The sequence below is a fragment of the Virgibacillus chiguensis genome, from assembly GCF_900129865.1.
Classification (GTDB): domain Bacteria; phylum Bacillota; class Bacilli; order Bacillales; family Amphibacillaceae; genus Virgibacillus; species Virgibacillus chiguensis.
Genome location: NZ_FQXD01000002.1, coordinates 230686 through 287966, shown reverse-complemented (window position 1 = coordinate 287966; position 57281 = coordinate 230686). Strand labels below are relative to the sequence as shown.

Sequence of the window (57281 nt, the reverse complement as noted above, 5' to 3'; positions counted from 1 at the left end):
ACTACAACACCTATAGCTGAAATGATTGGTAAAGCTTGCATTGGTAATCCGTAAAGCGTAATAATCATCATTTCACCCATAAATCCACCACCTGGAATACCACTCATTACAATACCAGATAATAAACAGATGCCGATTGCGGTTAAAAAGGTGTCAATTCCTGTGAAGTCCAAGTTTAACACACCGAAAACAAAAGCAATTTTTAACATGGCAGACAAACACGATCCGTCCATATGTATGGTTGCACCAAGGGGCATAATGGTTTCTCGAATATCTTTTGGTACGCCAATTCGTTTTGCTGCCTGTAAATTAGCAGGTAATGAAGCAACACTACTTCCAGTACCAAGAGATGTTGCAGCAGGAGCAAGAATGTTTTTCCAAAAGCGACTAACACCTGTTTTGCCACCAGCAATAAATGCATATAAGGTAAACCCGATAGCAAAATATAAAACAGATACAGGATAGTAGACGATAACTGCTTTTGCATAGTCACCGATTAAATCAGCACCAAACTCCCCAACTAACGAGGCGAAATAAGCACCTAGTCCAATTGGTGCATAATACATGATAAGCTGAATAATTTTCATAAACACTTCGGCACCACTTGTTAAAAAAGAAGTAAAGGCTTTCCCTCTTTCACCAGTTAGCCCTGTTGCGACACCAACTAATACAGAAAAAACAATAAGTGCGAGCATATTATTGCGTGAAAATAAATCGATAAAGTCGGAAACAGTAAATGTCTGAACTAATTGTTCTGCGAAACTCGTTTCTTCTGTCACTTCATCGGGTTGTACAAGTGGAATATCTACGCCAGAACCTGGTTGGAAAATAACTGTGGCAATTAGCATAAACACAGCAGCAATGACTCCTGTAACAACAAATACAGTTAACATCGAGCCCATAATTTTACCAAGACGTTTCATGCTATCCATGCTTGCTATTGCAGAGGATATAGTAAAGAAAACGAGAGGCATAACAATCATAAATAGTAAATTAATAAATAAATCGCCCAACGGCCTAATGACTGTAGCATCTTCGCCATAGTAAAGCCCAATTATAGAACCGATGATTATTGAAATAAGTAAGATAATTGGAAAGCGGTAAGCTTTAAGTTTATCTTTCATGTTCGTTCATTCCTTTTCGTTTAGTAAAATAGGATAGCTCCTCTATTTTACACGAAAATTGGAAAGAACAAAAGGGAAGCAGCGCTGTTTTAAAGGGGTCTGTGGTTCTTTGCAATTCCATTTTAAAGGGCATCTAAATATCTAGGTTACCTTCCATTATAAGTATGGTTGAATCAGTTCAATGGCATGCTTTAATTTTTTGCTATTTCGTTCATATAAAGCTTTGCTTTGTTTGTTTTCTGTAGCTAAAGCAAATAGTTCTAAATCCGCCTGACATTTTTTCATGTTTGCTAGTAGGAGTGCTTTTTCAGTTGGTTGAGGAACACTGATTTTATCATCGTATAAATCAAGGTACAATTGTCCATTATTATCTGCTTGAGCGAGAAACACATTTTCAATGCTTACTTTTTGTTTGTCTAATTCTGTTTCTAACCAATTCATATTTAATGCTAAATTAGCAAGTGGCTCTAATAAAACTTCTCCATCCATAATAATGGTTTGCGGTTCTTTTTCAGGCGCTAATTTTAACCCAAGGTCCTTGGCTGTTAAAGGGCGATTTTCTTTTTTAGGCAATACATTTAACGATCCAGATGGCTCAAGTACGGCAAACTCCACATCAGATGCGAGGAACACACCGTTATCTCTTAACTTTCCTAACAAATCATCCGTTGAGTATCCTTCTTTTTTTAGATTGTCCTCCATAATTTTTCCGTCTTGAATAAAAACAGTACTTCTCCCCTCTGCAAGATCGCGAAAACGCTTACTCTTGAGAGACATATATTCAACAGCAAAAGGGACAATAAACCAAATAAACATGGATAAAAGAGCATATATTATATTACTTGTTGGATCTATCGTATGTATTGCTACAATTCCACCTAGCACAATTCCAGTGATATATTCGAAAACGTTTAATTGTGATAATTGCTTTTTTCCTAGCCATTTTGTCATGAAAAAAAGAATAATCAGCAGTGACAATGAACGAATGATAATGTTAATCCATTCTGGCATAAGCAGCTTCCTTTCCAAGTTTTATTGATACTGTGGTTCTTCTTTCGATAATTGGATGACTTGATGTCGTAAGTCGTTCTTAATTTCAGTAATCATTCGTTCTGCTTCCGTCAATTTTATTTGTTGTTCTTGTTCATTTGTTTTGGCTGTTAGCAGTTGTAAGGAGGCTTCCACACTTTTGATTGCAGAGTAGCAGCCTTTTACTTGTGCACCAATTGTCATAGTGTAACGACCTCCTTATCCTTTTGGTTTAAAAATTAGTGCGCCAATAACCCCGAAAATAATTGCGGCTGAAATTCCTGCACTTGTTACTTCAAACATTCCCGTTACAACTCCAACTAAACCGTGTGTTTCTGCTTCTGCCATAGCACCATGAACGAGTGAATTACCAAAGCTAGTAATTGGTACAGTTGCACCTGCTCCGGCAAAATCAATTAATGGTTCATAGAGGCCGAACCCATCTAGAACGGCGCCGGTAACAACTAAAATGGATAAAGTTTGTCCAGGATTTAATTTGAAAATGTCAAACAGTAATTGGCCAATAACGCAGATAAAACCACCAATTACGAAAGCCCAAAAAAAGATCATTACATATCACGTCCCGTTTTAAATTTCGATAGATACTGCATGGGCAATACACGGAATCGGATCATTTTGTTGTATGCTCATCGGAGAATGAAGTGCACCGGTTGCTACAATTAGTATTCGTTTCAATTCACCAGCTTTCATCCGATTGAGCAAATGTCCATATGTGACTACGGCTGAGCAGGCAGAACCGCTTGCGCCAGCTAACACCGGTTGCCCCTCGCGATATATGATTAAACCACAATCTACATATCTTTCCTCATCCAATGATAGTCCGCGATCGACAAGTAGATCATAAGATATTTCTCTACCGATGTGCCCTAAATCGCCTGTAGCAATTAAATCATAATAGTCAGGAGAAATGTTTCTATCTTGTAGATGTTTTTCGATCGTATCTACGGCAGCTGGCGCCATCGCCGCTCCCATGTTAAACGGGTCTGTTATACCCATATCAATAACCTTGCCAATTGTAGCTGATGTAATAACAGGGCCTGTACCTTGTTTAGCAACTAAGGAACAACCTGCACCAGTAACTGTCCATTGTGCGGTAGGAGGCTTTTGCCCGCCGTATTCTGTAGGATAACGAAATTGTCGTTCTGCAGAGGCGTTATGGCTTGCTGTTCCACTTAAAATATAATTAGCTCCTTTATTATTGATGATCATAGCAGCTAGCGCTAAACTTTCCATGGAAGTGGCACACGCATTAAATAAACCAAAAAAGGGAAGGCCCAATGTTTTGGCAGCAAAATTTGTTGGTGTAATTTGATAAATTAAATCACCACTCATAAAAAATTGCACCTGTTCTTTTTCAATGGAAGTTTTTTTAAGGGCAATTTGACAGGCTTCTTCCATTAATGTTTGTTGTGCTTTTTCAAATGAGGCTTGACCTAGCCACATATCATCATGCAATATGTCAAAGTCTTTCGGGATATTTCCATTAGCTTCAAATGGACCGCCTACTGTCCCGGTCGATATAATAACCGGGCGATTGGCGAATACCCATGTTTGATGTCCTTGGAGCATTATAACCCACCCCATTGGACTAAAATTGTTTTGATCAAAGCGACAACAAATGCTGAAAATACGCCGTAAACGATGACAGGACCTGCTAGTTTTAACATATTTGTACCAACTCCCAGGATAAATCCTTCCGTTCGGTGTTCAATGGCAGAAGAAATGACCGCATTGCCGAAGCCAGTAACCGGAACCGCTGAGCCTGCACCGGCAAATTGTCCAATTCGATCATACACACCAAACCCAGTAAGGAGCATCGTTATAAAAATTAATGTAGCTACTGTTGGGTTTCCGGCGGTTTGCTCCGTAAAATGAAAGAAATACATATAAAAAGTAGAAATAAGCTGCCCAATGAAACAAATAAAACCGCCGACAAAAAAAGCTTTTAAGCAATTTTTTAATACAGGCCTTTTCACTTCTCTTTGCTGTTGAAATGTTTGATACTCTTGAACATCAGGTGGTAGATTTTTCTTTTTTTTATCCGCCATATTGTGTTCCCTCTCTCTACGTTTGTTCTTTAGAAAAATCAATAATTCGTTGTACTTCTTTTTGTACTTCTTTTTTACTGTACTGTTTTTTATTCAAGTTTTTTTCTAGTTTTCCTAATTCCATCATTATTTTTTTGTCTGCTGATAATTCTACTTTTAAATCAGGAAAATTCTTTTGTAATTTTTTAGTTAGTTTTTTCTTGATATTTTGTAATTTAAAGCGTTGCATATGTTTTACTTCAACGGTTGCTAATAATTGCTTATCTGTATTGACTGCATGAATCGCATTTATTTCCGAATGTTGTTGTAATAGATCTTTTGCTTGATTGGATGGAGTTTGGTCAATAGATTGGTTTCTAGATATTTTTGTTATATTAACCTCATCTTTTTCATTTTCCTTGGATGTCTCTAATGTATTTGCTGTGTTACAACCAACAATCAGCAAAGATAAAACAACTATAGTTAGAAACTTAAAAACATGCATTATACCACCTGCTTTTTATCTAAGTAAAGTAAACAAAGCTTACATTATCAATGTGTGTAAAAAGGAAACACTAAAGCCAAGCCTTTCTTAAAGGTGCTGGAAGACTCCTGTTTTCAAAAAGATAAAAGATGTTCGCTATCAAGACGAAATAGGAGATAACAGCACCTAAATATATTTAATTTGTAAAAGGCTTTATCCATTCTTATTTAGTATAAGCGACAGCTTTTTCCGCTATAAAGAAATGGGGATATGCCAAGTTTTTTAGAGTACAAACCTAAAGTAGGAGATGAAAGAAAACTCCAGAGATTGAAGGACGCACTTTATATGATGGAGCTTTCGTTTATACAAATTAAAAACCTTTGTATTGTGGTTCTTCTTGTTCTAGTTGTTGAATACGTGGTTCAACACTTTTTAATATGGACATGGTTTGTTGCGCTGCATTTTCGTATAGTTGTTTTGCTTGTTTGTTTTCTGTTTGTAGAGCAAATTGTTCAAAACTTGCTTGTGCGCTTTTTAAACCAGCAATAGTTTGCTTCACTTGACTAGAGACAGTCATAAAAGATTCCTCCTTCTTCATACTCATCAATAATTAGAATGCGGTAAACAAGCTTTAATTATACCGGGAAAATATTACCTTATATATCCAATTCATGTAAAACCTATATTAATTGCGCTTTTTTTGTGGATAAGAAAAGATTAATTAGGAGAAAAATCCTTAGTATGAAAATATTTTAAAATAATGAAACTTTTTGTGGGGGAAAAACGTCATATATAGTAAGTGGGAGCGGGAGGATGCTTATGAAAAAAAAATCACTTTTATTTATTGTTGTTGGTGGAGTAGTGTTTTTGATTATCTTCTATCTTGGCGTAGGAAACCGCGGTATTACCATTAAGGAGACAACTACGAGGTCTAAAGAGGTCGGTGATTTTATATTACATATTCATATTGCAAATGTAGAAGAAGGGATTAAAGTATTTAGTTCCTTACAATATACAGGTGAAGGGACGGTAGAGGTGGAGCATCTGAACCCATTGGTATCTGTCGTGTTGGGGGATGAGGAGCATCAATATGAAAATGATATAACAATAAAGCAACTTAGCAATGGCAATATCTATCACCATCCGAATAGTAATAAAGTGTTTCGAATGGTAAAAGATTCTCCTTGCAAATTGTATTTTCAAGCAAAATTTAAAGTTAATAATGAAGAAATTACAATCGACCATAAGGAGATATTACAAGCATTATAGCCAGCGTCCCTGACAGGAGCTGGCTCATTATTATTGCGTGGCCTTCTTTATAAAAAGCGGCAATATGTTGTGTCTAATCGGTAATTATATTTAATCTGCTTGGTTGTTTATATTTTTCTCATGTAAAAACGATCCAACATCCATTCTAGTAGGGATAGAAAATTTTCGAATCATTTGCTTTGACCAATTATCATTTCGATTGTTTTGTTTCCGTTTTTCATAATAGGAATGCAATTGTTTGTCGAAGTCTTTGATGAATGGTAACTGGTGTTCGAAAGGCTGGTAATGATTTTTATGGTAGATCACATCAATTGGTAGACGAGGCTTTTGTTCTGGTTCATGATCAGGATAGCCCACAGCCATTCCAAACAAAGGAACGACTCTTTCTGGGAGCTGTAATAATTCGCTTACTTGATAGACATCATTTCGCAAGCTTCCTAAATAACAAATCCCTAGCCCTAAATCTTCTGCAGCAATCGCAGCATTTTGAGATGCTAACGCCGCATCGACCGTCATAACAATAAATTGTTCAGGGGACGCTAAACTTTGTTGCATTTGCTCTCTATCTTCTAGTGACCCTAATTGCTCAGTACGATGTAAATCACCACAAAACACAAATAAATGTCCATTATTTTGAACATAAGTTTGACCGGAGATAGCTGCAAGCTTCTCTTTTATACGTTCATCAGTAACACCAATAATGGTATATGCCATTACATAACTAGAAGTTGAAGCCATTTGAGCAGCTTCAACAATGGTTTGAATTTGTTCTTCTGTAAGCTTTTTATCCTTGAATTTACGTATAGACCGATGATTCATAATTGTTTGGATTGCTGAATGTGACAAATCAATTCTCCTTTTCCCTATAATCCTATTTATCATAAGCGGTTATAATTTTAATTGTCAACGAAGTTAACTTGAAAAGAAAGTCATACCCATAAGCTTTAGTTTTTGGTACACTAACGATATACAAAAAAAGATATCATTTTAAGCATGTTTTTAAAGCATCCCTATCTATACATAGAATAAAAATACTAGGAGGAAGGCTTATGAAGACATTTAAACTAAAATTATTAAATATCATGGAAGAAAAAACCGGAGAGATCATTCCTAATCAGATACCGTTATTAGACGGTTTAATTATTGATCGTGAGGATGAAAACAATCAGTGGACGATCGAAGTGTATACGGATAATTCATTTCAACCTTATTTTGAATTTTTGCAAAAAACAAAGTCGGAAATCTTAGTTCAAGTAAAAATTTCTAAAGAAAGCAATGACTTGGCTACATTCATCACTTCAATTATAGGGATAAATGAAATAGGATCTAATATTAATATTTTATTTGTGGGAAATATTGTCGATAAAAGAAAAGAAAATATTGAATTCTTATTAACTACATTAATTGAGGAAGGATACCAAGGTAAAGAATTGCTAGAGAAATTTAAGGAATTAACATAAAATAGAATTTTTTCATCCAATACAGTAGATCTTGCGACTTAAATACTATATTACAAGCATTTTCAATATCTCCTTGTTATAATATGGATATATTTAATTTTGTAAGCTTCCAATTTTTAGTTGGGATGAAAGAGCTTAACGCACCTTAAAGCTTTGTTTGGTATATAGAGAGATACTAATTTTGATAGTTAATAAGGAGTAAAAGGTTATGCATTACCAAAAACCAATTGTTCGCTGGGCAAGGAAGTTATCGCCGGTCCAGATTTTGTTATTGTTCTATTTTTTTGCAGTACTATTTTCAACTGTGATTTTATCTTTACCGATTGCGCATCAGGATGGGGTGGAAATACCTTTTATTGATGTATTATTTACAGCTGTAAGTGCTTTAAGTGTAACTGGTCTAAGTTCCATACCAGTAGCAGATACATTGAGTACTACAGGAATTATTTTACTTGCTAGCATTCTTCAGCTTGGGGCTGTAGGAGTAATGGCTATCAGTACATTTATATGGCTGTTGCTAGGAAAAAAGATTGGGCTAAAAGAAAGACGCTTAATCATGACGGATCAAAACCAATCCACGTTCGGAGGAATGGTGCGGTTAATTAAGCAAATCGTGTATGTATTACTAACAATAGAGTTAGTCGGCTTTCTTGTTTTAGGGACGTATTTCCTACAATATTTTGACTCAGCTAAAGAAGCTTACTTACATGGTATGTTTGGAACGATTAGTGCTATATCTAATGGGGGGTTTGATATTACTGGATCATCTTTAATCCCTTTTAAAGATGATTATTTTGTACAGTTTATAAATATGTTGTTAATTATCTTTGGAGCTATTGGCTTCCCAGTACTAATTGAAGTAAAGGAATATTTATTTGCTGACTCGGATAAGCGTAAATTTATTCGTTTCAGCTTGTTTACAAAAGTTACGACCAGTACCTTTTTAGTTTTAATCGTTATTGGGGCAATTGGTATGTTTGTCCTTGATTTTCTCCACTTTTTTGCAGATAAATCTTGGCATGAAATTTTATTTTACTCTTTGTTTCAATCTATAACAACTAGAAGTGGCGGTCTGTCAACCATGGATGTTAGTTTGCTTTCAGAACCTAATCATTTGTTTATGTCGCTTTTAATGTTTATTGGAGCTTCCCCGAGCAGTGCTGGGGGAGGTATTCGAACAACGACCTTTATTTTAGTTGTTATTTTTATAGCAACATATGCTAGGGGGGGGAGAAGTATTCGGTTATTTAAGCGAGAGGTGTATGATGAAGACTTATTAAAAGCCGTTACGGTTACTCTAATGGCTTTGATACTTGTTTTTACTTCTATTATCTTCATATCGGTAGTTGAGCCATTTACGCTAACAGAAATTCTGTTTGAAGTGACATCGGCTTTTGGAACTGTGGGGCTTTCATTAGGGATAACCAGTGAATTAACATCATTTAGTAAACTGATTTTAATGTTCTTAATGTTTATTGGACGAGTAGGTATTATTACGTTTTTATTTATGTTTCGTTCAAACAAACAGAGTGGTAATTATCATTATCCGAAAGAAAAATTAATTATCGGGTAAATGAAGTGATGGGAGAATGGACTGATTTAGCACCAACTTCTTTGGAATTGGAAAGAACAGAGACGATGAACATGAGGAATGAAAAAACAATTTTACATACTTTACGAGAGTTGCAAAATCTCGGAATACCCGTATCATATCCATTGACGATTTTGGAGCCTGGCTATTCTTCTTTATGCCAAATTAAAAATAGGTAAAATGTTTATGGATCAAAGTCATGAAGAAAACCGCATGATTGTAAAATCAATTGTTCAACTATGCCATTTACTAATTTTGAAAGTTATTGCAGAGGGAGTAGAAACAGAAGAATAATTTGCCTTTTTAAAAGCGGAACAGTGTGACCAATTGCAGGTTACTATTTCAGTAAAGCTTTATCATCCGAAGAAGTTGAACAACTGTTACTCGCAAAGAACAATAAAGCAAATTGATATAAAATGAAACAAAAAAGAACAGCTTGTGCCTTAAGGAAGGCACAAGCTGTCTCCTTAACGTATTTAACAGTAAAATGCAGCACCTACAATGATTAATAAAATAAAAAGCACCACAATTAACGCAAAGTTGCTACCAGTTCCGCAACCGTAACCGTAGCCATAACCACCGTAGCCTGGGTTTCCACAGCCTCCGCCATATCCGAATCCCATCATTTCACCTCCTAATAATCTTACACTTATACCATATGCAATTGGGTAAGAAAAGTTTGGACGTTTATCCTAGATAATTGAAAGACGCCCTAAGAAATGTATAGCATGACTGGTTTTTCTAAAAGACTTTTCTTTTGATTATAAGGGAGGCTAAAACTTACTTTACTTAAATATATGCTGCTGGAACAATAAGTGTTGACACAGCGAAAAACTTAGTGCGTTTTAAACATTATTAGAAAGAACTTGGCTTGTCACCAAGTCTGATGAAAGTCTTATGGAGAATGACTTAGTTTTTCTTATCTATAGTGTAAATAAATCTTCATCAGTGGTAGTATTTTCATCCCAACTAATTGTTTAGGAGCCTCAAGGTATGGCCTAAAGACCTCTTATGAAAAAGAGGTGTTTAAGTGCTTTTGGTCTTCCAGGTAGACTTGTCCAGCTCGTATCTGAATTTTGAACACTACATCAACTTTTATTTTTTGGTTTGTTAACTTTAATGCTAGAAATTTTTAGTTGATCATTCTCGTATTTTGTAGTAAATGTATACTCGTACAACCCTTTTTCGGATTTATCTTTATCTTCTACTCGCTTGTCAATGGTTACACTCAATGTAGATTGCACTTGATTATCTTCGGTGATGTTGCTTTTGGGCTCATCAAAAGTTACGTTAATAAAATCGACATAATCATTCCTAAAATCTTTATATGAAGTCTTAGAAAGCATATCATTTGCTAATAATGCATAAGCATTTACGTAATCTCGCAGTTCAATACTATCAAGGAAGTAGGTAATTAAATACTCTGCGTCCTCTTTTAATTTCTTAGGGTCTTTCTTATTTATAAGGTTAGAAGTGCTGGCAAAGTTCAATGCTTCCGTCTTTGCTTCGTTTGACCATGCCTCAATTTGTTTAATGGCATCTTTTATTGGAATGCTAAAACCAATCGATCCATCTTTTGTCCCTACAGAATTAATACCAATAACATTTCCAGTCTTACGGTCAATTAAGGGGCCACCGCTATTTCCTTCTGCAATTTGAGCAGAGATTTGATAGGCGTTTTCATAATGAAAGCCGTCTACAGAAAAATCCCGTTCTTGTCCGGATATAATTCCTAGAGTAACTGTATTTTGAAAGCCATGCGGACTACCTAAGGCAATGACTTCATCTCCCGTTTCCGGGGATTTATTTTTTTCTACATTCATAAACGCTCCAGCAAGCTGAGGGACGCGAATGACAGCAATATCTGTCTCTTTTCCTACCCCGACAACAGCGGCTGGATAGATTTGCGCATCTGCTGTTCTTACATAAATTACATTTGCATCTTTAATAACATGTGCATTCGTTATAATATCGCCTTGTTTATTATAAAGAAATCCCGAACCTGTCAAACTACTGTCTTCTGTTTGACTTTCAATTTGAATCACATTTTTTTCTGCTTCATGAATGATGGACTTTAAATTAAGCTTCTCATTACTTGTAGTTATTTGGTTAAGCACAGGGTTGCTAATTTCTACACGCTCCTGTTTCCATTGTTGATACATAGTAATAAGTAGAATAAAGCCGATGAGAAGTATCATACTTGATAAAATAACCGGGATATATTTATTTTTTATCATGTGCAGCACCTCAATTGAAAAAGCAATTTATTTCGTATACCAAGCTATCGTCTCCACTTCAGCTGTTAACGCTTGATTCATATTTACATCATAATGGGTAAATTCAAAGTGACCTGTTTCTTCGGGGTATAATTCTTCTGGGTATACGTATACTTCGTTTGTCAATAATGTTTCCCCCTCATTCGTAGTAATGCTATATTGCACTCTAATGGAGTTAATAGGAATAGTTGCAACGCTTTGTACTTGTCCTTTTACGACAAGGTTTCCTTGATCATCCTTGGTTGTTTCCATTTGTTTTAGTTTAATAGCATCAGATTCATTCATTTGCTGTTCCTTATTTGCTGTACTCATTGCTTGTTCTATTCTACTTTGCTGTGCAGTTTCAAAGGCTACTTTTTCTTTATCAATCGTTGTTTGTAAGCTTAACAACTTTTCTGAATCTGGTGCATATTTTAATCCGTCTTTGACGATAAGATTGCCATCACTAAATTGGTTGTTCTTTAATTGCTCACTTGCTTTAGCAAACACATAATTAACAATTTGCTCACGTATAGTAGCAGTTAACTGTTCAGCTTCCTCTGTTTCAATAGACACAGCGTCCCAAAGCAATACTTTTAATTGATCTATTTCTGGTTTTTGTTTTAGTGCATGTTCTAATTTCTCTATATTAATCTTGTTCCTTTGTTTTGTAACCCGTTCAACCATTTGGTTTACAGCTTCACCATTATAATCTTGCAAACCTTTCTCTGATTCATTTAAAATTTCTAAGGCTTGTGTATATTTTTTCTCTTTAAGCAATTGTTCCGTTTTTTGTAATGTTTGTTCCATGGACAAGGCTTGATTCATAAACGCTAAAGAAATTTCGGCTTGTTGGAAATTATCCTTCATATCAAGGGCGTCTTGAAATAAAGACTGTGCTGTTTTAAAATCCTGAGCCAGAACCTTTTCTTCGCCTTTTGTGTAATAATCTTTAGCTTTCGCTGTACGCATTTCCAAAGTGATATATAAAGAAATAACAAAAAATAATAAAATAACCGTAGATAGTATTGGCGATTTCCACCGTGTAAAAAAGTTTGGTTTACTACTAAGTCGATGATATCTATCTTCAGGAAGCATTCTTCCACATTTCATACAATACGTCTCATTTTCTTTTGTTAGAGTGCTACAATAAGGACAATGAAGCATGCAATCACCTGCTAATCTAGGATTTGTCATGGATATACGGTGCTGTAAGATTACACTTCACGAATTGGAAAAGCTAAGTCTGACAAGTGTAAATTGGAGTTAACAGCATCTTCATGCCAATACGTATAAGGGGGTTACTAGATATGAAAGTTTAAGTCTACGTATAAGCAAAACGACAGCGTTTTTTCGCTATAAAGACTAGCTATAAGTTTAAGGCTCTAGACAAGCATTGAGGGCGGAAGGAAACATTCCACTGACGAAAAATTTGCTTTGTTTATCATAACAACCATGTAACTATATTTTATCATATTTTAGCTTTTCAACGTTATTTAAAATTGGTATGATATACTGGAGTTAAATAATGGGGGATTGTTCTTAAGTTTAACTAAAATGTAAACGTTGGCAGTGAACTTTTGAACATTCGTACTTAAATATAGTACATGATTTAGGGGGTGCAACTGTTATATGGGAAATATGGAAATTGCATTTGCGGTTATTTGTTTCGCCATTTTAATACTGAATCTTGGTTATTGTGTATTTGACAGTGAAAAGTAAATTCATGGTGAATTCACAATGGACGTACTAATTGGAAGAAACTGAAACATAGCTTTGAAGTGTATGGGGTATTATTATTTTAGGAAAATCGTGTCTGTGTTTCGTTTCTGAATTAAACAAGATAGAGTTGGAAATTAATTTCCAACTCTATCTTGTTAGTGTCCATTGATCAAATGGAAAAATTACAAACTCTGACCGTCCAATAATTTCATCTTCTTCGATGTAACCTAATCCATTACGACTATCCTTGCTGATGGCACGATTATCACCCATTACGAAATAACTGCCTTCAGGAATTTTTTCCGGCCCATAATTACCAGATTGACGTTGCACCTCTTCACTTAGAAAAGTTTGGTCATATCTTTCCCCGTTTATATAGAGACTACCATCGTTTATTTCAATTGTTTCCCCAGGCAGTCCAATAACACGTTTCACATAATTTTTATAAGGTTTTTCAATAATAACAATGTCTCCGCGTTCTGGCTCATCAAGAATATATATAAGTTTATTAAAAATTACTCTTTCTCCGTTTTGGAGAGTGGGATCCATGCTTTCTCCATCAACAATAGATGTTGCAAAAATAAATGTTTTTATAAAGAAAGCAATTAAAATCGCAATAATAATGGCTTTTGCCCATTCTATCCATTCATTTTTCTTGTTTGATTTTGTCACCGAAGACATCCTTTCCCAAAAAAACATTTCACTAATATATTAGCACAGAGATAGTAACTAAGCGAGTGTAAAAACTTAAATTCGTATTCATTTACCGGTAGAAACTCTTCGTAATAGCAATTTAACTAATTTATCCATGTTTTAATTCATTTGAAATTGGAAAAACAAGTAAGGACTAAAATAATTGTTTGGCGTTTTTGAACAAGAAAAGGTCTTTAGTCCTGTTATAAGTTGTAAAAATAACTGCTGTTTCAATATGTATATGCGCTTTTCTTTTTTAGGGATGTAAAACTCGAATCGCAACAGGCGAAGCTTTAGAATAGCCAAAAGCTTGTCATATTCTGTCAACCTATGCTACATTTAAAATAAGTCTGTATTATATAAAAGTGATCATAAGGTAATTATCTAATCAATATTACCAATTTGCGACTATTAGCTAGGCTATTTGCACTATGTGGCAGATTTTGATCTTGATATAATGTGCTGTAACACTCGCTAAAAAGGCAGACTGATGTTAATTGGTTCCATAAATTTTCAATTTGTTAAGGGCTTTAGCACTTAACTATGCAATAATCCAACAAAGGTCCACTGCAACTTCAGAGCGGGTTTGCTATGAATATACTACAAAAAAAGGAGGTAACTCTTTATCTACAATGAACACGACAGATGAATTATTAAAACGTATAGAATATTTACGGTACCGAATGGCAGAAGTTGCTCTAGAGAAAGGCTTTACTAATTTAGAAGCTATTGAATTAAGCCAAGAATTAGACGAGTTACTAAACAAATATGATATAGAAAGACAAATCCAATCAAGGCATATGAAATATTAGTCTAATGGGTGTTGTTGTAAATATGCTTCTAAACGATCGAGTCCTACATTTAGTGTATGCTTATCATAGGCGTAAGAAAGTCGCATATATCCTTCTCCTAATTTCGAGAAGCTGTCACCAGGAACTAAAGCAACTCGTCCTTGTTTAACCAAGTCTATTCCAAACGTGAATGAGCTGCTATTTGTGAATGGAAAATAAGGAAACATGTAAAAAGCGCCATTTGGATTTGGGCAATGTAACCCCATTTTGTGTAATCTATCGTATACGTAGTCTCTTCGTTCATGGTAAGCTGCTTTCATTATTTTTGTATCCTCTAATCCTTCAGTTAATGCTTCTAATGCTCCATATTGGCTGATAGAAGTCGCACAAGACACATTGTATTGATGCACTTTTATCAACTGTTTAGAAATCCAGTCTGGGGCAAGTGTGTACCCAATTCGAAAACCTGTCATGGAATGCGATTTGGATACCCCATTAATGACAATCGTTTTCTCCTTCATACCGGAAAAGCTCGCAATGGAAGTATGTGGATAGTCATAAGAAAGCTGACTATAGATTTCGTCAGCCAACACAAACAACTGTTGGTCTTTTAATACATTTGCAAATCCCGCTAATTCCTTTTTGTTATAAGACATGCCAGTTGGATTGGATGGGTACGGAAGAATAACACATTTGGTTTTGGACGTAATATGTTGCTTTAAAATTTCTTTTGTCAATTTTAAATTTGTTTTCGTTGTATCCATATAGATAGGAATAGCACCAGCCAAACGGATTAAAGGCTCATAGCCAGGATATATGGGTGCAGGTAGCAATACTTCATCACCAGGATTTAAAATGGTACGAAAGGTGATATCGATAGCTTGTGAAGCTCCTACAGTGACGATGACCTCATTTTCAGGCGAATAAGACAGTTCATAGTTTGATTCGTAGAAATGAGAAATAGCTTTACGTAATGGGAGTATACCAGCGTTATGTGTATAAGATGTTTGGTTGGACATTAACGCTTGAATAGATGCTTGTTTAATATGTTCAGGAGTTTGAAAATCTGGTTGACCTATAGTTAAAGATATAATATCGTCTTCCGTTGAAACCATATTAAAGAATTTACGAATGCCTGATATTTCTATTTCTTGTACATGTTTATTCAATAAGTGCTGCATAAAATAACCTCCACAGTAAAATTGGTTTAATTGTTAAAAAATATTTAAAAATTTGTGATCTAGTGTATATAAAAATAGGGTATACTTATAGTACAAGTATAAAAGGAGTGTATCATATGAGACCTAAAACGTTAAATTTTGAGCAATTAGTAAAGAGAAATAAGCAAGAATTGCTTGAAGATGAGCATAGTATATCGCGGATTGAAAAGAAGTTAGAAAGCAAACAGATCGAACTAGTAAAAAAAAAGCGAGATAAAAAAGTAAGTTTATAAATAATGAACTAGAAAATTAAACTTTCCGGTTTTAATATTCAGACTGTTTTTTCTGTTTTGTTTTTTAAAAATAGAAAAAACAGTCTTTTGGAAAAGAAATACTAGCTTGTCAACCAGTTTTTTTACAGAGGTTGTTTTCTTTTTTGGTTGATGTTGTATTAATAAAATGGTCCCTAAAATAATAACCATGCCAATGATTTATTGGAGGGTAAAAGTCTCTTTGAAAATAAAAATACCGATTATCTAGCAACTACTGGTTCAACCGTGGTTAAAATAGATGCCTTGGAGGCTTCAATATCTTTTAACCCACACGTATAAATAATATACGCAAAAGCAGTTGGTAAAAATTCAAGACCATATTGGGAATTTTTTACAGTTCGCAATTCTAATTGCTCTTTAGCAAACAGAAGTAAGTCAACAACCAGCATTATTGCTGCTGTCCACGCTCGTAAAATAACTATCTCTATAGGGGAGAATCCATAATCATAGAGTTGTTTCACATACCATCCAATCGTACCCCATAATGCAGCCCCAAGTATAATGAATATATATGCTTTCTTACTTCAACGCTACCCCCGTTTTAGATGTAACATAGTCCAATAGCTTATTAACACGATAAGAAGCCATCATGGCTCGCTCAAGAGCGCAAGCCACCATCTCTCATGTTCTCGCCTTTATAAAAAAATAGTAGGATGCTATAAAACCGGGTTACTCCGATGTATGCTAGTCAATAAAGTTGGCAAAGATAATAGCGGGATAAAATATGCAAAGGAAAGGCTGAATTACATGGATTCCATTTTAGAAATAGTAGACCCATCAAGACTGGATAGGAAGTATTGGTATATCATTTTTCTAGTTAGTTTGTTCAGCCTTATTTATTTTATTTCACGGTCATTTATTCGTTGGATAATTCATCGTAAAGCCTTGTTACTTCTTTCTTATATTATTGTTAGTTTATTCGTTCTCTCTACCTATTTTGCAATCAGCTTGCTAAATGGTGGAATTAATAATAGCTTTTTTCAGTCGTTTCCGCTGATTATGCAATCATTAGCTACTTTTGGTTTAATATTAATTCTTAAAGCTATGATCAGAGGTTGGTTAAAATAATTGTTCATGATTCCACTATAAGTAAGCATGTTGTCTCGTTTAATTTGACAAATTAAAGTATAAAAAAAAGAAGGCTTTCGCCATAAGACTTGGTGACAAGCCAAGTTTTTCTAACGTTCATTCGTAAGACGTTTAGCTTTTTAAGCTGTCATCGTTGTAAATAATCATTTGTTGTTTTACATAGCCAGTTTCTCTTAAACTCAGCTTGTTTATTGACCAATCAAACCTTTATAGCAAAAGCGATCATTGCATATGAAAACCATGATTTTTATACTTTGCTATAGGGCAGACGCCGTACGCCCGTCTATCTGCTGTTTTTATTTTGAAGATTTTCAAGCCATTGAAATACAGGATGGTGGATCCGCTCTGGATTGGTAATTTCTTCTGGAGCTGCATGGATAACAACTTGTTTTTCTTCTGCTGATAGTTTTTCAAATTTGTCTTTTAAAGCATGGGTTTGCGTAGCATACTTATGAAGTTCATACATGAAATCACTATATTCTGTCATATAATTATCCTCTCCTTTTAACGTTTTTAGCCAAGAAGTCTCCATCTTCAAGCGTGTGAAGGGTGAAATCCCAGCGGTAAGGTGGAGATGAATTGGCTTTCGGTCAAGTACGTCTTTAGACGTGCTAATTGACCGAACGCATGTTACCATAAGAGCATGAAGTGTTCTTTAAAAACTGGATATATGAGGTTGCATGGAGAAACTAATAATGCGAAAATCAAGCTATTCCTTCCATGCGTAAAATATCCAAGGTACGAAAGAAACTCCGATTCGTCGGACATCTAGGGCAGGAACTTCCCGAAGTAACGCTCATGGAGACGAAAGGTTGCTTTCGTCGTGGAAATGAGAAGCTCCAACTTCAAGCGAAGCTAAGTGGTGAGTAGTTCACAACAAACTTACAATTGCTCTTGTATATGGTATACCTTGTTGAGAAGAAGTTAAAACATGCAATAATTGTAAGCATCTTCGTGGAGGGTTATATATTTTGTGAAATTAGCGCATGAAGCTATCGTATATAAAGTATATCCATCAATGATGATGTGTTTTTTTTGCCCAGTTCATTTTACCTAAAGATGATGGAGTGTAATAGGCTGAGCTTCGTTTGCTAACCTTTTTTGTTTTTTGAGAAGATTTCCAATTCAAGTAACTGTAAATTATTTTTTTTGCTTGTGATAAAGACATTTTTGTTTGAGGGTTACGGTAACTTTCATCCAATTCTCCTAAATGCTGTAATTCTTTGAAATCATCTTTCGTTGGAGGTATATGAAAATAGTAATTAGCAACTTGAACGAGTAGAGTGGAATGCTGATTACTATATTTAGGGTGTTTAGAGAAGTGCAAACCGACCTTTTTGGCTAACTTTTTTTTAAGTAACTCGTTTATCGTTGCTTTTTTTATATAATATAAGTGTTTTGGATCAGGAGCTGTTTTCGCGTGTCGGTTAACTGTATAAATTGCTTTTGCTAGATCGTCAAGTTGCTCTGATTCATTCATCCTATGTGCTCCTCCTTAGGAAATTAAGTTGTCTATATCCTATCGTAACAAGTAAATAGATGCAAGGAAATTAGTGTAAAAGAGTGTATATAACAGTTTCATTGGTGGATTTCTCTTCATCTAAACCTTTGATTTCAATGTGTACATATTAATTTCTGGTTTACATAGAAATCGAAAGGGGAGTCGAGTTGTACCTATACCGCTGCTGACAAACAACTGAAACCGGCCTTCATTCAAGGTGTATTTTCCTTGTACATAATTTTCTGCATATGCTGGGCTGTAAAGATGACCTATGAATGGAAAGCGAATTTGCCCACCGTGACTGTGTCCTGATAGCTGCATGTCTATTGGATGGTTTTTGGCTTTATCTGCGAAGTCCGGTTCATGGGCCAGTAAAACGGTAAAGAGGTTCGTATTCACTTGCGCTAGAGTTTGGTTAATATTTGGTTTACCTAACATCAAATCATCAATGCCAGCTAAATTAAATGCAGCATCCTTTAATTTAATGGAAACACTATTATTTTGCAATAGTTGAAACCCTGCTTTTTCCATTACATTATAAACAACTTCGGTTCCATACCCACCATGATCATGGTTTCCGTAAATCCAAAACTTTCCTTTAGTTGCTTGCAACTCTTTCAATATATCAATAATGGTATTATCCCAATGAAAATTTTGAGGCTCATCTACTAGGTCACCAGTAAACACAATTAAATCGGCTTGTAACCCATTGATTTTTGTTACTAGCTCTTTTAATTGTTCTAATGTGTAATGAAAACCAATATGCGTATCTGAAAATTGAACGATTTTGAATTGGTCAAACGCTTTTGGAATTTTACTAGACTCAACCGTATTTTTATTTACGTGGAGTAAAATGGGTTCGACATCTTTAGCGTAGTAAAACGTTCCTCCACTTAAACCTAACAAAGTAAATAAACTACCGAGGGATTTTTTTAGAAAAGATCTTCTATTCATATGTGACAAACCTTTCTCGCGCTATAGGAAAGTATAAAAATTTATAGTATATATAAAACGACGGCGTTTTTTCGCCTATAGAGTTTGGCGATTAGACAAGTTTTCTAACCTTCATTAGATTAAAATTATAACATGAAAATAGGAAAATAGAATCCAATTTCAATTATATTTGTACGCTATAAATTGAAAAAAAGAAGAATTAAAATGAAGAAGTAATTTGCGCAGAGTAGATAAGGGAACATGCAGCAGGATTTTGAACCTGCTGCATGGTTTAATGAGAACAGTCCTCGCAATCCTCTTGAATTCTTGCATTTTCTCCTTCAAGTTGCAAAGTACAATGAGAAATGGAAAAATTTTTCTTTAATAAATCGTTTGCCTTCATAAGTAGGTTGTCACGATCAATAGAATCTTGTACTACAAGATGGCAGCTTAGTGCAGGAAATTCGGAAGTGATAGACCATACATGTAAATCATGGACGTGTTCAACACCTTGAAGTTCCAGTAGTTGTTTCTTAATTTCTGTAACATCAACATGTGACGGTTTACCTTCCATTAAAATGTGAACGGAATTTTTTGTTATTCGAATTCCAGATATAACGATTAAAAATGCAACAATAACACTGGCAATGGGGTCTGCAATATTCCAGTTAAAAAGCAAAATAAGAATACCTGCAATAATAGCGCCGATAGAACCTAATAAATCACCAAAAACATGAAGTAAGGCACTTCGTATATTCAGATTTTCCTGTGAATCTCCCCTCATCAGTACCCAAGCTGCAATAATGTTTACAATCAGCCCAATGATTGCAATAATCATCATACTTGCACTTACATTTGGCGGCTCCATAAAACGTTGAAATCCCTCATAAAATATATAGATGGAAATAACGATTAGCGTTACACCGTTTATAAACGCAGCAATTATTTCAAATCGTCTGTACCCATAAGTTTTAGAAGTATTAGCTTGTCGTTCGCCAATTTTAAATGCTAATAAGCTTAAGCCAAGTGCTGCTGCATCGCTTAGCATATGTCCAGCATCTGAAAGAAGTGCAAGACTGTTTGTTAAAAACCCTCCGACTGCTTCAACAACCATGAAAAATGTTATTAATATAAAGCTCAATAAAAGAGCTTTCTTGTTGCTCGTTCCATGATGATGGCTATGGCTATGATTATGCTCTTGTGCCATATAATAACCTCCTAGCTAATATGTTTCGTATGTTTAATTGTTTGTTCCAAAACATTCATCACATGGTAATCGTCTGGTGAGTAATAATAGGTTGTCTTTTCGCGTCTGTTTTTAACCAAACGTAATTGTTTTAAATACTTTAGTTGATGGGAGATTGATGACTGGTGCATTTTCAGTCTTTCTGCAATTTCATTAACGGAACATTCTTTATGAAACAGCAAGTGTAGAATTTTTATTCTCGTTGGGTCAGATAAAGCTTTAAATGTTTGCGATACAACGTCAAGTAATTGCTCATCAATTGGCTGATAGTCCATTAAAAAGCTCCTTTCCATTACAATATGTTCATATGCACATATTGTAATTCATGCATATTTTATATGCAATTTATTTTGCTTCTTGCTTTCCTATGGTAAAATAAATATAGTCTGTTCTCCGTCGTATATTTATTTCACGCTATAGAAGGGGATAAAAGTTTAAAAATATCGTATAAAAAAGCTATTGCTTTAGCGATTCATACTTAGCAATAAGTCGATTTTTTCTAACAAGCAAACCTTCTGTATGAAGAATGAAAAAAGGGGTGATGTGATGAGCATGTTGCAAAATCAATATTTAACAGACATTACGTTAGGCGAAATAATGATTCCTTCCGAAAAAGTCGCACATGTTCAAGTAAACAATCCACTAGAACATGCTTTGCTCGTATTAGTAAAGTCAGGGTATTCAGCTGTTCCTGTTTTGGATCCATCATATAAGTTAGTTGGCATTATTGGTAAAACGACGATTTTAGATCAAATACTAGGTTTGGAACGATTTGAATTCGAACGTCTGTCAACGATAGTGGTAAAAGATGTATTGAATGAAGATATCCCTTGTTTAACAAAAGAAGATTCTTTGATGAAAGGTTTAAACGCTGTCATTAATCATCCATTTGTTTGTATTGCTGATAAGGATGGATATTTTGATGGAATTTTAACACGGAGAGCAATATTAAAGCAGCTTAAAAAAGATATGTATGCTGCAAAATAAAAAAGGTTTGAGGTTTAACAAAGACAATCGCTTAAAAATGAACAATAAAGTTTATTTTAACAAGCGGGAGGTATTTTATGACCGCTGTTGTTAGTAGTTTTAGAAAAAGTTAGTTAGCTTGTTCCGAGTCTTTATAGCGGAAGATATGAAAACTTTATATTTTTTGTAGCGTAAATTAGCCGAACCTTTATCATTTGATTGTTCGGCTTTTGCTATATTTTGCTAGGTAGTATTTTCTCACCCTTCTCCTTTTTAATTTTCGAAGTGGTAAAGAGAAAAAGCTAACCAACGTTAAGTTCTCCCACTTTAGTCGAATAGTAAAAAGGAGTAGGTATTGATTGCGACAAAAAAAGCGATCTGCTAAATTATAAAGTAGTACATAACTAGGAGGGAAACATGTAATGAAAATGATGGATGGAAACGAGATTATTAATTTTATTTCGAATAGTAAGAAAAGCACACCTGTAAAGGTATATATAAAAGGAAAAGGTTTAGATCGTTTATCTGCGGATAACTCAATCCAAGCTTTTATAGAATCAAAGAGTGGCGTCTTGTTTGGTGAATGGGATGACATTCAAAAGTTACTTGAAGAATCTAAAGATATGATTCACGATTATGTCATTGAAAACGATCGTCGTAATTCAGCTATTCCATTACTGGATTTAAAAGGAATTAATGCTCGTATTGAACCAGGTGCAGTCATTCGAGACCAAGTTGATATTGGTGACGGTTGCGTGATTATGATGGGAGCAATGATTAATATTGGCTCCGTTATTGGTGAAGGTACAATGATCGATATGAATGTTGTGCTTGGTGGACGAGCTACAGTAGGTAAGCATTGTCATATTGGTGCTGGAACAGTGCTAGCAGGGGTGATTGAGCCACCATCAGCAAAACCAGTGATTGTTGAAGATAATGTAGTTATTGGTGCAAACGTTGTTGTTTTAGAAGGTGTTACTATTGGCAAAGGCGCAATCGTTGCTGCAGGTTCAATTGTAACAAAAGATGTAGCGCCAAATACGCTTGTAGCTGGAACGCCTGCGCGGGTATTAAAAGAAATTGATGAGAATACGAAGTCAAAAACGGAAATTAAACAAGAACTTCGTAAACTAAATGACTAAGTAAGGGAATGACGGCATGTTAGATTTACAACAAATTCGTCGTAAATTACACCAAATACCTGAGCTTGGTTTTCAAGAAAAGAAGACCCAGCAATACTTGTTGGAAATTATAAAAACGCTAGAAACGGATAAAGTATCTATCAAGTTATGGGAGACGGGTATTCTCGTATTTGTGGAAGGTAAGGCCCCAACAAAAACAATTGGTTACCGAGCAGATATGGATGGCTTACCAATAACTGAGCAGACAGGGCTCTCTTTTTCATCGGAGCATGACGGAAAAATGCATGCGTGTGGTCACGATTTTCACATGACCATTGCTTTGGGGGTATTAGAGAAGATTATCTTAAAACCAATGAACGATCATTGCTTATTCATCTTTCAGCCAGCAGAGGAAGGGCCTGGCGGAGCATTACCATTACTTCAATCGGAAGCATTTCAGCCATGGCGTCCAGACATCGTATTTGCATTGCATATTGCTCCTGAATTGCCAGTAGGAACAGTTGCTAGTAAACCTGGTTTACTGTTTGCAAATACAAGTGAATTGTTTATTGATTTTGCTGGGAAAGGCGGGCATGCTGCTTATCCTCATTTAACGAAAGATATGACAGTGGCTGCCAGTAGTTTTGTGGTTCAGATGCAACAAATTGTTTCTAGAAATGTAAATCCACTTGAAGCATCTGTTGTTACAATCGGTAAAATGGAAAGCGGATTTGTCCAAAATGCGATTGCTGAGACTGCCCGTTTAGAAGGGACTATTCGCACACAACACCCTGATAGTATAAATATAGTTAAAAATCAATTAGAGAAACTGATGAAAGGGTTTGAGATTGCTTACGATTGTAAGATTGAAGTGGATTATGGAGCGAACTATTATCAAGTTTATAATCAAGCTGAACAAGTAAAGGAATTCCGTCAGGCATTAGCTGGTAGTAATGTGCATTATCAAGAAGCAGAAGCCGCTATGACTGGTGAAGATTTTGGATATATGCTCAAAGAAATACCAGGTTTTATGTTTTGGCTTGGGGTAGACTCTGCCTATGGTTTGCATCATGCACAATTAAATCCAGATGAAGCTGCTTTAAACGTTGGCGTGGAGGCTGTTCATTTAACTTTTTCCAAACTTTCTCAATAAAATATGCATATGCTTCCTATAAGTAGCAAAATATAAGGTATGTTTAGTTGAAAAGGACTAGAGAGAGTGTTAGAGATAGATCTTTACAGTGAAATGTAACTTTTACCGTATATACATTCAATCTGGAGTCCTTATTCTAAAACTTTTTTAAGGCTACTTTGAGGAGGTAATGGAATGGCGAGAATTGGTGTTGAAACGACGCTTAGCGATGTAAAAGACGCACTCACAGAAATGGGACATCATGTAGTGGATTTACGTGGAGCAGAGGATGCAGCTTACTGTGATTGTTGTGTAATTTCTGGTCAAGACAAAGATGTAATGGGAGTTATGCAGGCGGAAATAGCAGGCGCTGTTATTAACGCACAAGGTATGAATACAGAAGAGGTGTGTAATGTAGTGAATCAAAAAGTTGTTTAATCCACCTTCTATATCCTGAGAACCTTTTTATGTTATATCACATATAAAAGTATAAAAGAATTGTTTTCAGGGTATAGGAGGAAGCTTTTATGCGTTTAGGTCAACAAATTCCCGATTTTGATACCACTTGTGAATGGTTGAATAGTGAACCTTTATTAATAGGTGATAAACCTACTTGTTTTCATTTTTGGTCTATTAGTTGTGTTCTATGTAAACAAGCGATGCCGCATTTTATAAAGCTTTGTAATGAATATAAAAGTAAAGTACAATTTATTTCAGTTCATACGCCATTATCTGATACAGATAACAACTTGTTTGAAATTAATAAAGTGGTGGAAGAACAGGAGTTGAAAGCCCCTATAGCTGTGGATCATAATGAAAGGATTTCGGATGCATTTCAAGTAACATATGTTCCAGCCTACTATGTATTTGATGAATTTGGAAAATTACGTCATATCCAGCGTGGTAAAACAAATGTAAGTATGCTTGAGAAAAATATTTTGCGTATGATCTAGTTTAATACGATGAGCGCCTCCTTTTTACATATAAAAGGAGGCCTTTTTTATATTATAGCTCATAATAAAGTGAATTTTAGAAAACTGCGTGGTTAAGTTTTTCTAACAATATCGGAAAGTATACACATTTTTTGGGTGTATCGTCTAAGAAAAACAAATGCTTTTGCAGTAAGACTTGGCGACAAGCCAATTTTTTCTAATACGTTACAATTGATGGTGCCTTTAAAATTATAAGATAGAAATTTTTATAAAAATTCAGCAAAATAGTAGAAATTTATTTCGAAACCCGTTATATTATATGTTACGTAATTAAAAACTTGAGGGAGGCACATGTGTGGACACGTTTAAAAAATTAAAGCAATATTATTGGCCTTACAGAAAACATTTTTTACTCTCTGTATTCTTCTTGTTTTTTGTAACGGTAATCACAGTTGTTTATCCGATTATATTACAGCAAACGATTGATCGCGTTGTTTTAATGGATCGCTATGAATTAATTCCGTACATTTCCGCTATTTTCTTGTTGCTAATGACTGTTAAAGGATTTGCTACTTTTTATCATCAATATTTAGGGGATTTATTTGGTATTACAGCTGTATATAAATTACGTGATGGATTATATCAAAAACTACAGCGATTATCATTTACGTATTATGATAACGCTAAAACAGGAGATATTATGTCTCGCTTAACAGCTGATGTAGAAGGATTTCGTTTTTTTCTATCTTTTGGATTTTCAGAACTATTGAGAATAGTGCTACTTATAACGATTAGCTTAGGAGTTATGTTCTATTACTCTGTTCCGCTTGCTTTAGTTACGATGGCCGCAATGCCTTTTCTGGCTATTGTTGTATATCAATTCGATAAACGTGTGCATTCAGCTTTTCGCTTAATTCGAAAATCTTATGGTAATTTAAATACGCGTGTTCAAGAAAATATTAGCGGTATGCATACGGTGAAGTCACTCTCGCGTGAGGGGTTTGAGATTGGGCGTTTTGCGGATCGTAATGATTCGTACAGGCAAAATTATTTACACACTTCGTTTATTTGGTCAAAGTACTTCCCTTTAATGGAATTTATCGGAAATTTCTGTGCAGCTGCATTGTTGGCATACGGTGGTTTTCTTGTTATTGATGGGCAATTATCCCTTGGCGCATTAATCGCTTTTTTTAGCTTAGTTTGGTATATTATGGGACCGCTTATGAACCTTGGTTTTGTTGTCAATCAGTTTTCACAAGCAAAAGCTTCTGCAGAAAGATTATTAGAAATCTTAGAAGCGGAAGAGGATATTACAGAATCTGAACACCCTATTAGAGAACCTATACACGGGCATGTAACATTTCGAAATGTTACGTTAACATATGCAGATGATGACGACGCCGCTTTGAAAAAAATTAGTTTTGATGCTCCACCCGGGAAAGTTATTGGATTAATTGGCTCTACAGGATCTGGTAAAACGAGTATTACACAACTCATTACGCGTTTTTACGAACCAATTTCTGGAGATGTACTTATTGATCAAAAGTCAGTTTCAGATTATTATCTTAAATCTTTGCGCAAAGAAATTGGCTTTGTCCTGCAAGAACCATTTTTGTTTTCCACGACAATTCGTGAAAATATTGCCTATGGTAGCCCAGGTGTAGAGGATGAGCAGATTATAGATGCTGCTAAACGAGCGCAAGCGCACGATTTTATTATGAAAATGCCACAAGGGTATGACACGATGTTAGGTGAACGTGGGATGGGGCTGTCTGGAGGACAAAAACAACGTATTGCCATTGCGAGAGCGATCTGTATTAATCCTAAAATTCTTATTTTGGATGATGCTACATCTGCAGTAGATATGGAAACAGAATTTAGGATTCAAAAAGCTTTACAAGAAGTAATGAAAGGGAGAACTTCATTTATTATAGCTCATCGAATTGCTTCGTTAAAACATGCAGATGAAATATTAGTTTTAGAAGGGGGAAAAGTAGTAGAGCGTGGTAATCATGACTTCTTAATTAAGAATCAGGGACCGTATCAACGAATTTATGATATTCAATACCAAGATAGAGAAGAAGTAATGAAGCGTCAGCACGCTTAGAAGGAGGAAATGTGAATGGCGAAGGATAAGTCCAAAGAGTCCCCAAGCAGGCACTTACAGCGCTTTCATTATACGCAAGAACAAGCAATTGAAAAGCCGTTTAATTGGAAGCAAATGTGGCGTCTACTGGCCTATTTGAAACCTTATGCAAAAACTTATTTACCGGCTGCAATCATAGCTATGTTTATATCGACAGCTGTGCGATTAATTGTACCAATTTTAATCGGAAAAGTCGCTATTGATGTAGCTATAAGTGAACAAAATGTAACGCTGTTAACTTATTTAGTAGTGGTTATTGGCATTTTATACTTATTAAGCTATGCGGGAAATGTATTTCGGATAAAATGGGTAAATATTTTAGGGCAAAATGTTATCTATGATATTAGACAACATTTGTTTTCGCACGTCCAACGGTTATCCCATCGTTTTTTTGATTCCCGTTCAGCAGGTTCTATTTTAGTTCGAATTATGAATGATATTAATTCACTTCAGGAATTATTTACAAACGGAATTATCAACTTACTTATGGACATTGTAACATTAGTAGGGATCATTGTTATTTTGTTTGTGCTTAGCCCTAAGCTTGCGTTAGCGATCATGGTTATACTTCCGCTAATGTTCTACCTAACAACCAAGTTACGACGAACGATTCGTCGTTCTTGGCAACAAGTAAGAATTCAACAATCACGCATGAATTCTCATTTGAATGAAGGTTTACAAGGAATACGAATTACGCAGTCATTTTCTCAAGAACAAGAAAATAGTGAGTACTTCCATGGAGTAAATAAAGATAATTTTAATAGTTGGAAGGAAGCTACGAAGAAGAGTGCTATGTTTCGCCCGTTTGTTGAAATGAGCAATGCTATCGGTACAGTCATTTTAATATCTTATGGGGCATATTTAATTTTACTTGGTGAAAATAATGGTGGCATTGCTATTGGAACGTTTGTTTCGTTCGCTTTTTTTGTTGGTATGTTTTGGGAACCAATATCCCGTTTAGGGCAGATGTATAATCAAATGCTCATGGCAATGGCAGCATCTGAGCGTATTTTTGAATTTTTAGATGAACGACCAAATGTTCAAGAAAAGAGCGATGCTCATGTTTTCAAGGACATGAAAGGAGAAATTGTCTTTGATAAAGTGCATTTTTATTACGATAAAGATCGCATTGCCTTGAACGATATATCTTTGACTATTCATGCGGGGCAAACAGTTGCTTTAGTTGGCCATACTGGAAGTGGTAAAACAACAATTGCTAATTTAATAAGTAGATTTTACGATCCAACAAAAGGGAAGGTTACAATTGATAACTATGATTTACGTGAAGTCCAATTAGATAGCTTGCGACAAAGTATAAGCGTTGTTTTACAGGATACATTTATTTTTTCAGGTACTATTATGGAAAATATTCGTTTTGGGCGGCCAGATGCGTCTGATGAAGAAGTCATTCGTGCAGCAGAAGTCGTTGGCGCTGATGAATTTATAAAGCGTATGGCGAATAGTTATGAAACGGAAGTCGAAGAGCGTGGCAATATTTTATCTGCAGGGGAAAGGCAATTGTTATCTTTTGCAAGAGCATTATTAGCTAATCCAAAAATTTTAATACTTGATGAAGCTACTGCAAGTATTGATACAGAAACAGAAGTTAAGATTCAAGCTGCTTTAGCTAAATTATTGAAAGGACGTACCGCTATTATGATTGCGCACCGCTTATCTACCATTCGTAAGGCTGATAATATATTTGTGCTTGAGAATGGGCACATCTTAGAAAGTGGAAATCATGACAATTTAATGAAACAAGGTGGAGAGTACTATCATTTAGTAAAAGCACAATTTCAAATGTTAGATGCAATATAAAGTAAATCTTCAATCAGTATGGGGTTCTTTCATTCCTCGTGATTGTAGGTGGACGTATAGGAAATGTAGGTGGATACGTTCATTTTTGCGTTCATTGTTTTTAAAGTTTATGGTACATGATGGTTGAATGTAAAGACTTGGCGATAGCCAAGTCTTTCTAATGCTATAAATCGTGGTTTTCTATTGTAATAAAAGAGTATTTTGTACATCTTTTTTTAATAAAGTTTTCATCTTGAAATATGGTAGAACGAATAGAACTGTGATAAGCTATGAACAAAGACGAAACATGGAGGAACAAAGGATGAAACGAGAATTCGCAGTAATTGGATTAGGAAGATTTGGTGGAAGTATTTGTAAAGAGTTAAGCATGGAAGGGATGGAAGTGCTTGCTATTGATAACAATGAAGATAGAATTAATGAGTTTAAAAATATAGCTTCTCATGCTGTTATTGTTGACTCAACAGATGAAGCTTCTTTAAAAGAACTAGGAATAAAGAATATTGACCATGTTATTGTTGCAATCGGAGATGATATTCAAGCAAGTATTTTAACAACGGTTATTTTAACGGATTTAGGTATTAAGAAAATTACAGTAAAAGCTCAAAATGATTACCATGCGAAAATTCTTAATAAAATTGGCGCAGATCAGGTGGTACATCCAGAAAGAGATATGGGAAAAAGAATTGCACATAGTATTATATCAAATAACATATTGGATTACTTAGAACTATCCGATGACCATAGCATTGTTGAGGTAAAAGTTGGTGAAAAAATGCTAGGCAAGACGCTTGTCGAATTAGATATTCGTGCTAATTATGGATGTAACGTAGTAGCCATTAAACATGGGAAAGATATTAACGTATCGCCTAGTGCGGATCATCGTTTTTCGGAAGGGGACATTTTAATCGTTATTGGTGCAGATAAAGATATATCGCGTTTTGAAAAGCATTTAGTGATTGAAGAATAAACAGTCTAAGTAGGATACAAAATTTAAATCTCCTTTTTCGTATTATAGGAAAGCAATAAATTTCTAGGCTTTACAGATAAGCAAAACGACGACTTTCCATCGCCATAAAGATTTGGCAATAACCGAGTTTTTATGATGAAGCGAAGCCTTTGTTATACTTTTAGGCTACTAACAAAGCGGGGATCCAATTGTAGATTCATTTTATCCCATTTTATAGTAGAATAAAAAACAGCCAGTGTACGTATACTCTGGCTGTTTTTTATGTTAAACTTCCATAATAATAGGTAGTACCATAGGGCGACGCTTTGTTTTTTCATACAGAAATGGAGCGATAGTATCTGTGATCTCGTTTTTAATCTCGGACCATTGTGACGTTTTGCGTTCCATCACTTTGGTTAAATGCGTCGCGACCAATTTCTGTGCTTCATTAATTAAGTCTTCCGATTCCCTCATATAGACAAAGCCACGGGAAATGATGTCAGGGCCTGCAGAAACTTTAAACTCTTTCATATTAATGCTTACAACTACAATAACGAGTCCTTCTTCTGAAAGTATTCGACGATCTCTTAGGACAATATTACCTATGTCGCCTATTCCGTTTCCATCTACATAAATGGAACCTGAAGGAATTTTTCCAGCTATTGTTGCTGTATCTTTTCCAAGTGCTAAAACATCTCCGTTGTCCATGACAAAGCAACTATCAGCGTCTGAACCACAAGCAACGGCCAATTTAATGTGCTCTTTTAACATTCTGTATTCACCATGTATAGGCATAAAGTATTTTGGTTTAATTAGGCGTAGCATGAGTTTTTGCTCTTCTTGACTACCATGCCCTGATGTGTGAATATTGGTTAATTTTCCGTGGATGACATCGGCACCTGCACGATATAATTTATTAATTGTTCGGCTGACACTAATGGTGTTTCCAGGGATTGGAGATGAAGAAAACACCACTGTATCGCCAGGGATAATTTGTATTTGCCGGTGAGTACCATTGGCAATCCTTGAGAGAGCGGCCATCGGTTCACCTTGAGATCCGGTACAAAGAATGGTCACTTCTTGTGCTGGAAGACGGTTTATTTGATTAGCATCAATAAACGTATTTTTCGGCGCTTGAATATAACCTAATTCTTGTCCTAAGTTAATAGCAGATTCCATACTTCTTCCGAATACAGCTATTTTACGGTGGTTTTTAACAGATGCTTCCACTACTTGTTGTAATCGATAAATATTTGACGCAAAAGTTGCGAATATAACACGTCCGTCAACTCTGCTAAAAATATCTTTTATATTTTCCCCAACCACTTTTTCGGACATCGTAAATCCGGGAACTTCACTGTTCGTACTATCTGATAAAAGGCAAAGCACACCCTCATTTCCAATTTCAGCCATTTTCGATAAATTAGCTGGTTCACCAACTGGAGTAAAATCAAATTTAAAATCTCCAGTATGAACAATATTTCCTGGCGGAGTTTTCACTACGATACCATAGGAATCTGGAATACTATGAGTTGTTCGGAAAAAGCTTACCGATGTTTTTCGGAATTTTATAATATCGTCTTCTTGAATCGTGTGTAATTTAGCATTTCTTAATAAACCGTGTTCTTCTAATTTATTTTTAATTAATCCTAACGCAAGTTTACCAGCATATATTGGCACATTAATTTCACGGAGAAGATATGGGATTCCCCCAATATGGTCTTCGTGTCCGTGGGTAATAAATAATCCTTTAATTTTATCTTGGTTTTGTACTAAATACGTATAGTCAGGGATAACATAATCAATACCTAACAACTCATCTTCCGGAAATTTAATTCCAGCATCGATTAGCACAATTTCATCCTGAAATTGAATGCCATACGTATTTTTTCCGATCTCTCCTAAGCCACCTAGAGCAAAAACGGCAGCTTGATCATTTTTCACGAATTTCATTGTTTAGATTTTCTCCACGTGAAAATCTTCGGATTGTTTTTCATATGCTAAATGTGCTTCATCCAATTCATGGATATATTCAATATTATACTTGCGTTCGTTGATTTTTGCTCTAACTTCTCTTACAGAGTTTCCCTCCACATAAGCGCTTTTTGTACGTTCTCGAACTGGAATCTCGTCAGCCAGTTCTTGATATAAAACTTTATAAATCATCTCATCTCTCCTTGACTAATTTCATTGTTGGTTTATTAATATTACAGTTTTGAACACGGAGTTAATGCTATATCTTACCCGACACAAGAATGAAGATAAAGGTATCGTCTTTTTCCAAATAGTGTAGCTTTGTCTTTTTCATTTACTTTATGGTACCTTTAGTATGTGATTGGGCAAATTAATCATTGGTAGTCTTTTTACAAGTAGTTGGCACACGTCCTTGGCCTAAAAAGTCCTTCCAGCGTTTTTTGAGCTTTTTTCTTAGACGTTTCAGCATGACGTGTCATCTCCTTTCTTTGTTTTAAAAAACAAGAAAAACATCTACCGATCCAATCCCTCTTATCTATAGTATAGTATGAGTTGAGGAAATTTGAAATAAAAACACGCTATTTCTTAAAAATATTTCTCATGGCTGTGATAGAAAAGAGTGCATAAAAGTTGGAAGCTGTGCTTCGTTTAGTGAATGTAGGAGCACAGTTTGTTGAAATAAGATCCGATGATTACTACGCTTATTTTTTACAACACGATTAAATTTATACACCAGAAAAGGGGATAAACATGCATAAAAAAATGGTTTTCTTAGATATTGACGGTACGATTTTAACCCAAAAAAATGAAATTCCATATAGTACAAAGCAAGCCATTAAACAATTGCAGGATAACGATATTTACGTAGCGATAGCAACTGGAAGAGCACCTTTTATGTTTAAGTCTATACGTGAGGAGTTAAACATTCATTCTTTTGTTAGTTTTAATGGACAGTATGTTGTGTTTGAAGGGAAAGAAGTTTATCGAAACCCGATAAAAAAAGATGATCTTTTGCGTTTAAACCATGAAATTATGAAAAATAATTATCCGATTGTTTTTTCTAGCTCCGAGCAAATGAAAGCTTCGGAACCTAACCATTTATTCATAGAAGAAAGTTTAAGTAGTATGGATTTCAGTTATCCAGAAGTGGATCCTAACTTTTATCAGTCTACATCGATTTATCAAGCCTTATTGTTTTGTAAACAAGAAGAAGAAAAACAGTTAGCTAAACAGCTTCCTACGTTAGACTTTATTCGCTGGCATGAGTTCTCCTGCGATGTTATTCCGTTAGGCGGGTCAAAAGCGATTGGAGTGGAAAAACTAATTGAAGCTAGCGGTTTAGCGTTTGAAGATACATTTGCCTTCGGAGATGGGTTAAATGATATGCAAATGTTACAGGAAATTGGCACAGGGGTAGCGATGGGGAATGCAGTTTCTGATTTAAAAGCGGTAGCAGACTATATAACGGAGGACGTTGATAAGGATGGGCTTGCAAATGGGTTGAAGCATCTTGGTTTAATTTAACCTTACTATGTTTCCAAAAATGCCAGGTGTTTGCTACGAAAGCAGCTATCTATAAGTTAGTTACAAAGACATGCGTAACCATGCTTGGAAAAGACTTAGTGAGTTTCTTCATGCATGAAGAAACTCACTAAGTACCTGCGGTGGAAAGGGCATTACCAAAGCGACGGTATGTGGTAAACCATGAATAAAATGTTCGCCCAAGCTCTAACTACTCTACCGGTTTTGCGTTGTCTGGTATAAAGAATGGGTTTTGTTGATTAATATGATCATAAAACATGATTCCGTTTAAATGATCAATTTCGTGTTGAAACACAATAGCAGCATAATCTTTTAATCTTAATTTAACGACTTCTCCATCTGTATTGATGGCTTTTACGGTAACTCTAGCATATCTCGGAACGTATCCTTCTATACTTCGATCGACGGATAAACATCCTTCTCCAGACGGAAGATATGCTTTTTCTACAGAATGGCTAATTATTTTTGGATTAGCAAGTCCATAACTGTATTTTTTCCCTCTGCCATCCTCAAAGTGAACAGCTATTAAACGTTTATTCAATCCTAGCTGAGGAGCAGCCAACCCAACACCAGCACGAAGACCATATTTTTGAGCAATTTCTTCATCCTGGCTATTTTGAATAAATTGAAGCATATCACCAAGTAATTGCTTATCTTCTTTCGTTAAAGGAATAGTTACTTCATCAGCAATTGTTGTTAATGAAGGATGGCCTTCCCTAACGATATCTTTCATAGTTATCATCGTACCACTCCTAATTCTATGTGCATAGTCCAAAGATCATTTTATCATATTTATACGCATTTCATCATAATTTGCTATTAAGCGCCGACGTATCTGTTCATTATTTATATAAGCTGAATAATTTTAACTTTCGTTCCTCAAGGCACCAAAAGGCCGTTCGTACTAAACAGGAAGGCCGGGGTGCCGGAGGGCGCCAGTATACTCCTGTTGCAGGAGCATGATTCCTAAAACCTTCGTTAATTCGTTCGAGTCGCTACGTTGCTAACCGGGCGCCCCGAGACTTTGTTCAAAAGGCGTTTTATATGGAGCAAAGGCGGAATTGATTTTTTCCTTTTGTACAACCTATTTTATGTTATACTATAAATCGTATATTTGATTTATAGGTGTAGGAGGTAAATAATGTCATTAAAAAAGTTCACAATCGTTGCATTAGGTTTTATGCTTTTATTTATATTAGCATCGTGTAGTAATGGGACTCCAGAAGAACAAATACAGAATCATTTAGAAGAAGCAGTTACGCTAGAAGAAGGATTTGAAAAACAGCAAAGTAAAATAACCGATTTGGAGAAAAAAGAACAAGAGTTATATAACCAAATTATGGATCTTGGTAAAGACGAAATGGATAAAATTAAAAAGTTAGCTAAACAAGCTATTGAAACGGTGGATAAACGTAAAGAAGCGATAAAGAAAGAAGAAGAAAGCATAGAACAAGCAAAAGAAGAATTTACTAAAACGAAAGAAGTTGTGGAGGATTTAGAAGCTAAAGAAGCTAAAGATACTGCTGAAAAAATGGTAGAGACGATGCAAGATCGTTATAAAGCATACGATAATCTAAATAAAGCTTACAAAGATGCATTGAAATTGGAAAAAGAAATGTATGAATTGTTATCAAAAGAAGATTTAAAGCAAGAAACGTTAACGAAAAAAATAGATGCTATTAATAATGCATATGAAAAAGTAATTGCATCAAACGATAATTTTAACAAGCATACGAAAGAATACAATGAAATGAAAAGAGATTTTTACGAGCAAGTGGGTATGGATGTTACCTATGAAGGAGATTCTGACGAAAAATAGAAGATAAGTAAGATATTGAAACACTCTCTAGGCAAATCTAGAGAGTGTTTTTTGCTAGTACAAGGATAACGGTACATATTTTTACAAAGTAAATGATTTTAAAAACCTAAAGTCTTTATGATGTGTAAACGTCGTCGTTTTGCTTATTGTATAAATCCTTCGCGCAATAAACAGGGAGATAAGAAAGAAATGGTTTGTAATAGATGAAAAATATTAAACACTCGCTATTATTCCTAATAATAGGTAATACAGATAAGAAATCGAACTATAACAGAACAAAGTAGAAAGCGCTTTATTAAGTAATGCTTTCTTTTAAATTATGTGAAAATAAATTAAAGAAAACAAAGTGTTTGACCACTAAGTAGAATTGAGCTAGAATTTATATGTAAAGAAATTGTACTAATGATTTTTTGCTTTTTTATGTAACAGTTTTAAATAGCTGTTTTTGATGTGTATGTACATACAGACGGGGGGCATTCAATATAAAAGCCTCTACTTGCTAGTATAGAGCAAGGGTGGAATATTTTATTTGCGTGCTTTGCCTATTTGGGCATTCACTTATAGATTTATAGTAAGCAAAAATGGGAATACCATAAAAAGTACAGTTTTTTTCTGATTTTGGGTAGGCTAGAAATAACAATATTAAATGGATACAGAAAGGAAGAGGTGAACTATTTTGAAACACGTTTTAGAGAGTGTTGAGAGTCAGTTCGAAATGTTCCAAATTCTTAATGAAGATGGAAAGATTGTCAATGAAAAAGACGTTCCTGATCTTTCCGATGAGCAGTTAAAAGAACTTATGCGTAGAATGGTTTACACAAGAGTTTTAGATCAACGTTCAATTGCTTTGAACCGCCAAGGGCGTTTAGGATTTTATGCACCAACAGCAGGGCAAGAGGCCTCGCAGTTAGGAAGTCAGTTTGCACTTGAACAAGAGGATTTTCTATTGCCTGGATATCGAGATGTACCACAATTAATTTGGCAAGGTCTTCCACTATATCAAGCATTTTTATTCTCTAGAGGACATTTCCATGGTAACCAGATGCCTGAAGGTGTTCATGCAGTAAGTCCACAAATTATAATTGGCGCTCAATATGTACAGGCTGCTGGCGTAGCTTTAGGAATGAAAAAGCGTGGTAAGAAAAATGTAGCTGTTACTTACACTGGTGATGGTGGTACATCACAAGGTGATTTTTATGAAGGAATTAACTTTGCAGGTGCATATAAAGCTCCAGCGATTTTCTTTGTACAAAATAATCGTTTTGCCATTTCTGTACCAGTAGAAAAACAAACAAATGCAAAAACACTAGCTCAAAAAGCTGTTGCTGCAGGAATTGAAGGCATTCAAGTAGATGGTATGGATGTACTTGCTGTTTACGCTGTTACAAAACATGCTAGAGAGCGTGCAGTTAATGGCGAAGGTCCGATGCTTATTGAAACAATGACGTATCGCTATGGTCCTCATACAATGGCTGGTGACGATCCTACTCGTTATCGTACAGAAGATTTAGATAATGAATGGGAAAAGAAAGATCCATTAGTCCGTTTCCGTAAGTATCTAGAAGCAAAAAATCTATGGTCTGAAGAAGAAGAAAATAAAGTAATTGAAGAAGCAAAAGAGGAAATTAAGCAAGCCATTAAGCAAGCAGACCAATATCCAAAACAAAAAGTAACAGATTTAATGGCAAACATGTATGAAGAACTTCCATATAATTTACAAGAACAAATGGAAGAATATAAAGAAAAGGAGTCGAAGTAAATCATGGCACAAATGACAATGATTCAAGCCATTACAGACGCACTACGTACGGAACTTAAAAATGATGAAAATGTGCTTGTTTTCGGAGAAGATGTCGGTCAGAATGGTGGCGTGTTCCGTGCTACTGATGGATTGCAAGCCGAGTTTGGTGAAGAACGCGTGTTTGACACACCTTTAGCCGAATCAGGTATTGGTGGACTAGCAATTGGCTTAGGCTTACAAGGTTTCCGACCTGTTCCAGAAATTCAATTCTTCGGCTTCGTATATGAAGTGATGGATTCCATTAGCGGACAAATGGCTCGTATGCGATATCGTTCAGGTGGCGTTCATCATTCGCCAATTACAGTACGTGCTCCATTTGGCGGAGGTGTTCATACACCAGAACTTCATGCGGATTCATTAGAGGGGTTAATTGCTCAACAACCAGGTATTAAAGTGGTTATTCCTTCTACTCCTCATGATGCTAAAGGTTTACTTATTTCTTCCATCCGAGATAATGATCCGGTTGTGTTTTTAGAGCACATGAAATTATATCGCTCATTCCGTGGTGAAGTACCTGAAGGAGAATACACGATTGAACTAGGGAAAGCAGATGTTAAGCGTGAAGGTACAGACGTTACATTAATTGCTTACGGTGCGATGGTACATGCTTCGTTAAAAGCTGCTGAAGAACTAGCTGAAAATGGTGTTAATGCTGAAGTTATTGACTTACGTACTGTATCACCACTTGATATCGAAACGATCATTGAATCGGTTAAGAAAACAAATCGTGCTGTTGTGGTGCAAGAAGCGCAACGCCAAGCAGGCATAGCTGCGAATGTAGTAGCTGAAATACAAGAACGTGCCATTCTTCATTTAGAAGCTCCTGTATTACGTGTTGCGGCTCCAGACACCGTTTACGCATTCTCGGAAGCAGAAGAAGTTTGGTTACCTAATCATAAAGATATTGTAGAAAAAGTAAACAGTGTGATGAACTTTTAATTATTAAGACAGGAGGCAAAAATATTATGGCTTTCAATTTTAAATTACCTGATATTGGTGAAGGAATTCATGAAGGTGAAATCGTTAAATGGTTCGTTAATGAAGGCGACGAAGTTAAAGAAGACGATGTTTTGTGTGAAGTGCAAAATGATAAAGCTGTAGTGGAAATTCCATCACCAGTGGAAGGGACAGTAACAAAATTACATGTAGAAGAAGGAACGGTAGCAGTTGTAGGCGACACGATTATTACGTTTGATGCAGAAGGCTATGAATCAGATGACGAGGAAGAAGCGGCAGATTCAAAACAAGAAGCTTCTGCTGACGAAAAAGCATCTGAAGCTCCTGAAGCTACAAATGAAGAAGTAGATGAAGATGATGGTGAAAGAGTAATTGCAATGCCATCAGTAAGGAAGTATGCACGTGATAACGGAGTAACGATTTCTAAAGTTACGCCTTCAGGTAAAAACGGACGTATTTTAAAAGAAGATATTGATGCTTACCTAAGTGGAGACCAACCTGCTACAGACGCAAAAGGAACAACAGAAGAAGCAGCATCTTCTAAGAAAGAAGCAGCTGCAGAAACAGCGGGAGACTTCCCTGAAACTCGTGAATCTATGAGCGGAATTCGCAAAGCAATTGCCAATGCGATGGTTAATTCTAAAACAAAAGCTCCTCATGTAACTTTATTGGATGAAGTAGATGTATCAGAATTAGTAGCTCATCGTAAGAAGTTTAAAGCCGTAGCTGCTGAGCAAGAAATTAAATTAACATACTTGCCGTATGTTGTTAAAGCACTAGTATCTGCTTCTAAAAAATTCCCAATGATAAATGCTTCCGTTGATGATGAAACGAACGAAATTGTGCACAAGCACTATTACAATGTAGGTATTGCAGCAGATACAGATAAAGGCCTTCTTGTTCCAGTTGTGAAAAATGCGGATCGTAAATCCATCTTTGAAATTTCTAAAGAGATTAATGAATTGGCAGAAAAGGCTAGAAGTGGTAAACTAGCACCTGAAGAGATGAGTGGTGCATCGAATACAATTACAAATATCGGTTCTGCTGGTGGTCAATGGTTTACGCCAGTATTGAATTACCCAGAAGCGGTTATTCTTGGTATTGGTCGTATAGCAGAAAAACCAGTGGTTCGTGATGGGGAAGTTGTCGTAGCACCTGTACTAGCATTATCATTAAGCTTTGATCATCGTATTATTGATGGAGCAACTGCACAACATGCTCTAAATCAAATGAAACGATTATTAAGCGACCCACAATTAATTATGATGGAGGCGTGAGTTTTATGGTAGTAGGAGATTTTCCAATTGAAGTAGACACACTCGTTGTTGGAGCAGGTCCTGGTGGTTATGTTGCTGCTATTCGTGCTGCACAGTTAGGCCAAAAGGTAACAATTGCTGATAAAGGCGCTTTAGGTGGGGTTTGTTTAAACGTTGGATGTATTCCATCCAAAGCATTAATCCAAGCTGGACATTTAGCTGAACAAGCTCATGGAAATGAAGAGATGGGAATTAAAACAGAAAATGTTTCTGTTGACTTTTCTAAGGTTCAAGAGTGGAAAGCAAGTGTCGTTAACAAGCTAACTTCTGGTGTGGAAGGCTTGTTAAAAGGAAACAAAGTAGATATTGTTAAAGGTGAAGTATATTTTGTAGATAAAAACACTGTAAAAATTATGGATGAGAAAAATTCTCAAACATATACCTTTAAGCATTGCATTATTGCTACAGGATCAACGCCAATTGAAATCCCTAACTTTAAGTTTTCAGATCGAGTATTGGATTCAACTGGTGCTTTAAACCTGAAAGAAATTCCGAAGAAAATGGTAGTTATTGGTGGAGGATATATTGGTACAGAGCTTGGCACTGCTTATGCGAATTTCGGTACAGAAATTGTTGTTCTTGAAGGTGCGAAAGAAATCTTAGGCGGTTTTGAGAAGCAAATGAGTCAAGTTGTGAAAAAACGTTTGAAGAAAAAAGACGTTACAATTATTACGGAAGCAATGGCTAAAGGTGTAGAAGAATCTAAAGACGGTGTCAAAGTAACATATGAAGTAAAAGGTAAAGAAGAAACTGTTGAAGCGGACTATGTATTAGTTACGGTTGGCCGCCGTCCAAATACAGAGGATATTGGCTTAGAGCAGGTTGGCATTGAAAAAGATGACCGTGGACTAATTAAAATTGATAATCAATGTCGCACGAATGTTGATAATATCTATGCTATAGGTGATATTGTTGCTGGGCCTCCATTAGCACATAAAGCATCCTATGAAGGAAAAGTTGCTGCAGAAGCTATCAGTGGGGAACAAGCTGTAATTGATTACTTAAGTATGCCTGCAGTTGTGTTCTCGGATCCAGAATTGGCTACTGTCGGTTATACGGAACAAGAAGCGAAAGATGCTGGATTCGATGTCAAAGCTGCTAAATTCCCATTTGCAGCTAATGGTCGTGCACTTTCATTAAACGATAGTGATGGATTTATGAAACTGATTACTCGTAAGGACGATGGCTTAGTGATCGGTGCACAAATTGCTGGACCAAATGCGAGTGATATGATTTCTGAATTAGGTCTTGCAATTGAAGCTGGTATGACAGCAGAAGATATCGCATTAACGATCCATGCTCATCCAACATTAGGTGAAATCACCATGGAAGCTGCTGAAGTAGCTCTAGGTACACCAATTCATATGCTATAGGTATAGTAAAAAGAGCTGTTCTATGTACAGAACAGCTCTTTTTAGCATTCCATTAGATATTCTATGATCTCACTTTTTTACATTAGTTTTTCAAGCTTACTAACGATTACATGTTTAGGGGTTTGACCGCTAATTCGGTCAATAGTAATTCCGTCTTTTCTAATAATTAAAGTAGGATACTTAGGATCTATCTTCTCATCAATCTCATTCAACGCTTTATTTCTTGTGTTTACTTTACTAAATTCGGTTGGAAAATTTGCTTTCACCTCAATGATAGCATCAAAATATTGATTTTCTACCGAATCATTCGTTTGGTGTGTATAAAAAAAGATATCATATTTTTTTGGTTGAAAGGAAATTACGTTAATGGTAGAAGCATTGAACGTTTTGCAGCCATTTACTAGTACACAAACAATTACTAAAAAAATAATTAGCTTTTTAATTGTTGTTCACCTACTTGTCATTTAATGTCGATAGCTTTAGTTTATCAAAATTAGATATACTGAAGTTTTATGTAATGCAACTGTTATAAAGTTGATAATGTGCTGTTAGAGGTAGTAATATAAGATATTAAAAAGTAAAAATTGTTACATTACGATTTCCTGATAATAAAATGAAGTAAACTTGGTACTTTTGCTGAAGTAATTCAATTCTGAGATAGAATTAGCAAAGAGAAGAAAAATTAGAAGAAAAACTATTTAAGCGATGTACAGGTGTCTTTAAAAGATAAGATGAATTATAACCTTTAACCTAACATATAAGGTGTGAAAGGCTTCTATTTCAAGAATGGGAAGATGTGTGAAGTCTAAGTTGGAGATGCCAGTGCCTAAATATTTTCATTAAGACGAAAGCTACTATTTTGTGTTCTATTATTGTAGAAAAAAGCTAGAGCATGGGCTCTAGCTTTTTCTTTTCGTTGCTAAGTTATGGTCTTTGGCTTCTTGCCGGAAGGACTTGACAAGAGAAATGATCACTAAAATCATTATAATGGCAAAAGGAAACGCTGCGATTATCGAGGCTGTTTGTAAAGCATTCAAGCCACCTTGCCATAACAATACAGCTGCAGCACTTGATTGAATAATACCCCAGATGAATTTTACTGAATTGGCAGGATCTAATTTCCCCCCAGTTGTCTGCATGCCAAGAACAAAAGTAGCTGAGTCGGCAGAAGTAATGAAAAATGTACAAATTAATAAGATAGCAATAATGGAGATGAAAGTACTCATAGGGAAGTGCTCCAACACAGTAAATAATGCTGTCTCCTCACCAAAATCATTGATGCTTTGGATGATATTTGCTCCCTTGAAAGTTTCTAAATGAATCGAGGTGCCCCCGAATACAGAAAACCATAAAGCACTAAATATTGTAGGTACGAGTAGTACGCCTAAGACAAACTCTCTTATAGTTCTACCTCGGGAGACTCTTGCTATAAAAGTTCCTACAAATGGCGCCCATGCAATCCACCAAGCCCAATAAAAGAATGTCCAATTATTAAGCCATGTAGAGTTCTCTTCGTTAAAAGGAGTCATACGTAGACTCATGCTAGGGAGATTTTGGAGATAACTACCTAATGTTGTAGTAAAATAATTCATTATAAAGTTGGTTGGACCAAAGAATAATACAAATAACATAAGTAATACGGCTAAAACAAGATTGGCATTACTTAAATATTTCATCCCTCTATTTAGTCCAGTCATGGATGAAGTCATATATAATACGGTAACAATTACAATAATGATCAATTGAAGTGTGATGGTTGATTCCATCCCAGTAACAAATGAGAGACCACCACTGATTTGGATAGCTCCAAGACCTAAGGAAGTAGATACGCCAAATACCGTTGCAAAAACAACGATAAAATCGATTGTTGTTCCCCAAGACCCCTTAATTCGATTTCCAAACAGCGGTTCAAGCATGGCGCTTACAACACCTGGAGATTGTTTGCGAAATTTAAAATAGGCCATGGCTAAGGCGAGAGTAGCGTATATAGCCCAAGGATGAATTCCCCAATGGAAAAAACTGTATTGCATCGCAGTTTTAGCAGCATCTCCCGTTTCTTCTGCCCCGAAGGGAGGATCGTGAAAATGAGATACTGGCTCAGCAGCCCCCCAGAATACAAGACCAATCCCCATACCAGCACTAAATAGCATAGCAAACCATGTTAAATAGCTGTATTCTGGCTTGTCACCAGGTCGGCCTAGTTTAATATTGCCATATTTTGAAAAAATGAGATAGATCGCAAAAACAACAAATGATGTTGCACTTAATAAATAAAACCAACCGAACTGTTCAACAAGAAATGTTTGAATAATAGTTGTGACATTGTCTAAGTTGGCATTTGGCAATACGTCTTCCGGAATGATTCCCCAAATTATGAAAAGTACTGCAACAATTGCTGAAATGTAGAATACACGCGTTACTTTCTTCACAAAAATAATCCTTTCTATCTTTATTTTTTGGAAAACTATGTAGACGTACTTATTGTATTAAAACATAAGCACAAAAATTGTTCAAATAACAAACCTTGCTGTTTTACTATATCCTCCCTCTAATTAATCATACTTAAAAAAGCCCAAAACGTGTCATCATGCATTTTCTAGTTGTAGTTATATGAAAAAACAAGGAAAATAATTGATGCGTATTTGCATGATTTTTTATATTTAAATAATTCTTTCGATAATAATACGGAGTTCAAAATCGTTATTAAAATGGGCTAAAATGTTCGTTGTATTTTAATAAAGAACTCCTAAAACTTTTAATTTAATTGTAGGACGAAAGCTAGACAAGCCGGCCGGTAGTAGTGAATAGAACAAAGGCTCAGGGCGCCCGGTTAGCAACGTAGCGACTGGAACGAATCAACGAAAGTTTTAGGGATCATGCTCCTGCAACAGAGTATGCCGGTGCCCTCCGGCAAGCCCGTCTTTAGTCGGCCTTCCTATTTAGGACGAACCGATGATGACTTTAGCTTAGGGCAATGGAATGAAGTCGCCTAGTCGCTGGGCGCTGGAGCCGGACGTGGCTAAATAACTTAGTAAGTTTATTCGCAACTGCTAAATTTTATAATTTCCTAGACCACAAGAAAAATGTAGATTTTTGTTGTCATTTATTTTCCAGCAATTTATAATAGAAGTTGACACCTTAACAGGAGCTCGGACAGGAGGAACTATATGAAGAAAGCTATACTAGTGGTTACTTTCATCTTCATTGGACTATTCATAGTCGCATGCGGTTCGAGTGATGAAAAATCGCAACCAACACATGCAGATAAGGCTGAAGAAAATAAACAGGATCAACGTAAGGAAGAACAAAAGCCACAAAAAGAAGATAACCAAACAGAGAAAAGTGTGGTAAACGAAGCCCCTAACCCTACGTATAAGGTTTCGGACAATGCTACGATAGTACCAATTGATGAGAATACCAATGAAAAAGTAGTTTTGTTAACAATTGATGACATACCAGATAAGCATGCGTTGGATATGGCTAAGACATTAAAAGAGCTAGAAGCCAATGCAATATTCTTTGTGAATGGACATTTTTTAGAAACAGAAGAACAAAAGGATATGCTAAAACAAATCCATGAGATGGGTTTTGTTATCGGAAACCATACATATAGCCACCCTAAGTTACCAGATTTGACTGAGCAGGAACAGACAGAAGAAATTGTTCGTGTGAATGATCAAATTGAAGAGGTTATTGGAGAACGCCCGAAATTCTTCCGCGCCCCTCATGGTATGAATAGTGACCACTCCAGACAAGTGGCTAAAGAACAAGGAATGGTCGTTATGAACTGGACATATGGGTATGATTATTTCGCGCCATATCAAGATGCTGCTAAACTGAAAAAAGCAATGGTAAGCGGAGAAGGCCCAGAAGCGGGGGTTGATTACTCCCTACTAAAACCGGGAGCCAATTTGCTAATGCATGATCGGGAATGGACAAATGAAGCATTAGCAGATATTGTTAAAGGATTGAGGGATAAAGGGTATGAGATGGTTGATCCTAAACAAATTCAAACGTTAAGTAAACAATAAGTATTTATTTTACATAGAAAGTCTCCACATCGTTGTATTTCTGATTCATATTTATTTGAGTTAGAAGTATTCGTTCCTGTGGAGGCTTTTTAGTGTTTTGATGAGGGTATATACCGCCATATATAAGACGAATGCAGCCCTTCTACAGCATTTCATTACGCAGTAAAATAAAGTGGAGCTGGCAGTGTTCCATTTTTATGTACTTTGATTTTTAAGTGCTAAATCTACGCTAATAACCTTATAAAAAGATTCATATCTTTAATGAGGATAGGAAGAACAGAGGAATGCATTATCGTATAATTCTGTTTCAAAATGGTAAAAGGTAATTATCGTCCATAATTTAAAAAAGTGTTATACTAATTAGGCTTGATTTTTTAAATGTGACATATTATAATATGAATACGTTATCAATATGAAGAGGAGTTGGATTTAATGGGTACAATAGTTTGTCAAGATTGCCAAAATATTATTGAGCAATATGAAGAAGAAAAAGTAACAACTCTTTATGGTACTTGTCCAACGTGTCGTGAAAATAAATAAGCATAAGAACAAAGGCGCAAGCCGCCCGGTTAGTAACGTAGCTAATGGAACGAATCTATTGAGATAAAGGAATCATGCCACTAAAACAGGAGTTTGCTGACGTCAGAAGGCAAGCCCGTTTTTAGTCGGTATTCCTCTTAGTGACAACGGATGATGATTTATCGTAGGGAGATTACGTGAAGTCGCCAAATGCTGAGCGCCGGAAGTGACTATTCGATTGTTTCATTACTACAACCACTATATTATAATAAAAAGCTACCCTTGAGGTAGTTTTTTATTAATGGAATTATTATTACCATGTAAAAATTTTAATGAAGAATCTTCTTTAAAATGAGATAGTAAAATAAAAAATGTTAGTTAAGGAATTTGGAATAGGGTACATTTTCTTAAATCTTGTATGAAGATACTTGCATACCCTCTATTTTTTTGATTAAACTGAAGGTGTGGGAATGAAATGAACGTATATATGGAGGAAGTAATTTGAATTATCACTATCCAATTGACGATACATGGACAAAAGAAGAAATTATTTATGTTGTGCAGTTTTTCAGCTTAATTGAGCAGGCATATGAAAGAAAGGTAGAAAGGAAAGTTATAATAGCAGCTTACCGGAAGTTTAAACAAGTAGTTCCTAGTAAAAGTGAAGAAAAGAAGTTGTTTGCTACTTTTAAACAAGGTTCGGGATATTCTAGCTTTCATGTACTTAAATATGCAAAGATAACCGAAGACCATTTTATAAAAATGAAGTAGAGGAGAGAAGCATTTGTAGAGCTTCTCTCCTTTTGTAATATTCTTTACGTTGGTCAATGAATAAATGATACTTATTTTGTATAATTAGTTTTGCTTTGTAGAGCCAGTTTATAAAAAGGTATCAATGGATGAACAGTAGATTTTAACTCCTCTATAAAGATATTTCCGTCATAAATGCGTTCATCATGTTTGGCAAAATGCTTCCCAATTAAAAATTCCGCTTTTTTCACATCTCTGAACCTTTCTACATCTTTTTTATCTAAATCTAATAATGGTTTGGCATCTTTTTTAGTATGATCTAATGAATACATAAAGCTTTTAGGAAGTTGTTTTAATTGGTCAAAATGGTTTAAATAGGTTTGTGCAATTTTTGATTTATGGTCTAATTCATAAATAAGCGCTAACCATATAAATACATGATCATCGAATACACCTACTTGAAAATGAGGGTGTTTTTTATATCCTCGTTTGTTATCAGCTACAGCTAACCACGTATCTTGGGGGGGATTGACTGTTCTTCTAGCATGTTTGGCAATATGTAGAAACATTTCATTCCCAAGTTGTGCAGCTAAGAAGTCTACTAGTTCATTGCCAATCTGTTGGAATTTTGGTTGAATTCTTGTCTGAATTGCTTCCATTCTTTCTTCGAGGCCTTCAATATAAAATGTATCAAAATCTACTTTTTCAAATCCTTTAAAGGTCATCATCATCGTCCTTTCCTATAAAGCATATATATCGTTAATACTCCTGCTTTAAAGAATTAGAGGGAGCTTTACATCGTGATAGTATATGCTAAATTTGTTTGTTTAGTTGCTGAGTTTGAACCGTATATACATAAAAAATTATTTCTACATGTAGTGTACGTCAATACAGATAAGAATATCTACTGATAATGTTTGCCACTTATTATTTTAAAAGTTGCTTAAATCAAATAAACTATGCCTATTTGATTATCATTATTTAATATGCAAAAGCACAAGTCAAGTTATTCACGTCATGTTGTAAGTAGCATTTTGTTTTAATGAGTACAACGAGTACATCCCGAATAACGTGCAGCCTGCTCGTCCAAAGATGATGGTGTCAGTAGAAGGATTAACATAGCTTCTACCAGAGATAGGGATATCGCCTTCATAGGTTTTTACGATAAATCAGGAAAAACACACAGATGAAAGACGTACCTTATTGGTTATACAGCATATAAGATGTGTTTTTTAAACAGGCTAACCTGTATATATATATCATATTTGGGTTTAAATGAAAATAAATTTAAGAAACTGGATGATACTTGTCGAACCAAATAGGAAAACCAATCATAAATATATTTAAAGTACAGTTTTGGAATAAAAAGTATTTAACGAAAGGAAGTGAAATTGTGAAGTACGTCTTAGGAACATTATGTAAAGAAAAATCATTGGGCAATTTGCAGGTCATTCGTATGGAAATTGATTATGAATTGTTAACACTTTATGACGCGATGAAAAAAGAAGATGCAATTGAAATAATAAAAAGCAAAGAACGGCTCATTTGCTTAAGAAAGCAATGGTTAGATTTGAAAGCAGAATAATGTAGATGAGATTTTCATTGCAAGCTTATTGCTAAATACATGTATCACAGTAAAATGTATATCATCTGTTGTATCCCATAAAAAGGCTTCATTTGGAAATGCCAATATCGTTGAGTAGATATTAAATAAATCGGTGAGAAAAATTAAAACAATTAACGTTTAACGAGTTCCCCTTATTAGCTACAATTCATGACGGCGTATCTAAAATTTGGTACTATTATATGTAGCATTGAATGGAGGAGTATACAGATGAACAAAGCGCAGCGTGATATGATTTTTTCCCAAGCTACAAAGTGGATATACGAAGCGGGTGAGCAGATAAGGAAACAAATTCATAATCCATTAACTATTGATACAAAATCAAATGCGAATGATTTAGTAACTGAGATGGATCGTTCAACCGAAGCTTTTCTGGCAAATAACATTAAATCTACGTTTACCGATCATTTTATTTTAAGCGAAGAAGGCTACGGTGATCAGTTAGATTCTATGAATGGTATCGTTTGGATTATTGATCCTATTGATGGCACGATGAATTTTGTCCATCAAAAAAGGAATTTTGCGATTTCAATCGGTATTTTTAATAATGGTATTGGAGAAATCGGACTTATTTATAACGTGATGGAAGATGTTTTATATAGCGCAAAAAGAGGAGAAGGTGCTTATAAGAATAATAAGAAGCTTCCGCAACTTCATCATGATATCCTTTTCCAGGAAGCAATTGTTAGTATGAATCACTTTTGGCTATGTGAAAACCGCCTCGTTGACGAAAAATGGATGCAAAAACTTGTAAAAGATGTGAGAGGGTCAAGGACTTACGGATCGGCGGCATTAGAATTTGCATTTGTCGCAGAAGGTATTATCGATAGTTATTTAACATTGAGTCTGTCACCGTGGGATTATGCAGCGGGAATGGTTATTATTAACGAAGTTGGAGGAGTAACAACTACTATAGATGGCGATCCACTCGATATGCTTTCAAAAACATCTGTCGCTTCTGGAAATCCATGTATTCAAGAAAAAATTATAGCTAATTATATAAAAAAAGCAAGGAAGTGATTTGTCACTCCCTTGCTTTTTTTAAACGAATTCCAGTTCCCATCAATGTAAAGCCTAATAATAAAAATAAAACCGTCAACCAAGTATTACGATAAGCTATAGCAGCACCTACACCGACAAACATGCCAATTACAAGCATTGCTAAAAGCAACATCGGTATATTTAACTTCTTCATTCCCATCCACCTCTTCTTCACCTTCTAGTATAAATGAATAGAGGTGAGAATTCAAAATGTATTGCGTTATTCGATAAGATTATAACTGGCGAAATATAATATATTTTAGTATGATGGAATATGGAGATGAGATTGATAACTGGGGGATGGCTATGGAAGGAAGTTTCAGTTTTGTGTTCAACTTTATTTTAGAACAATTCGGTACGGAACATATGTTTTTGACGTTATACATTTTGAACCTAATTTTTAGTATTATTTCATTTAAACTTGGATTTGCAAGAAAGCTTACCCTGATCAAAACAATTATTGTATATATCATGCTTGCTTTGGGTGTTTATTTATTAACTATTTTTAGTATATTTCAACTTCCAATCACGGAAAGCTTAATCTTGATATCACTTGTATTAGCAATTTATCGTTTTCGTTTATATCAAGAAAGAAAAAATCGCTAGTAACTTATATTTTTATATTTCGTTTTATAATTATGGAAATGAATTTGAAACTCAAGAGCGTTAAAAACCCAGAAGGAGTTTAATTCTTCTGGGGTTTTTATATTCTAATTATATAAATTCATCAACGGTTTTTTTTTCTGAATATAAACGGAACTTACCTGTTGCATGTCTTGCTAACGTCTTTTTTCCAACTCTATTGTAGCACGTCTGACATAAGTGCATAAGGATTCTTTTATTTCTTAAGCGTTTTGCTTCAAAGCAATGATCATCAATACTTTCAACTGAATCGCAAATGGTACATTTCACTTGCATAATTTCACCTCAATGTCAAAGAATAAATAGGACAAGTATATAACCTATTCAGCATGTTTTAGGAATAATTTTAAGCTGCATGCGTATTTTGTTTATGAAATAGTATATCACAATTTTATGTTTGGGCAAATTGTGGAAAGGGTAAAGTTATATAAGAAGAAAAGAAAGGACGATTCAATGAAGAAAAAATATTTATACTCTGCAGGTGCCGCAGGAGTAATTGGAGCTACAGTTGCTGGGTACTTTCTAAAAGACAAAGATAAAAGAGATAACGTAAAAAGGAAAGTTAAAAATTATCAGAATAGCATCCGTGCGACTTTTGAAGAGGCGGGTGTACCAGATCAGTCAGAGGATAGAGGTTTGGAACAACTCGAAAATGCAAAAATGGTATCGGAAGGTTCACAGTTTGGCGTTCAATATTACAATGAAAATAAAGAAGCGAATACTAGTGAGTATCAACAATAAAAAAGTTTCCGCTTATAAGCGGAAACTTTTTTACACTATAGGAAAGCATAAGATTCTTAGGTTTATCTTGAATTGCTGTGAGACAGCCGCTTCAAGCCTTGTTAAGTGGTTGGCGTAGCTCACGATGCATTCTGTTTATGATGATTGGATTGTTCTTCCTCCGTATCTTCAAGTTGCTCTTTTTCTTCTTCAGGGATTACCTCTTTATTTGGATCACTTTCCTTTGGTCGATTTTTGTTAATAGGAAATTCTGGCATATATCGCCCAACAACGGCGGCTAATTCATCCACCAAACCGTATACAGGTTGACCTTGTTCCATCTTATCCACTATCCCACGAATTCGTTCATTAGCATCAGCGTCTGCAACCACAACAGCTGTTTTACCATATGGATCATTATACAATGCTTCTGAAACGCTATATTTAATAGTACCGACTCTAGAACGATCGAGGTCTTTATCAACATCTATTCCTACTACTGCATATGAACCAGCTACAATTGATACCGCATCGTTAACATTTGGTACACCACTAGCAATATTTGCTAAATGGTTTGCAATTTCTTTGTTAGTCAACGATTTTTGTTTTGTTGGTTCTGAGTTTTTAACTTGTTCAAACTGATTTGTTTCTTCGTTTGTAATAGATTCTTCACGATCTTCTTGCATACAAGCTGTAAATATAAACAAGCTAAGAAACGTGATTCCCATAAATGCTAATCTCATTGTCATTCCTCCATTTATTCACCTTATTAGAGGTTGTACGTTCAGTAAATATTCTTCCTCTCTTTGGACTGTGTTATTAGGTTTAGTTTGTTTAGAAATCAGGGAAATATGCAGGTGGAAAAAAATCAGGCTAACTTTTGGGTGGTTGTGAAGTATTACTTTGCATTAAAGAAATGTATAAGATGAAAAAAAGAAGGTTTTATTTCTTCATAAGACTTGACGATAGAAAAGTTTAAGAAAAATAATTAACGAACGGGGAATAACAAAAATCTATTGACATACATTTTTGGGAATAAAAAAGTTATCACCTTTCTTAAGGACCTCATAAGTAACAAATAAAAACAATGAAGAGGACAAAAGTGGAGGTCTCATAGAAAGGCGATAACGTCAATTAAATATTTAAGTAAAATAAACCACGTTAAAAAGATTGTCTACATTACTGGATAGAAACACTTTTAATATGTGTAATAGGATCATGTTTATTGGAACCATCTTTATAGTATAGATGTACTGGTCCATCTGTTTTCAGAGGCTTACCATCCTTCGAAAATAAGAAATAGCTATTGAACAGATCTTTCAACGGAATGGTTACGTTTTCAAGCTCGCGAATTAAAACAGCTTCTGTTGCGCTTGCGCTAATCTCTGCATGGTTTAAAAAATCCTCTAACGGAATAACGTATGAACTACTCAACATTTTTTCCCGCTCATACTTTTTTATACTTCGATTTACTGGTGGTTTTACTTGTTCAGAAATTTCTCTTTCCCACCTTTGTGATGTTTGTTTTAACGATTCATCCTCATCCACCGTAACATGCTCGTTTACAAAAGCATGTTCAAATTCGACTTTACGATCATCGAATATCCAAACAGTAGGATCTAATGTAATAGGAAATTTGACTTTCCCTTTAATTGGCACGATCATTTAAATCACCTCGTAGTAGAATTCTTATATAGGATAGCAAACCTTGAAGATAATTGCATTCATTTTGGGTTAAGCTAGAGAGAAATAGAAATTTAAAACTACTCGATTAGCACGCGCTTTTAAGTTATAATATAATGTAGTTTAAAATAAATAAACGTACAATTAATAATAACTTTTTCACGCTATACGAAAAGCCCTAATTAATATTTTTTTATTTGCATTTTGCAAGCACTAACGATAATATAATATAGAAAGAAGCTTTGAAAACGGAGGGGATAGATTTGATGCAAGAGGTGACCGTAAATCATCGCGAAAAAGCCCATGCCCTTCTTAAGGCTGATGCTGACAAAATTTTGCGACTTATAGAAGTTCAAATAGATAATTTAACCATGCCACAATGTCCATTATACGAAGAAGTCTTGGATACACAAATGTTTGGGCTTTCCAGGGAGATTGATTTTGCTGTTCGATTAAATTTAATTAGCGAAAGTGAAGGTAAAGAAATATTAGAAGATCTGGAGAGGAAGTTAAATATTCTGCATGAAGCAGCGCAAAATTCCGTATAATCCTACTTATCTTCGGTTTTTGCGAGAACGAATAGAAGCAAAAACTTTGCCTGCATAATAATTTCTGGCAAGGTTTTTTTGTTTCAGATATCTGTAATACTGGCTTTCGGTTTAAAGTATAGTCGACATCATAAGCGTAGTTTTGCATTACATAGAATAAGCACGCGGAAAAGTTGTTGTTGAAAAATATTATATCGTTTTGAATAAAGCTTTTGTATTACATATTTAGTAGGGAGAAGAATATGCTACAAAAATTAAAATTTTATGATTATACACTTATAATAACGCCCATTTTATTAGCAGCTTTTGGTTTAGTAATGGTTTATAGTGCAAGCATGGTTTTTGCTGTTGTTCAAGGGCATGCTGCTAATTATTATTTAACGCAACAATCTATCCGCTTTGGAATGGGGCTAATAGGATTTATTTTATGCTCTGCTTTTCCATATCGCTACTATCAAAAACTAATCAAACCTATTATACTAGGTGTAATACTGTTATTGATTGGGGTGTTGCTATTTGGTTCAGAAGTGAACAATGCACAATCCTGGATATTGGGAATTCAACCGGCAGAATTTGCTAAACTTGCGATTGTTATGTACTTAGCTTCTGTGTATTCCAAAAAGCAGGAATACATTCGTGAATTTAGTAAAGCTGTCTTACCACCGCTCATTATTACAGGAATTATTTTAGCACTTATCGTATTACAGCCGGACATTGGAACAGCTTCCATTGTTTTCTTAATTGCATGTTCGGTTATTTTTAGTTCAGGTATCCGGTTTAAGCACTTATCCCTACTCCTGTTTATCGGTTTGATGTTTTTATTGATGACGTTACCGTATATGGCCACAGATGAGCGGCTCACCCGATTTACGGGTGCTTATCAGCCCTTTGAAACTCCTGCATCTCACGGCTATCAGTTAATCCAATCTTATGTGGCAATTGGAAACGGTGGACTAGCTGGTGAAGGATTAGGGCAAAGTGTACAAAAATTAGGGTATTTAACAGAAGCGCATACAGATTTTATTATGGCGGTAGTTGCTGAGGAGTTAGGTTTTATCGGTGTTGTTATTGTTATTGGTATGTTATCTATTATTGTACTTAGAGGTTTGTTTATCTCTAGAAAGGCGAAGGATAGCTTTGGCTCTTTATTAGCGATTGGCATCTCTTCCATGGTGGGAATACAAGCATTTATTAATTTAGGAGCCATTAGTGGCTTATTACCAATTACAGGAGTGCCATTACCATTTGTAAGTTATGGCGGTTCATCTCTTTTGGTGTTATTAATATCAATGGGGATTTTAAATAATATTGCTATGCATATTAAAAAAAGAGAATTAGAACCAGCAGGAGAAAATCAAAATACTCGTGACATATCACAAGCATATCGAGGAGGGAGAACATGGCACAACTTAAACAAATCAACAAAGTATTAGTTGCCAATCGAGGGGAAATTGCAATTCGTGTTTTTCGGGCATGTACCGAATTAAATATTCGTACTGTTGCAATCTATTCCAAAGAAGATTTAAGTTCCTATCACCGTTATAAAGCGGACGAGGCGTATTTAATTGGAGAAGGAAAGAAGCCAATTGATGCATATCTGGATATTGAAGGTATTATCCAGTTAGCTAAGCAAGTAGGAGTAGATGCCATTCATCCTGGCTATGGATTCTTATCTGAAAATATTAACTTTGCGAAGCGATGTGAAGAGGAAGGAATTATTTTCATTGGTCCAACAAGTAATCATTTAGATATGTTTGGGGACAAAGTAAAAGCTCGGTACCAAGCTACACAGGCAGGTTTACCTGTTATACCAGGAAGCGGTGGCCCGGTCAACTCTTTGGAAGAGGTGGAACAGTTTGCAAGGGATCATGGTTTTCCAATCATTATTAAAGCCACTCTAGGCGGTGGAGGACGAGGTATGCGTATCGTTCGAAGTAAGCAGGGGCTTGCGGAGGCGTACGATCGTGCTAAGTCTGAGGCTAGGGCTGCATTTGGTAATGATGAAATTTACTTAGAAAAGCTCATTGAAAACCCAAAACATATTGAAGTTCAAATTATTGGAGACCACCATGAGAATATCATTCATTTGTATGAAAGAGACTGCTCTGTGCAGCGAAGACATCAGAAGTTAGTCGAGGTTGCTCCAAGTATATCTTTGCCTGAAGAACTGCGTATGAAAATATGTGAAGCTGCGGTCAAACTAATGAAAAATGTTAATTATTTAAACGCTGGTACTGTAGAGTTTTTAGTGACTGAGAATGAGTTCTTCTTTATTGAAGTAAATCCAAGGGTTCAAGTAGAGCATACGATTACTGAAATGATTACTGGTGTTGACATTGTCCAGACGCAAATTAAAGTCGCTGAAGGAAGAAGTTTACATGACGATTCCATCGGTATACCGGAGCAGGATAAAATTGTTACTACAGGATATGCTATCCAATCGCGTGTAACGACAGAAGATCCGCTGAACAACTTTATGCCAGATACTGGAAGGATTATGGCTTACCGATCGGGTGGTGGGTTTGGTGTCCGATTAGATGCGGGGAACGGATTTCAAGGTTCTGTTATTTCACCGCACTACGATTCATTGTTAGTTAAAGTGTCTACTTGGGCGTTAAATTTTAATCAAGCTGCACAAAAAATGGTCAGAAACTTAAAAGAATTTCGTATACGTGGTATAAAAACAAACATCCCATTTTTACAAAATGTTATTTTACACAAAAATTTCTTAAATGGGGTCTATAATACGACATTTGTTGATAACACACCTGAATTATTTGTATTTCCAAAACGAAAAGATCGTGGAACGAAAATGCTAACATATATTGGAAATACGACGGTGAATGGTGTAGATAAAGATGGTAATAAAGATAAACCTGTTTTTGATGATTTAAAGCTTCCCAATGTTAATACATCTAGCCCAATAGCTTCAGGTACAAAGCAAATTTTAGATAAACATGGTCCTGATGAGTTAGCGAAGTGGTTAAAAGAACAAAAAGAGGTGTTGTTAACCGACACGACGTTTCGTGATGCACACCAATCTTTATTGGCGACGAGAGTTCGTACGAAGGATTTGCATCGTATTGCGGAACCTACTGCTAGATTGCTTCCAAATTTATTTTCGGTCGAAATGTGGGGAGGGGCCACATTTGATGTAGCTTACCGCTTTTTAAAAGAAGACCCATGGGATCGCTTGTTAAAGCTTCGTGCAAGTATGCCAAATGTATTGTTACAAATGCTCCTTCGTGCAAGTAATGCGGTAGGTTATAAGAATTACCCAGATAATGTAATTAAAGAATTTGTTGAGAAAAGTGCAACAGCCGGCATTGATGTGTTCCGAATTTTTGACAGTCTAAACTGGGTAGAAGGCATGCAATTAGCAATAGAAGAAGTACGTAACAATAATAAAATTGCAGAAGCTACTATGTGCTATACAGGCAATATTTTAGATACGGGACGAACAAAGTATGATATCAGTTATTATAAAAATTTAGCTAAAGATTTAAAAGCGTCAGGAGCGCATATCCTCGGTATTAAGGATATGGCAGGTTTATTAAAACCGGAAGCGGCATATCAATTGGTGTCTACCTTAAAAGAGACGGTTGACTTACCAATTCATCTGCATACGCATGACACCAGTGGAAATGGAATTTATTTATATGCCCGAGCTATCGATGCTGGAGTAGACGCTGTAGATGTTGCAGCCGGACCCATGGCTGGTCTAACTTCTCAACCAAGTGCACAGACTTTATATCACGCATTAGAAGGGCATGAACGCCAACCAAAAGTGGATGTAAATGCTTATGAAGAGCTTTCTTATTATTGGGAAGGTATACGTGAATACTACCGTGATTTTGAAAGTGGAATGAAGGCACCACATACTGAAATTTATATGCATGAAATGCCTGGAGGTCAGTATAGTAATTTGAAGCAACAAGCCAAAGCTGTAGGGCTTGAAGATCGTTGGAATGAAGTAAAAACAATGTTTCGACAAGTGAATGATATGTTTGGTGATATTGTTAAAGTTACCCCTTCGTCAAAAGTGATTGGTGATATGACTTTATTTATGGTACAAAATAATTTGACAGAAGATGATATTTATGAACGTGGAGAAACGATTGACTTTCCGGATTCTGTAATAGAATTTGCACAAGGCTACATTGGACAGCCTTATCAGGGTTTCCCGCCAGAATTGCAACGAATCATTCTGAAAGGAAAGGACCCTATCAAAACACGTCCAGGTGAATTGCTAGAACCAGTTGACTTTACGCAACTAAAGGAAACGTTATTTAAGACCTTGGACCGACAAGTAACTAGCTTTGATTTAATATCTCACGCTCTTTACCCTAAAGTTTTTATGGAATATCATAAATTTCATGACAAATACGGCGATGTAAGTGTATTGGATACACCGACTTTCTTCTATGGGATGAGGCTTGGGGAAACGGTTGAAGTAGAAATTGAACAAGGGAAAACGTTAATTGTAAAACTTGTTTCTATTTCAGAACCTAGAGAAGATGGCACGCGTGTTGTATACTTTGAATTGAATGGGCAAACGAGAGAGATTGTTGTGAAAGATCAAAGCATTCAATCTGAAGTTGAGATGAGGCCAAAAGTAGATAAAACTAATGAAAAACATATTGGTGCTACAATGCCAGGGACAGTAATAAAAGTTCTTTGTCAATCGGGAGAGCGTGTTAATAAAGGAGACCATTTATTGATTAATGAAGCTATGAAAATGGAAACAACTGTCCAAGCTCCATTTACAGGAGTTATTAAGCAAGTGAATGTAAAAGATGGCGATAGTATTGCTGTAGATGATCTACTTATTGAATTAGAATAAAATAAGAAACAAAAGGTGCAGGTTCCCGTTTAGCAACGAAGCGAATGAAAGAATGAACGTAAATAAAGCGTCGCGGTGAGGCGGCGAATTGAAGATAACTTATTCGTAGGGTGATTTCGTGGGAGTCTGGCGATGGAACTGGACGTGAGTATTTGGTTATTTCGTTATCAACAAGCGCTTCATCCACAAGCAAAAGAGCAGGTTTAAATCCTGCTCTTTTTTACGTGATAGAAATGTTTGTTAAGTGGGGGGTAGCAATGCGAAATTAAATTCTTCGCTTAAGGAGATACTTTCTCTACAAAAGTTTAAA

63 protein-coding genes (1 of these 63 running past the window's edge) are annotated in these 57281 nt (G+C 35.5%); 33 read left to right on the top strand and 30 right to left on the bottom strand.

Annotated features, from left to right (window positions below):
- The 8 genes from BUB45_RS03885 to BUB45_RS03850 all read right to left on the bottom strand — a co-directional run.
- Positions 1-1124, bottom strand: partial view of a dicarboxylate/amino acid:cation symporter gene (locus BUB45_RS03885; RefSeq protein WP_073005474.1) — the 5' portion only. 109 nt of this gene lie to the left of the window's left edge; 1124 of the gene's 1233 nt are visible here — the first part of the coding sequence; its start codon is at positions 1122-1124; the stop codon falls past the left edge of the window.
- 156 nt (positions 1125-1280) lie between these two features.
- Complete coding sequence (locus BUB45_RS03880; RefSeq protein ID WP_073005469.1) at positions 1281-2135, bottom strand: DUF421 domain-containing protein; 855 nt, start codon at positions 2133-2135, stop codon at positions 1281-1283.
- Between the two features lie 21 nt (positions 2136-2156).
- Positions 2157-2357 carry a hypothetical protein gene (locus BUB45_RS03875; RefSeq protein ID WP_073005468.1) on the bottom strand — a complete coding sequence of 67 codons (201 nt, stop codon included), beginning with the start codon at positions 2355-2357 and terminating at the stop codon, positions 2157-2159.
- 15 nt (positions 2358-2372) lie between these two features.
- On the bottom strand, positions 2373-2723 hold the full coding sequence (gene spoVAE, locus BUB45_RS03870; RefSeq protein WP_073005466.1) for a stage V sporulation protein AE: 351 nt from the start codon (positions 2721-2723) through the stop codon (positions 2373-2375).
- 18 nt (positions 2724-2741) lie between these two features.
- A complete protein-coding gene (spoVAD, locus tag BUB45_RS03865) occupies positions 2742-3743 on the bottom strand; it encodes a stage V sporulation protein AD (protein WP_073005464.1) in 1002 nt (333 codons plus the stop codon).
- A complete protein-coding gene (spoVAC, locus tag BUB45_RS03860) occupies positions 3743-4222 on the bottom strand; it encodes a stage V sporulation protein AC (protein ID WP_073005463.1) in 480 nt (159 codons plus the stop codon). Before spoVAC ends, spoVAD begins: the two co-directional genes overlap by 1 nt.
- A gap of 16 nt (positions 4223-4238) precedes the next feature.
- Complete coding sequence (locus tag BUB45_RS03855; protein ID WP_073005462.1) at positions 4239-4706, bottom strand: hypothetical protein; 468 nt, start codon at positions 4704-4706, stop codon at positions 4239-4241.
- Between the two features lie 349 nt (positions 4707-5055).
- On the bottom strand, positions 5056-5262 hold the full coding sequence (locus BUB45_RS03850) for a DUF1657 domain-containing protein (protein ID WP_073005461.1): 207 nt from the start codon (positions 5260-5262) through the stop codon (positions 5056-5058).
- Between the two features lie 242 nt (positions 5263-5504).
- Between BUB45_RS03850 and BUB45_RS03845 the strand changes: the two genes are divergently transcribed.
- The gene (locus BUB45_RS03845; RefSeq protein WP_073005459.1) at positions 5505-5954 is read left to right on the top strand and encodes a hypothetical protein; all 450 of its coding nucleotides are present in this window, start codon (positions 5505-5507) and stop codon (positions 5952-5954) included.
- Between the two features lie 90 nt (positions 5955-6044).
- On the opposite strand, the gene nfsA is transcribed toward BUB45_RS03845, so the two are convergent.
- Positions 6045-6800, bottom strand: coding sequence for an oxygen-insensitive NADPH nitroreductase (gene nfsA, locus BUB45_RS03840; protein WP_280157318.1), 756 nt, complete (start codon positions 6798-6800; stop codon positions 6045-6047).
- A 203-nt stretch (positions 6801-7003) separates the two neighbouring features.
- Here nfsA and BUB45_RS03835 point away from each other — a divergent pair, with 203 nt between their 5' ends.
- The 4 genes from BUB45_RS03835 (at position 7004) to BUB45_RS03820 (ending at position 9299) form a co-directional block, all read left to right on the top strand.
- On the top strand, positions 7004-7414 hold the full coding sequence (locus BUB45_RS03835) for a YwpF family protein (protein WP_073005455.1): 411 nt from the start codon (positions 7004-7006) through the stop codon (positions 7412-7414).
- Between the two features lie 208 nt (positions 7415-7622).
- Complete coding sequence (locus BUB45_RS03830) at positions 7623-8987, top strand: TrkH family potassium uptake protein (RefSeq protein WP_073005453.1); 1365 nt, start codon at positions 7623-7625, stop codon at positions 8985-8987.
- A gap of 8 nt (positions 8988-8995) precedes the next feature.
- Complete coding sequence (locus tag BUB45_RS03825; RefSeq protein ID WP_073005452.1) at positions 8996-9184, top strand: hypothetical protein; 189 nt, start codon at positions 8996-8998, stop codon at positions 9182-9184.
- Positions 9185-9191: 7 nt separating this feature from the next.
- On the top strand, positions 9192-9299 hold the full coding sequence (locus tag BUB45_RS03820; RefSeq protein ID WP_162985834.1) for an EAL domain-containing protein: 108 nt from the start codon (positions 9192-9194) through the stop codon (positions 9297-9299).
- Positions 9300-9481: 182 nt separating this feature from the next.
- Here BUB45_RS03820 and BUB45_RS03815 read toward each other — a convergent pair whose 3' ends face one another.
- The 4 genes from BUB45_RS03815 to lepB form a co-directional block, all read right to left on the bottom strand.
- The gene (locus BUB45_RS03815; RefSeq protein ID WP_073005450.1) at positions 9482-9631 is read right to left on the bottom strand and encodes a YjcZ family sporulation protein; all 150 of its coding nucleotides are present in this window, start codon (positions 9629-9631) and stop codon (positions 9482-9484) included.
- A gap of 462 nt (positions 9632-10093) precedes the next feature.
- The gene (locus BUB45_RS03810) at positions 10094-11242 is read right to left on the bottom strand and encodes a S1C family serine protease (RefSeq protein WP_073005448.1); all 1149 of its coding nucleotides are present in this window, start codon (positions 11240-11242) and stop codon (positions 10094-10096) included.
- 27 nt (positions 11243-11269) lie between these two features.
- The gene (locus tag BUB45_RS03805; RefSeq protein WP_244527648.1) at positions 11270-12457 is read right to left on the bottom strand and encodes a zinc ribbon domain-containing protein; all 1188 of its coding nucleotides are present in this window, start codon (positions 12455-12457) and stop codon (positions 11270-11272) included.
- Positions 12458-13129: 672 nt separating this feature from the next.
- Positions 13130-13663 (bottom strand): signal peptidase I, encoded by a 534-nt coding sequence (gene lepB, locus BUB45_RS03800; protein ID WP_073005446.1) that lies wholly within the window; start codon positions 13661-13663, stop codon positions 13130-13132.
- 644 nt (positions 13664-14307) lie between these two features.
- Between lepB and BUB45_RS03795 the strand changes: the two genes are divergently transcribed.
- The gene (locus BUB45_RS03795) at positions 14308-14487 is read left to right on the top strand and encodes an aspartyl-phosphate phosphatase Spo0E family protein (protein WP_073005444.1); all 180 of its coding nucleotides are present in this window, start codon (positions 14308-14310) and stop codon (positions 14485-14487) included.
- Here BUB45_RS03795 and BUB45_RS03790 read toward each other — a convergent pair.
- Entirely contained in the window at positions 14484-15647 is a 1164-nt protein-coding gene (locus BUB45_RS03790; RefSeq protein WP_073005442.1) for an aminotransferase A, read from the bottom strand. The genes BUB45_RS03795 and BUB45_RS03790 overlap by 4 nt on opposite strands.
- A 116-nt stretch (positions 15648-15763) precedes the next feature.
- Here BUB45_RS03790 and BUB45_RS03785 point away from each other — a divergent pair, with 116 nt between their 5' ends.
- Positions 15764-15919: an FbpB family small basic protein gene (locus BUB45_RS03785; protein WP_073005440.1), complete on the top strand. Its 156-nt coding sequence runs from the start codon at positions 15764-15766 to the stop codon at positions 15917-15919.
- Between the two features lie 239 nt (positions 15920-16158).
- Here BUB45_RS03785 and BUB45_RS03775 read toward each other — a convergent pair whose 3' ends face one another.
- Positions 16159-16419, bottom strand: a complete 261-nt coding sequence (locus BUB45_RS03775) for an EamA family transporter (protein WP_073005436.1) — start codon at positions 16417-16419, stop codon at positions 16159-16161.
- A gap of 220 nt (positions 16420-16639) precedes the next feature.
- Here BUB45_RS03775 and BUB45_RS03770 point away from each other — a divergent pair, with 220 nt between their 5' ends.
- Positions 16640-17026 (top strand): hypothetical protein, encoded by a 387-nt coding sequence (locus BUB45_RS03770; protein ID WP_073005434.1) that lies wholly within the window; start codon positions 16640-16642, stop codon positions 17024-17026.
- Between the two features lie 304 nt (positions 17027-17330).
- On the opposite strand, the gene BUB45_RS03765 is transcribed toward BUB45_RS03770, so the two are convergent.
- Positions 17331-17579 carry a hypothetical protein gene (locus tag BUB45_RS03765; RefSeq protein ID WP_244527647.1) on the bottom strand — a complete coding sequence of 83 codons (249 nt, stop codon included), beginning with the start codon at positions 17577-17579 and terminating at the stop codon, positions 17331-17333.
- Positions 17580-17767: 188 nt separating this feature from the next.
- Here BUB45_RS03765 and BUB45_RS20090 point away from each other — a divergent pair, with 188 nt between their 5' ends.
- Positions 17768-17917 (top strand): hypothetical protein, encoded by a 150-nt coding sequence (locus BUB45_RS20090; protein WP_212590741.1) that lies wholly within the window; start codon positions 17768-17770, stop codon positions 17915-17917.
- A gap of 145 nt (positions 17918-18062) precedes the next feature.
- Here the strand turns inward: BUB45_RS20090 and BUB45_RS03760 are convergent, their stop codons facing one another.
- From BUB45_RS03760 to BUB45_RS03745, 4 genes are all read right to left on the bottom strand, one after another.
- Positions 18063-18527: a YkyB family protein gene (locus tag BUB45_RS03760; RefSeq protein ID WP_073005420.1), complete on the bottom strand. Its 465-nt coding sequence runs from the start codon at positions 18525-18527 to the stop codon at positions 18063-18065.
- A 120-nt stretch (positions 18528-18647) separates the two neighbouring features.
- Positions 18648-19502, bottom strand: a complete 855-nt coding sequence (locus tag BUB45_RS03755; protein WP_073005418.1) for a metallophosphoesterase — start codon at positions 19500-19502, stop codon at positions 18648-18650.
- Between the two features lie 271 nt (positions 19503-19773).
- Positions 19774-20688, bottom strand: a complete 915-nt coding sequence (locus tag BUB45_RS03750; protein WP_073005417.1) for a cation diffusion facilitator family transporter — start codon at positions 20686-20688, stop codon at positions 19774-19776.
- Positions 20689-20699: 11 nt separating this feature from the next.
- Positions 20700-21002: an ArsR/SmtB family transcription factor gene (locus tag BUB45_RS03745; protein ID WP_073005415.1), complete on the bottom strand. Its 303-nt coding sequence runs from the start codon at positions 21000-21002 to the stop codon at positions 20700-20702.
- A gap of 271 nt (positions 21003-21273) precedes the next feature.
- Between BUB45_RS03745 and cbpB the strand changes: the two genes are divergently transcribed.
- The 8 genes from cbpB to BUB45_RS03705 all read left to right on the top strand — a co-directional run bounded on the left by cbpB (position 21274) and on the right by BUB45_RS03705 (position 29809).
- Complete coding sequence (cbpB, locus tag BUB45_RS03740) at positions 21274-21714, top strand: cyclic-di-AMP-binding protein CbpB (RefSeq protein WP_073005413.1); 441 nt, start codon at positions 21274-21276, stop codon at positions 21712-21714.
- A gap of 401 nt (positions 21715-22115) precedes the next feature.
- Entirely contained in the window at positions 22116-22835 is a 720-nt protein-coding gene (gene dapD, locus BUB45_RS03735) for a 2,3,4,5-tetrahydropyridine-2,6-dicarboxylate N-acetyltransferase (protein ID WP_073005411.1), read from the top strand.
- A gap of 16 nt (positions 22836-22851) precedes the next feature.
- Positions 22852-23967, top strand: a complete 1116-nt coding sequence (locus tag BUB45_RS03730; protein ID WP_073005410.1) for an N-acetyldiaminopimelate deacetylase — start codon at positions 22852-22854, stop codon at positions 23965-23967.
- 174 nt (positions 23968-24141) lie between these two features.
- The gene (locus BUB45_RS03725; protein WP_073005408.1) at positions 24142-24384 is read left to right on the top strand and encodes a YkuS family protein; all 243 of its coding nucleotides are present in this window, start codon (positions 24142-24144) and stop codon (positions 24382-24384) included.
- An 89-nt stretch (positions 24385-24473) separates the two neighbouring features.
- Entirely contained in the window at positions 24474-24899 is a 426-nt protein-coding gene (locus BUB45_RS03720; protein ID WP_073005406.1) for a TlpA family protein disulfide reductase, read from the top strand.
- Positions 24900-25233: 334 nt separating this feature from the next.
- Complete coding sequence (locus BUB45_RS03715) at positions 25234-26985, top strand: ABC transporter ATP-binding protein (RefSeq protein ID WP_073005404.1); 1752 nt, start codon at positions 25234-25236, stop codon at positions 26983-26985.
- A 15-nt stretch (positions 26986-27000) separates the two neighbouring features.
- Positions 27001-28842 carry an ABC transporter ATP-binding protein gene (locus tag BUB45_RS03710; RefSeq protein WP_073005400.1) on the top strand — a complete coding sequence of 614 codons (1842 nt, stop codon included), beginning with the start codon at positions 27001-27003 and terminating at the stop codon, positions 28840-28842.
- 301 nt (positions 28843-29143) lie between these two features.
- On the top strand, positions 29144-29809 hold the full coding sequence (locus BUB45_RS03705; RefSeq protein ID WP_073005395.1) for a potassium channel family protein: 666 nt from the start codon (positions 29144-29146) through the stop codon (positions 29807-29809).
- Positions 29810-30073: 264 nt separating this feature from the next.
- Here the strand turns inward: BUB45_RS03705 and rnjA are convergent, their stop codons facing one another.
- Complete coding sequence (gene rnjA / locus BUB45_RS03700; RefSeq protein WP_073005383.1) at positions 30074-31741, bottom strand: ribonuclease J1; 1668 nt, start codon at positions 31739-31741, stop codon at positions 30074-30076.
- Positions 31742-31744: 3 nt separating this feature from the next.
- Entirely contained in the window at positions 31745-31954 is a 210-nt protein-coding gene (locus tag BUB45_RS03695) for a DNA-dependent RNA polymerase subunit epsilon (RefSeq protein WP_073005381.1), read from the bottom strand.
- A gap of 558 nt (positions 31955-32512) precedes the next feature.
- On the opposite strand from BUB45_RS03695, the gene BUB45_RS03690 reads away from it, so the two are divergent.
- Positions 32513-33286 carry a Cof-type HAD-IIB family hydrolase gene (locus tag BUB45_RS03690; RefSeq protein WP_170861699.1) on the top strand — a complete coding sequence of 258 codons (774 nt, stop codon included), beginning with the start codon at positions 32513-32515 and terminating at the stop codon, positions 33284-33286.
- A 208-nt stretch (positions 33287-33494) separates the two neighbouring features.
- On the opposite strand, the gene def is transcribed toward BUB45_RS03690, so the two are convergent.
- Positions 33495-34046: a peptide deformylase gene (def, locus tag BUB45_RS03685; RefSeq protein ID WP_073005376.1), complete on the bottom strand. Its 552-nt coding sequence runs from the start codon at positions 34044-34046 to the stop codon at positions 33495-33497.
- Positions 34047-34445: 399 nt separating this feature from the next.
- Between def and BUB45_RS03680 the strand changes: the two genes are divergently transcribed.
- The 5 genes from BUB45_RS03680 to lpdA all read left to right on the top strand — a co-directional run bounded on the left by BUB45_RS03680 (position 34446) and on the right by lpdA (position 40570).
- Positions 34446-35123, top strand: coding sequence for a YkyA family protein (locus BUB45_RS03680; protein WP_073005375.1), 678 nt, complete (start codon positions 34446-34448; stop codon positions 35121-35123).
- A gap of 715 nt (positions 35124-35838) precedes the next feature.
- Positions 35839-36882, top strand: coding sequence for a pyruvate dehydrogenase (acetyl-transferring) E1 component subunit alpha (gene pdhA, locus BUB45_RS03675; RefSeq protein ID WP_170861705.1), 1044 nt, complete (start codon positions 35839-35841; stop codon positions 36880-36882).
- Between the two features lie 3 nt (positions 36883-36885).
- Complete coding sequence (locus BUB45_RS03670) at positions 36886-37863, top strand: alpha-ketoacid dehydrogenase subunit beta (protein WP_073005371.1); 978 nt, start codon at positions 36886-36888, stop codon at positions 37861-37863.
- Between the two features lie 26 nt (positions 37864-37889).
- Positions 37890-39158 carry a dihydrolipoamide acetyltransferase family protein gene (locus BUB45_RS03665; RefSeq protein WP_073005369.1) on the top strand — a complete coding sequence of 423 codons (1269 nt, stop codon included), beginning with the start codon at positions 37890-37892 and terminating at the stop codon, positions 39156-39158.
- A gap of 5 nt (positions 39159-39163) precedes the next feature.
- Positions 39164-40570: a dihydrolipoyl dehydrogenase gene (lpdA, locus tag BUB45_RS03660; RefSeq protein WP_073005367.1), complete on the top strand. Its 1407-nt coding sequence runs from the start codon at positions 39164-39166 to the stop codon at positions 40568-40570.
- Between the two features lie 77 nt (positions 40571-40647).
- On the opposite strand, the gene BUB45_RS20085 is transcribed toward lpdA, so the two are convergent.
- Together BUB45_RS20085 and BUB45_RS03655 are read right to left on the bottom strand one after the other, a co-directional pair.
- Complete coding sequence (locus BUB45_RS20085; RefSeq protein WP_139300086.1) at positions 40648-40836, bottom strand: YbbN family protein; 189 nt, start codon at positions 40834-40836, stop codon at positions 40648-40650.
- A 633-nt stretch (positions 40837-41469) separates the two neighbouring features.
- A complete protein-coding gene (locus BUB45_RS03655) occupies positions 41470-42999 on the bottom strand; it encodes a glycine betaine uptake BCCT transporter (protein ID WP_073005365.1) in 1530 nt (509 codons plus the stop codon).
- Positions 43000-43737: 738 nt separating this feature from the next.
- Between BUB45_RS03655 and BUB45_RS03650 the strand changes: the two genes are divergently transcribed.
- The 3 genes from BUB45_RS03650 (at position 43738) to BUB45_RS03640 (ending at position 45891) form a co-directional block, all read left to right on the top strand.
- Positions 43738-44601 carry a polysaccharide deacetylase family protein gene (locus BUB45_RS03650; RefSeq protein WP_073005363.1) on the top strand — a complete coding sequence of 288 codons (864 nt, stop codon included), beginning with the start codon at positions 43738-43740 and terminating at the stop codon, positions 44599-44601.
- Between the two features lie 432 nt (positions 44602-45033).
- Positions 45034-45141 (top strand): GapA-binding peptide SR1P, encoded by a 108-nt coding sequence (locus BUB45_RS03645; protein ID WP_073005361.1) that lies wholly within the window; start codon positions 45034-45036, stop codon positions 45139-45141.
- Between the two features lie 480 nt (positions 45142-45621).
- Positions 45622-45891: a UPF0223 family protein gene (locus BUB45_RS03640; RefSeq protein ID WP_073005359.1), complete on the top strand. Its 270-nt coding sequence runs from the start codon at positions 45622-45624 to the stop codon at positions 45889-45891.
- 71 nt (positions 45892-45962) lie between these two features.
- On the opposite strand, the gene BUB45_RS03635 is transcribed toward BUB45_RS03640, so the two are convergent.
- A complete protein-coding gene (locus BUB45_RS03635; RefSeq protein WP_073005736.1) occupies positions 45963-46595 on the bottom strand; it encodes a YktB family protein in 633 nt (210 codons plus the stop codon).
- Between the two features lie 581 nt (positions 46596-47176).
- Between BUB45_RS03635 and BUB45_RS03630 the strand changes: the two genes are divergently transcribed.
- Positions 47177-47455 (top strand): hypothetical protein, encoded by a 279-nt coding sequence (locus tag BUB45_RS03630; protein WP_342068338.1) that lies wholly within the window; start codon positions 47177-47179, stop codon positions 47453-47455.
- A gap of 249 nt (positions 47456-47704) precedes the next feature.
- Positions 47705-48514, top strand: coding sequence for an inositol monophosphatase family protein (locus BUB45_RS03625; protein ID WP_073005357.1), 810 nt, complete (start codon positions 47705-47707; stop codon positions 48512-48514).
- Between the two features lie 4 nt (positions 48515-48518).
- Here the strand turns inward: BUB45_RS03625 and BUB45_RS19735 are convergent, their stop codons facing one another.
- Positions 48519-48689 carry a DUF5325 family protein gene (locus BUB45_RS19735; protein WP_162985833.1) on the bottom strand — a complete coding sequence of 57 codons (171 nt, stop codon included), beginning with the start codon at positions 48687-48689 and terminating at the stop codon, positions 48519-48521.
- 110 nt (positions 48690-48799) lie between these two features.
- Here BUB45_RS19735 and BUB45_RS03620 point away from each other — a divergent pair, with 110 nt between their 5' ends.
- Positions 48800-49141: a YlaH-like family protein gene (locus tag BUB45_RS03620; RefSeq protein WP_244527646.1), complete on the top strand. Its 342-nt coding sequence runs from the start codon at positions 48800-48802 to the stop codon at positions 49139-49141.
- 108 nt (positions 49142-49249) lie between these two features.
- On the opposite strand, the gene BUB45_RS03615 is transcribed toward BUB45_RS03620, so the two are convergent.
- Positions 49250-49453: a YlaI family protein gene (locus tag BUB45_RS03615; protein WP_073005353.1), complete on the bottom strand. Its 204-nt coding sequence runs from the start codon at positions 49451-49453 to the stop codon at positions 49250-49252.
- Positions 49454-49630: 177 nt separating this feature from the next.
- Here BUB45_RS03615 and BUB45_RS03610 point away from each other — a divergent pair, with 177 nt between their 5' ends.
- Positions 49631-49918, top strand: coding sequence for a hypothetical protein (locus tag BUB45_RS03610; RefSeq protein ID WP_073005351.1), 288 nt, complete (start codon positions 49631-49633; stop codon positions 49916-49918).
- Between the two features lie 119 nt (positions 49919-50037).
- Here BUB45_RS03610 and BUB45_RS03605 read toward each other — a convergent pair whose 3' ends face one another.
- Complete coding sequence (locus tag BUB45_RS03605) at positions 50038-50640, bottom strand: YhcN/YlaJ family sporulation lipoprotein (RefSeq protein WP_073005349.1); 603 nt, start codon at positions 50638-50640, stop codon at positions 50038-50040.
- 436 nt (positions 50641-51076) lie between these two features.
- Entirely contained in the window at positions 51077-51562 is a 486-nt protein-coding gene (locus tag BUB45_RS03600) for a hypothetical protein (RefSeq protein ID WP_073005347.1), read from the bottom strand.
- Positions 51563-51846: 284 nt separating this feature from the next.
- Between BUB45_RS03600 and BUB45_RS03595 the strand changes: the two genes are divergently transcribed.
- The 3 genes from BUB45_RS03595 (at position 51847) to pyc (ending at position 56971) form a co-directional block, all read left to right on the top strand.
- Entirely contained in the window at positions 51847-52128 is a 282-nt protein-coding gene (locus tag BUB45_RS03595) for an Fpa/YlaN family protein (protein WP_073005346.1), read from the top strand.
- A gap of 242 nt (positions 52129-52370) precedes the next feature.
- A complete protein-coding gene (locus BUB45_RS03590; protein WP_073005344.1) occupies positions 52371-53561 on the top strand; it encodes an FtsW/RodA/SpoVE family cell cycle protein in 1191 nt (396 codons plus the stop codon).
- Positions 53528-56971 carry a pyruvate carboxylase gene (pyc, locus tag BUB45_RS03585; RefSeq protein WP_073005342.1) on the top strand — a complete coding sequence of 1148 codons (3444 nt, stop codon included), beginning with the start codon at positions 53528-53530 and terminating at the stop codon, positions 56969-56971. Before BUB45_RS03590 ends, pyc begins: the two co-directional genes overlap by 34 nt.
- Positions 56972-57281: the final 310 nt, after the last annotated feature.

Bases quoted from the DNA above. Each gene is read 5' to 3' on its own strand.
- BUB45_RS19735 (WP_162985833.1), bottom strand. From the start codon at position 48,689: ATGAAGAAGTTAAATATACCGATGTTGCTTTTAGCAATGCTTGTAATT.
- BUB45_RS03635 (WP_073005736.1), bottom strand. From the start codon at position 46,595: ATGACCTTTAAAGGATTTGAAAAAGTAGATTTTGATACATTTTATATT.
- pdhA (WP_170861705.1), top strand. From the start codon at position 35,839: ATGTTCCAAATTCTTAATGAAGATGGAAAGATTGTCAATGAAAAAGAC.
- pyc (WP_073005342.1), top strand. From the start codon at position 53,528: ATGGCACAACTTAAACAAATCAACAAAGTATTAGTTGCCAATCGAGGG.
- BUB45_RS03680 (WP_073005375.1), top strand. From the start codon at position 34,446: ATGTCATTAAAAAAGTTCACAATCGTTGCATTAGGTTTTATGCTTTTA.
- BUB45_RS03875 (WP_073005468.1), bottom strand. From the start codon at position 2,357: ATGACAATTGGTGCACAAGTAAAAGGCTGCTACTCTGCAATCAAAAGT.
- BUB45_RS03810 (WP_073005448.1), bottom strand. From the start codon at position 11,242: ATGATAAAAAATAAATATATCCCGGTTATTTTATCAAGTATGATACTT.
- BUB45_RS03650 (WP_073005363.1), top strand. From the start codon at position 43,738: ATGAAGAAAGCTATACTAGTGGTTACTTTCATCTTCATTGGACTATTC.
- BUB45_RS20090 (WP_212590741.1), top strand. From the start codon at position 17,768: ATGCGTAAAATATCCAAGGTACGAAAGAAACTCCGATTCGTCGGACAT.
- BUB45_RS03690 (WP_170861699.1), top strand. From the start codon at position 32,513: ATGCATAAAAAAATGGTTTTCTTAGATATTGACGGTACGATTTTAACC.
- BUB45_RS03705 (WP_073005395.1), top strand. From the start codon at position 29,144: ATGAAACGAGAATTCGCAGTAATTGGATTAGGAAGATTTGGTGGAAGT.
- dapD (WP_073005411.1), top strand. From the start codon at position 22,116: ATGAAAATGATGGATGGAAACGAGATTATTAATTTTATTTCGAATAGT.
- BUB45_RS03790 (WP_073005442.1), bottom strand. From the start codon at position 15,647: ATGCAGCACTTATTGAATAAACATGTACAAGAAATAGAAATATCAGGC.
- lpdA (WP_073005367.1), top strand. From the start codon at position 39,164: ATGGTAGTAGGAGATTTTCCAATTGAAGTAGACACACTCGTTGTTGGA.
- rnjA (WP_073005383.1), bottom strand. From the start codon at position 31,741: ATGAAATTCGTGAAAAATGATCAAGCTGCCGTTTTTGCTCTAGGTGGC.
- BUB45_RS03750 (WP_073005417.1), bottom strand. From the start codon at position 20,688: ATGGCACAAGAGCATAATCATAGCCATAGCCATCATCATGGAACGAGC.
- BUB45_RS03720 (WP_073005406.1), top strand. From the start codon at position 24,474: ATGCGTTTAGGTCAACAAATTCCCGATTTTGATACCACTTGTGAATGG.
- BUB45_RS03805 (WP_244527648.1), bottom strand. From the start codon at position 12,457: ATGACAAATCCTAGATTAGCAGGTGATTGCATGCTTCATTGTCCTTAT.
- BUB45_RS03880 (WP_073005469.1), bottom strand. From the start codon at position 2,135: ATGCCAGAATGGATTAACATTATCATTCGTTCATTGTCACTGCTGATT.
- BUB45_RS03745 (WP_073005415.1), bottom strand. From the start codon at position 21,002: ATGGACTATCAGCCAATTGATGAGCAATTACTTGACGTTGTATCGCAA.
- BUB45_RS03815 (WP_073005450.1), bottom strand. From the start codon at position 9,631: ATGATGGGATTCGGATATGGCGGAGGCTGTGGAAACCCAGGCTACGGT.
- BUB45_RS03610 (WP_073005351.1), top strand. From the start codon at position 49,631: ATGAAGAAAAAATATTTATACTCTGCAGGTGCCGCAGGAGTAATTGGA.
- spoVAD (WP_073005464.1), bottom strand. From the start codon at position 3,743: ATGCTCCAAGGACATCAAACATGGGTATTCGCCAATCGCCCGGTTATT.
- BUB45_RS03835 (WP_073005455.1), top strand. From the start codon at position 7,004: ATGAAGACATTTAAACTAAAATTATTAAATATCATGGAAGAAAAAACC.
- BUB45_RS03645 (WP_073005361.1), top strand. From the start codon at position 45,034: ATGGGTACAATAGTTTGTCAAGATTGCCAAAATATTATTGAGCAATAT.
- lepB (WP_073005446.1), bottom strand. From the start codon at position 13,663: ATGTCTTCGGTGACAAAATCAAACAAGAAAAATGAATGGATAGAATGG.
- BUB45_RS03595 (WP_073005346.1), top strand. From the start codon at position 51,847: ATGCAAGAGGTGACCGTAAATCATCGCGAAAAAGCCCATGCCCTTCTT.
- BUB45_RS03590 (WP_073005344.1), top strand. From the start codon at position 52,371: ATGCTACAAAAATTAAAATTTTATGATTATACACTTATAATAACGCCC.
- BUB45_RS03850 (WP_073005461.1), bottom strand. From the start codon at position 5,262: ATGACTGTCTCTAGTCAAGTGAAGCAAACTATTGCTGGTTTAAAAAGC.
- def (WP_073005376.1), bottom strand. From the start codon at position 34,046: ATGATAACTATGAAAGATATCGTTAGGGAAGGCCATCCTTCATTAACA.
- BUB45_RS03620 (WP_244527646.1), top strand. From the start codon at position 48,800: ATGATGGAATATGGAGATGAGATTGATAACTGGGGGATGGCTATGGAA.
- cbpB (WP_073005413.1), top strand. From the start codon at position 21,274: ATGAGCATGTTGCAAAATCAATATTTAACAGACATTACGTTAGGCGAA.
- BUB45_RS03825 (WP_073005452.1), top strand. From the start codon at position 8,996: ATGGGAGAATGGACTGATTTAGCACCAACTTCTTTGGAATTGGAAAGA.
- BUB45_RS03695 (WP_073005381.1), bottom strand. From the start codon at position 31,954: ATGATTTATAAAGTTTTATATCAAGAACTGGCTGACGAGATTCCAGTT.
- BUB45_RS03820 (WP_162985834.1), top strand. From the start codon at position 9,192: ATGGATCAAAGTCATGAAGAAAACCGCATGATTGTAAAATCAATTGTT.
- BUB45_RS03605 (WP_073005349.1), bottom strand. From the start codon at position 50,640: ATGAGATTAGCATTTATGGGAATCACGTTTCTTAGCTTGTTTATATTT.
- BUB45_RS03830 (WP_073005453.1), top strand. From the start codon at position 7,623: ATGCATTACCAAAAACCAATTGTTCGCTGGGCAAGGAAGTTATCGCCG.
- spoVAC (WP_073005463.1), bottom strand. From the start codon at position 4,222: ATGGCGGATAAAAAAAAGAAAAATCTACCACCTGATGTTCAAGAGTAT.
- BUB45_RS03760 (WP_073005420.1), bottom strand. From the start codon at position 18,527: ATGAATGAATCAGAGCAACTTGACGATCTAGCAAAAGCAATTTATACA.
- BUB45_RS03710 (WP_073005400.1), top strand. From the start codon at position 27,001: ATGGCGAAGGATAAGTCCAAAGAGTCCCCAAGCAGGCACTTACAGCGC.
- BUB45_RS03615 (WP_073005353.1), bottom strand. From the start codon at position 49,453: ATGCAAGTGAAATGTACCATTTGCGATTCAGTTGAAAGTATTGATGAT.
- BUB45_RS03600 (WP_073005347.1), bottom strand. From the start codon at position 51,562: ATGATCGTGCCAATTAAAGGGAAAGTCAAATTTCCTATTACATTAGAT.
- BUB45_RS03730 (WP_073005410.1), top strand. From the start codon at position 22,852: ATGTTAGATTTACAACAAATTCGTCGTAAATTACACCAAATACCTGAG.
- BUB45_RS03670 (WP_073005371.1), top strand. From the start codon at position 36,886: ATGGCACAAATGACAATGATTCAAGCCATTACAGACGCACTACGTACG.
- BUB45_RS03625 (WP_073005357.1), top strand. From the start codon at position 47,705: ATGAACAAAGCGCAGCGTGATATGATTTTTTCCCAAGCTACAAAGTGG.
- BUB45_RS03770 (WP_073005434.1), top strand. From the start codon at position 16,640: ATGCTAGTCAATAAAGTTGGCAAAGATAATAGCGGGATAAAATATGCA.
- BUB45_RS03665 (WP_073005369.1), top strand. From the start codon at position 37,890: ATGGCTTTCAATTTTAAATTACCTGATATTGGTGAAGGAATTCATGAA.
- BUB45_RS03725 (WP_073005408.1), top strand. From the start codon at position 24,142: ATGGCGAGAATTGGTGTTGAAACGACGCTTAGCGATGTAAAAGACGCA.
- BUB45_RS03845 (WP_073005459.1), top strand. From the start codon at position 5,505: ATGAAAAAAAAATCACTTTTATTTATTGTTGTTGGTGGAGTAGTGTTT.
- BUB45_RS03795 (WP_073005444.1), top strand. From the start codon at position 14,308: ATGAACACGACAGATGAATTATTAAAACGTATAGAATATTTACGGTAC.
- BUB45_RS03755 (WP_073005418.1), bottom strand. From the start codon at position 19,502: ATGAATAGAAGATCTTTTCTAAAAAAATCCCTCGGTAGTTTATTTACT.
- spoVAE (WP_073005466.1), bottom strand. From the start codon at position 2,723: ATGATCTTTTTTTGGGCTTTCGTAATTGGTGGTTTTATCTGCGTTATT.
- BUB45_RS03785 (WP_073005440.1), top strand. From the start codon at position 15,764: ATGAGACCTAAAACGTTAAATTTTGAGCAATTAGTAAAGAGAAATAAG.
- BUB45_RS03765 (WP_244527647.1), bottom strand. From the start codon at position 17,579: ATGGAGACTTCTTGGCTAAAAACGTTAAAAGGAGAGGATAATTATATG.
- BUB45_RS03855 (WP_073005462.1), bottom strand. From the start codon at position 4,706: ATGCATGTTTTTAAGTTTCTAACTATAGTTGTTTTATCTTTGCTGATT.